Below are 57671 nucleotides of genomic sequence, written 5' to 3'. Positions count from 1 at the left end.
TCCTGAAACCGCAGGAACTGTTAAAACAAATGGCCAGGTTTCACTAATTGCTGTTTCGGCTGGACTGAAAGGTGACTTAACTGGTCGAGACAATCTAGAACTTAAGTGCTTAATGCTAGGCTTTAGTAAGAAAGAGATTAAGGAATTAGAACCTGAGATAATTGAGTTCTCAGAGCTTGGGGATTTCATTGATCAACCAGTCAAGTCCTATTCAAGTGGGATGAAGTCCAGATTAGGCTTTGCTATTTCAGTAAGTGTGGACCCAGACATACTAATTATTGATGAAGCATTATCTGTTGGGGACAAGGCTTTTGCTGAGAAGTGTTTAAATAAAATGAAGGAATTTAAAAAGAAAGGAAAGACGATGATCTTTGTCAGTCATTCCATTAACCAAATGAAAGAATTTTGTGAAAAAATCTTATGGCTTGAGTATGGAATGGTTAAAGAATTTGGAGCAGTTGATGAAGTTATTCCAAATTATCAAGAATTTCTTAAAAGATATAAAAAAATGACGAAACAAGAGCGCCAAGAATATAAGAAGTCCTCTTTAAAAAAACAGAAAGAAATCCTTATTGAAAGCTAACCACAAATCTGTGGTTAGCTAAATATAGCTGGATTATTTGAAAACACCCCGTCCACGCCTAACTCGATAAGTTCATTGTATCTAGCAATCGAATTGACTGTATAAGGATATACTTTATAGCCATTTCTTTTGCAATTCACAATATACTCTTTGTCTACATAAACATTATTTGGATGAATACTATGAATGTTCAACCCGCTGTTTTTAGCATATCTCCACTCCTCAAGTATCCGATAATAAAACAACATGCCTAATTTTACGTTTGGGGCAAGTTTCTGTATTTTTTGAAGAGCTACATGATCGAAAGATGAGATAAGGACATTATCTAATAATTTATATCGTTCTAGACATTCGAGGAGCTTTTTCTCTATTCCAGGATAAATAACTGGAATATTTTTTATTTCTATGTTTAATTTCACTGATGGTGGACAAATCTCAATTACCTCTTCAAGAGTTGGTAGTGTGGTACCTTTGTATTTCTCGGAAAATACACTTCCAACATCAATCTGTCTGATTTCTTCAAGTGTAAAGTCACGAATTTTTCTGTTTTCATTTTTTGTATATTTCTTGAACGTGTGATTATGACATACGACAAGTTGATTATCCTTTGATAGCTGTACATCTAACTCAATTCCTTGGATCCCATGCTCAATTGCTTTTTTAAAAGCTGGAATTGTATTCTCTGGTGCTTCCGTTAATGATCCTCGATGAGCAAAATTCAATGCCATTTAAATCCACTCCTAGAAATGATTCTCTCAAGTAAATTGTATCATATAGGTAATAAATAAAATAAATAAAAAAAATGCATAGCGATTTTTGGCGAAACCATTTATACTTTAAGAAGATACTTTTTTTATACTGATAGGAAAATGTAAGTTTTATGGATATCAGTATAAGAGCAACTAAGGCTTTCGCCATTAAAGCTTGGCGATAAGCCAAGTTTCCTAATGATTTAGAAGATGAGGTGGATTTATGCTCGAAATATTTTTACTTGCCTCGTTATCGTTATTGGTTTCTTTAATCGTAACACCATTTATCATTAAATTTTCCATTAAAATTAATGCACAGGATGAACCAAATTATCGAAAAGCTCATACCATTCCAACACCAACACTAGGTGGATTAGCTATTTTTATTAGCTTTTTTATAGGAATACTTATTTTACAACCATCCAGTGATTACCACACCGCAATGATTATAGGAGCTGTGTTAATTGTAGCGGTCGGTGTAGTTGACGATTTGTACAATCTCTCTGCCAAAATGAAATTTTTAGTGCAAATTATTGCTGCAGTGATTGTTGTATTTGGTGGAGGTCTAGAGGTTGAATTTATCAATTTACCGTTCGGTGGTAAAATTGAATTTGGTATTTTAAGCTCGGTTATCGCGATATTTTGGATTGTCGGAATCACCAATGCAATAAATTTAATTGATGGATTAGACGGTCTTGCAGGAGGGGTTTCCTCAATTGCCCTGTTTACAATAGCTGTAATGGCTGTATTAATGGGTGATGTATACGTTTCAACGATGGCACTTATATTATTTTTTAGCACGATGGGATTTTTACGTTATAATTTTCATCCAGCCAAGATATTTATGGGAGATACAGGAGCACTATTTCTTGGTTACATGATTAGTGTATTAGCATTACTTGGATTTAAAAATATTACAGTCATATCGTTTGTAATTCCGATATTCATCCTAGGCGTACCAATTTCTGATACAGTTATAGCCATGATTAGAAGACGTGTTAACCGAATGCCTATCTCGAGTCCTGATAGCTCACATTTGCATCATCGATTGATGAAGTCTGGTTTTACGCATAAACAAACCGTGATATTTATTTATTCGTTAAGTGCGATGTTCAGTGTAGCAGCCATCTTTTTCTCCATGACAACATTATGGGGATCCATCATAATTTTATCGGTTGCACTCTTGGCAATTGAAATCTTAATTGAAAGCCTTGGTTTAATTAACAATGATTTCAAACCGTTAACAAATTTTGTCAAAAGCTTATGGCAAAGATCATAAAAAAACCTGCTAATCAAATTATTAGCAGGTTTTTTAGTGCTTTAATAGGGTTGTGTTTCATTAACTTCATCATCTGTTGCTGTACCAGAATTATCTGTTGTTTCGTTTTCAGCCGTTGTGGAATTGAGCTCCAAATGGTTTTTTAATAATTCTTTTGTTTGTTCAAGGGCTACTTCGTCTAATTTCCAATAATAGGTTCCTTGTGGTTGGTAGTTACTGCCTTCTAATGTTAAGGTTTCGAATTCCAGGCTACCAGTACCAGTTCCGTATGCGATAAAGCTTTTCATCTCATCAAAAGTCATATTTGTCGTCATATTCTCTCCGACAGCTTCAATAATATCATCATATTTTAATATAGAATCAAGTGAAATTGCTTTCTGAATTACCGCTTTTAGAATTTGTTGCTGACGCTTCCCTCGTTCGATGTCATTATCGTAATGTCTGGTGCGTGCAAGCGCAAGTGCTTCTTCACCATTTAATTTTTGTTCGCCAGGTAGTAAATGGATAGCATCTTCCTGGTCCTTTGAATTTTGTTCATATAGTTCATATGGAACTTCGACTTTAATACCATCAACTGCATTAACCACATCAATAAATGCTTCAAAATTTACTTTTACATAATAATCAACAGGAATATCCAGTAAATTTTCTACCGTTTCGATGGTAGCTGGTGGTCCACCGTAAGCATGCGCATGGTTTATCTTCGTTTCATATCCAACTTCGGGAATATAGACCAATGAATCTCGTGGAATGCTTAACAACTTTACACTCTTATCCTCAATATTAAGTGTCGCAAGCATTAAAGTGTCAGAACGTGCACTTCCTTTGTTCTCACGTGCTTTACTTTGGTCAACACCGATAATTAATACGGAAACATTATCTGTCGCTGGATCGACTGCTTCTTCGCGAAGCTCGGATTTTTCCCGTCCATCATCTTTATAAGAATCGGTAAAAACAGAATCAGCTTTTGTATACAAGTAGGCTGCATATGTTAGCAAGCTGATAAAAACCAATAATACTGGCACTAATACTATATAGACGCGTTTGCGAATTTTTCGTTTTCTTCCCCGTTTATGCATGCGAGTTTGCGTTGTCTTTTCTTTAGACATAAAACAATTTTCTCCTTTAAAATCCAAATAGTGACGAATTATAATTAAAATGCTAACCTTAATTTTACTATGAATAATCGTATTCGTAAATTAAAACTTTATTACATTTTCGTAAGAATCTGTTGTAGTAGTGTTATGTAGTATATAATACCTTATGTAAATTATTGTTTGGAGGAAAGTGACAATGTCAAAGACCATTTTAGTAACTGGTGGAGCAGGGTATATTGGTAGTCATACTATAATCGAACTACATAATGCAGGACATGAAATTATAATATTGGATAATTTCTCCAACAGTAATAAAAATGTACTAAACAGAATAGAAAAAATTATTGGTTACAAACCGAAATGTTATCAAATCAACCTTTTGGATAAAGAAAAATTAATCGATGTATTTGAGCAAAACAAAATAGGTGGTGTGATTCATTTTGCTGGTTTAAAAGCAGTTGGGGAATCTACACAAATACCGTTAGCATATTATCGAAATAACATTGTTTCAACCATCAACCTTTGTGAGGTTATGAATGAATATAATGTAAAGAGCTTGGTTTTTAGTTCCTCTGCAAGCGTTTATAGTATGGATAATCATATGCCTGTTAATGAAGAAGCATCTTTAGGAACCACGAACCCTTATGGTAGAACGAAATTAATGATTGAGGATATTTTGAATGATTTATATAACACAGATGGAGATTGGTCCATCTGCATACTGCGATACTTTAACCCAGTTGGTGCCCATGAGAGTGGTTTAATAGGAGAAAATCCAAATGGCGTTCCTAATAATTTAATGCCATATATAACAAATGTTGCTACCGGAAAACTTGATAAACTCAAGGTTTTTGGTAATGACTACAGTACAATTGATGGTACTGGAGTAAGAGATTACCTTCATGTGACTGATTTGGCAATCGGTCACGTCAAAGCACTTGATAAAAATAATAACTCTAGTATTGATATCTATAATATGGGAACAGGTACAGGTTACAGTGTACTTCAAGTAATAGGTACGTTCGAACAGTGTAACGGTGTAGAGATACCCTATGAAATTGAAGACAGACGTCCAGGGGATATTGATACTAGCTATGCCGATGTATCCAAGGCGAATAAGGAACTTGAGTGGAAGGCTGAAAAGGACTTATTTAGTATGTGTCGAGACGCATGGAATTGGCAATCAAAGAATCCTAATGGTTACTAGGAAAGGGTAAGTTAATTGTTATTAACATTTGAAAAGGTAACGATTATATGGAATTAAAGATGACTGGTTGCAGAATGCACCCAGTCATCTTCAGATTAAATAACTTTTCTAGTTGAGTTATGAGTTCCTGCAAATATCTCTGGGTTGTTTGAAAAAACGCCATCAGTCCCAAGTTCAATTAAGTAGTTGTATGTTTTTAGACTATTTACTGTAAAAGGATAGACTTTATAACCTAATTTATGTGACTTAGTAATCAGCTTTTTGTTCGTGTATTTCGCGTTAGGGTGAATACTACTGATATTTAAACCATGCTTAACAATGTGATTCCATGGTTTTTTAAATCTATGACTAAAAAGGAATCCTAATTTTAGAAGTGGTTCTTTTTCTTGGATTGTTTTTAAAACATTAGGATCAAAAGAGGAGATAATTACATTAGATAGACGATTATTTTTTCGTAAACAATCAATTAAAACTTCTTCAATTCCTTCATAGACAATCGGTCTATTTTTAACTTCGATATTTAACAAAATATCTTCTGGTACTACTTCGAGAATTTCCTCTAAAGTAGCAAAAGTGACTCCTTTAAATTCATTGGAAAACGTTTTTCCAACATCAATTTTTTTGATTGAGTCTATTGTACATTCTTTTACTAATCCAATTTCTGATTCAGAAAATCTTGTGAATTTATGATCGTGAATGACAATTAGATGATTATCCTTAGAGAGCTGAACGTCAATTTCGATAGCCTGTGCATGGTGTTGTATAGCCTTTTTCATAGAAGGTATCGTATTTTCAGGTGCTTCTGTCATTGAACCTCTGTGTGCGAAATTTAAAGTCATCTTATACAGTCCCCCTCATTCAGTAATAATTCGTTCTACTGTTAGAATAAAAGCTAAATATTAAGTGAGTATAAATATAAGGTAAAGTTTGTGTAAAGTGAATTAGTTGTAGAGTCCGTTTACACGAGTGAATACAAGTGTGGCCTGGGTTAAGTGAAGTGTGTCCCGAGTATATGCGTTTGTGTCCCGGGTTAAGCTAAATACGGCCCGAGTGAAAGAGGTTGTGGCCTGAGTTAAGCAAAATGCCGCTCGAGTGATAATAGCTGTCTCCTGAGTGCGGCAAGGTGTCGCCCGAGTTTTGGGAAATAATATAACAAACTCGGGTAGCATTTGCTCCCAGTAAGGCATCTAATTTTACCTAGGTTGCGCGAAACTCTGCTTTCCACATGAATCATCCCCTACTCCCCAACACATCCTATTATTAAACAATGTCAACAATCCCTATGACAAATCCCAATTTAGATTCCGTTGTATCACCTCTGTAAGCGCTATACAATTAGTACATAAGGAATTATTTTAATTTATACAAAGGGGAGCTTATTATGGCTAAAACAGGATTTCGTGCCAAGGTACAGCGTTTTGGTAGTTTTTTGAGCGGAATGATTATGCCGAATATCGGCGCATTCATTGCGTGGGGTATTATAACTGCTTTATTTATTCCAGATGGTTGGATACCGAATGAAGATTTTGCTAAATTAGTGGGTCCAATGATTACCTATTTATTACCACTGTTAATCGGATTTACTGGTGGACGAATTGTTCATGGTAACCGTGGTGGAGTGGTTGGTGCTATTGCTACGATGGGGGTAATCGTAGGGGCGGGCGTTCCAATGTTTCTTGGTGCAATGATCATGGGACCACTCGCTGGTTACTGCATGAAGGTAGTTGACGGTTGGCTCCAAGATAAGATTCGTTCTGGTTTCGAAATGCTTTATAACAATTTTTCAGCGGGTATTTTAGGGGCAATGTTAACCTTGTTTGCTTTTTGGTTAATAGGTCCTATCGTTCAAGGCTTAACGAACGCTCTTGCAGCTGGTGTTGAGGCTATTGTGAACGCAGGTTTACTGCCTTTAGCAAGCATTATTATTGAGCCGGCCAAAATTTTATTCTTAAATAATGCGATAAACCATGGTATTTTAACACCGCTTGGTCTTGAGCAATCTACAGAGGTTGGGAAATCCATCCTATTTTTACTAGAAGCGAACCCTGGTCCTGGACTTGGGATCTTGCTTGCATTTACGTTTTTTGGAAAGGGAGCAGCAAAAAGTTCTGCACCTGGTGCGGCGCTGATCCAATTTGTTGGTGGAATTCACGAAATTTATTTCCCATACGTATTAATGAAGCCTTCATTGCTGCTAGCGGTAATCGGTGGAGGAATGAGTGGGGTTTTCACACTAACACTATTCAATGCAGGACTTACTGGACCAGCATCACCTGGTAGTATTATCGCGGTATTGGCAATGACACCACCGGGAGGATTTGTCGGAGTCATTGCAGGTGTTGTAGTAGCTACAGTAGTTACATTCCTAATCGCATCATTCATCTTAAAAACAACAAAATCTACAGATGATTTATCTGAAGCAACTGGTAAGATGGAAGAAATGAAAGGGAAGAAAAGCTCTGTTACTGGTGCACTTAATCAGCAAGAAACTAAAAATGCAGACGAAGTAAATAAAGTAATTTTTGCTTGTGATGCTGGTATGGGTTCAAGTGCAATGGGCGCATCCTTGTTAAAAAACAAATTTAAGAAAGCAGAGATTGATATCGATGTAACGAATACAGCGATTAATGAAATTCCAGATGATGCGGACATCGTCATTACGCACAAGGATTTGACCGATCGTGCGAAAGCTAAATTGCCTACTGCGGAACATATTTCAGTAGAAAATTTCTTAAACAGTCCAAAATACGATCAATTGGTCGAACGTCTTAAAAAATAATCATTCAGTTGGTTTGACTATGAGTAATCTGTGCGACACAAGTAAGTTTATCAAGCTTGGGAGGTGAACAGTTTGTATATATCTGCTCGGGAACGAAAAGTGATCACGCTCTTATTGGATGCGCAGGACGAAGTGCCAGTAAAAGAAATTGCTGAGGCACTGGATGTAAGTGAACGAACGATCCATCGCGATTTAAAGGGAATTGAAAAAATCATTTTTAATCACAATCTTGAGCTTTCAAAAAAGTCGGGCGTTGGACTTCGTATTGTTGGTGATGAATTAGATAAAAGCCAATTAGAATCTGAACTGACAAAGGCGGTAGCCTCCGAATTCACAGCAGAAGAGCGCCGGGCACTTATTCTGGCAACACTTTTTGAATCAAACGAGCCAATCAAACTGTTCACACTAGCTGCTGAATTGCATGTAACGATTGCAACAATCAGTCACGATTTAGATCAATTAGAAATGGAATTGGAATCCTTTCACTTACAGCTTATTAGACGAAGAAGCTACGGAGTGAAGCTTGAGGGAGACGAACGAAATAAGCGATCTGCAATTAGTCATTTAATTACGAACTATGTTGATCCGTACGAATTTGTCTCCTTGCTCAAGAAGAATATCCAAAAGAATTCAGAGCAACAGTTCACAATTATTTCGAATCGATTGCTCGGTTTAGTTAATCCAGAAAAGCTAAGTACAATTGAAGAAAGTGTAGAATTAGCAAAAAATGAACTACCACATGAACTAGCTGACAGTGCCTATATTGGATTGGTTGTTCATTTGGCGCTTGCGATAGAAAGACTTCAAAAAGGTGATACAATAACATTTGATTCGGCATATAAGAAGCAAATTGAGGGTACAAAAGAGTATGAAATTGCTAAAAAGGTTATTCGTGAACTAGAAAAATCTTTCAACATGACAATCCCAGAGGATGAAATCGGCTATATTACCATGCATTTAATGGGTGCAAAATTACGTTTCGATCAAAATTACATTATTGAGGATTCAAGTGTCGATATTGCATATAAAGCAAAGGGATTAATAAATTTTGTAAGTGAACATTTAGGTGTAGATATCACGGAAAACACGCAACTGTTAAATGATTTGGTTGCCCATTTAAAGCCAACTATTTATCGATTGAAGCAAAACATGAATATCAAGAACCCAATGATTGAGGAAATCACGCGTGATTATCCAGATCTTTTCCAACTGATTAAGGAAGGAGTGCAGGATACATTCATAGACATTGATTTGCCAGACGATGAAATTGGGTTCTTGGTATTGCATTTTGCGTCGGTATTATTACACAACAAGAACGACGTCGACATACATGCGTTAGTTATTTGTTCGAGTGGTATTGGTACAGCAAAAATACTAGGAACCAAATTGATACAACAATTCCCCGAAATCAAACAGGTGGAAAATAGATCACTATTTGATCTAGCTAATTTGGATATGAACGATTTTGACATCGTTGTTTCGACGATTCCATTAAAAGGATTTGAACGGGACTACGTTCTGACTTCACCGATGCTTACGAAAGCAGAAGTGAATCGCATTCATAAGACAATTAGACAAATAAAACTAACACAGCAAACAAGGATATTAACCAAGAAGCAACCGATAAACAAAGATTTTATGGTTGGACTCGAGGCAATTCACAACTATTCACAAGCAATATTGAACGTGTTGAATGGCTTTCATATTAAGCAAGTAGAAAAAACAACATCAATCGAATCACTCTTAAAGACAATAATAAAGGAAGAAAGTGTTGTTAAAAAACTGCTTGAAAGGGAAAAGATAAGTGGACTTGGTATCCCTGGTACAACACTTGCGTTATACCATACACGTTCAATGGATATAGCTGCCCCAAGCTTTACCATCTATGCGCTTGCTACGCCGTTAACTGTCCGAGGTATGGACGGGGATGAAATGAAAATGGATAAAGTCCTCTTAATGCTTGCCCCTGAAGATACGACACAAGAAGTATTGGAAGTGCTAAGCTTTTTAAGTGGTTTAATTATTCAAAGTGAGCAAAGTATGCGATTATTTGAGTTAGGAAACGAAGAAGAAATTAGAAATTATCTATCAGAACAGTTCCATACATTTTTACACGAAAAAAATTTAGTATAAGGAGTGCAACTAGAATGACAAAAGAAGTACTAAGCAAAGACAACATCCAGTTAAATGTAACACTTGGTGCGAAAGAAGAGGCTGTCCGTTATGCTGGCCAGATCCTCGTAGACAATGGTTATGTTGAAGCTACTTACATCGATAAAATGCTTGAACGAGAAGAGCTAACATCTACTTTTATGGGTAATCATGTTGCCATTCCACATGGTACAGAGGATTCAAAAGATGCAGTTCTGGAAACCGGACTGTCCGTGGTTACCGTTCCAGACGGTGTTGAATTTGGAGACGGAAACATTGTTAAAGTATTGATCGGTATCGCTGGTAAAGGTGACGAGCACTTAGAAGTTTTATCTAAGATTGCGATCGTTCTTTCAGAAGAAGAAAACGTGCAAAAAATTGTCGATGCGTCATCAAAAGAAGAAATCATCCGTCTGTTCGATGAGGTGAATTAAATGCAAGCAGTACATTTTGGTGCAGGTAATATCGGTCGTGGATTCATCGGCACGTTGCTTTATCAAGCTGGTTTTCACACAACCTTTGTCGATGTTAACGAAGCGGTTATTAATGAACTCAACGAGAAGCGGGAGTATAATGTCGTGTTAGCTGCTGAGAATAGTGAAACGTTAACGGTGAAAAATGTATCAGGTATTAATAGTGTCACAGATTCTGATCAGGTTGTTGAAGCAATTGTGCAAGCGGGTATTATCACAACCGCTGTTGGCCCTAATATATTAGCGATTATTTCTGAGTTGGTGGCTAAAGGTTTACGTGCACGATTGGAGTCAAATAGTAATCCATTGAATATCATTGCTTGCGAAAATATGGTTGGTGGAAGCTCGCTCTTGAAAGAGAAAATTTTTGAACATCTGACAAAAGAAGAGCAGAGTGCAGCTGAAGAAGTTTTTGCATTCCCAAACGCTGCCGTTGACCGAATCGTTCCTAATCAAGTGAACGATGATCTGTTGGAAGTATCAGTAGAACCCTATTATGAATGGGTAGTGGAAGAAACAGCAATTAAGGGTGAGAAACCTTCTATTGATGGAATTACTTATGTTGCTGATCTTACGCCTTACATTGAACGTAAATTGTTTACCGTAAACACTGGTCATGCGGTGGTAGCATATGTGGGACGTTACTTAAATTATGAAACGATTAATGAAGCAATGAATGATTCAAGTGTTGTTGAAATACTTACTGGTGCTCTGAATGAATCTGGTGAAGCTTTAATTAAGACTTACCATTTTGATCGAGAAGAGCATCAGACATATATTAATAAAATTATCCAACGTTTTAAGAATCCATATATATCGGATGAAGTTACGCGAGTTGCCCGTGGTCCAATCCGTAAATTAGGCGGACGCGATCGGTTAATTCGTCCAGCTAGCCTTTATATGGAAGTTACTAACGGTTCAGAACCAGTTTTCCTCGCAAAAACAATTGCTGCAGTATTGGAATATAAAAATGAACAAGATGATGAAGCGGTTAAGCTGCAACAGTTAATATCTGATGTTGGTTATCAAGATGCATTAGTTGATGTATCTGATTTGGACGCTAATCATCCGTTGATTCCCGTTGTGTTACGGGAACTTGACGAAATAAAGTAGTGGTGGATTGGGTTCAGTCTGAAATTGTGATCACTAGATGGAAATCGCGCAATGCGAAATGCATACTGTGCAATAATTCCCCAGTGCGCGATTTTGTTAGTATAATGCGCGATTACAACTGCACCGCACGATTCCTGAACTAAATGATCTCAAATGAAATCAATTATATCCTTATTCTACAATCGTTACCTTACTCAAAAAGGTGGCGATTATTTTTTTATAAGCAGAAAGATTTCCTAACAAATTATTAGGAAATCCTTCTATTTTCTAATTAGATCTAGCAAGTCATAAAAGTAATACGTCTTATTTCGCACCCGACCATTAGAAAAGATGATTTTACTTTCCTCCAAGACATTAAGATACCTTCGAATGGTCGCATCTGAAATATCGGTTGTTTTCGAAATGGATTTCGTTCGAAAAATCGGCATTTCAAAGATGGATGTTACAATTTTGCTGACATTACTAGAATTTATAATGTCTTGTGCATTATCTAATGTTTTCTCATATAACTTGTTAATTTCTTTAATTAAGTGAATGTTTTTCTTTGCTTGGGTGTTTATTGCACTTACAAAAAATAGTATCCACTGGTTCCAATTTTCTTCGTATCGGGTATCATTTAGGAAGCGATAATATTTATGTTTATCACGTTCAAGTGTTTCGCTAATAAAGAAATTTGGATAACTAATAACTTTCTTTTCATAAAGGTATAGTGGTATTAATATGCGTCCGATTCTGCCATTGCCATCAAGGAAAGGGTGAATTGTTTCAAATTGTGCATGGATAATAGCGATTCGTACCAGCTCATCCAATGAATCCTGCGGGTCATTCATGTAGGCTTCTAAGTTAGACAGATAATCCATGTTTGGTGGCTCAGGAGGAGTAAATGTTATATTGTTTCTATCGCCAATATAATTTTGAACCTTTCTAAATTCTCCGGGGTCACGTGAGGCACCTCTTACTTTTCCAGACATTAAAATATTGTGTAACTTTTTTATTAGCCTCACCGACATAGGAAGCTGTGTAAGCTCTCGTTCACCTGCGAGTATAGCTTCATAATAATTCATTACTTCCTGCACATCCAAGTTGTTACGTTTGCTTTCAGCTTCTACCTCCAACAGGTCTTCATATGTGACTTGGGTTCCTTCCATTTTTGTTGACTGGACTGCTTCTTGCTTGAGGATTGGTTTCAACAATAAGCTTTTTTCAATTTTAGTGTTTTCCAACAACGTTTCATACTGAACTATGTTCTTGTTAGCCTCAATTAAAAGGTGGATCATGGAACCCTGGTCAACAAGTTCGTCATGCAGTGGTAATGAATATGGAATAAAAGGTTTATCTGACATATATAAAACACCTCCTAACATTAATCGTAAAAAGTGAACGCAAAATGTAAATTAATCGTTTATGTAATCATATTATATACATTATGATTGTAAAATAAAAGTGTTACACGATAAAAACGATGATATCTACTACAATCGTCACCTTAAAAAGGTGGCGATTACTTGGTGGTGGGTGTGGCCTGAGTTGGAGTACTTCTGGCCCGAGTTGGCGTGAGTGCCGTCTGAGTATGGGGATGCCTGTCCTGAGTTTAATGGAAGGTCGCCCGAGTTTAATATGATGTCTCCCAAGTAACCGCAGCTTTGGCCCGAGGTTGATGTACTGTCTCCTGAGTTGGCGGTAAACTAGAAAACATGGCTAACATTCGTAACGGTCGTCGGTTTCTCGATTGCAGTACAGGGAGTGTCGTATCGGTAACGAAAAAAACCTTTTTATTACTTTCTTTCTTGTACACTTCGTAATCCATTTTCTTAAGAGTGCAGCAATTGGGTATTTAATCTGTTAGCTATACTGGCTCGTTAACATTTAATTTAGTTGATGTCCTACCCAGTAAAATAAAAGAAGACTGTATCTAAATAAACAGAACAGTCTTCTCTTTACTAATTAATTGCTTCTGCACTTATCACTTCTGTTAATTTAAACTTAAATCTTCCTTCTTCTTTCACAAGTGTGTGTTTCACTACAGATATTTGTGCAGTATAGTTGTTTGTATTAGAAGGTGCTGGTGTAGTTTTTTGTTTCACTTGTATGATCACTTTATCTTCACTTACCTCTAACACTTTGTGCGATAACAGTTCATAAATTAAATCGTATTCTTCAAAATTTTGTTTAGTACTTTCTCTATGCTTCTCTTTTTCTGAATTTATTGCCGTATTCATATAAGCTTTAAAGTTTTCCTCGTTTGCATATTGTATATTTTTCTTTATCACTTTCAGCGCCTCATCACCTGGCGTTTTTTGTTTTTCCTTCTTTTCTTCCTCTTTTTTATCTTTATTGTCAGATATTTTTTCAGTTTTTTCGCCATTCGTTTCTACTTCTTTATTTTCTTGTGCTTGCTCTGTTTCTTTGTTTTCTTCATTGCTATTTTCCATATTTGCATCTTTTGGCGGCGATGTTGAACACCCAGTGAATACTAGCAACACAATTAAAACGATAATACCAAACTTTAAATATTTCATTGACATTTATCCCCCTTTTTTTAAATACATTATTTATTATACATTTAAAAAGACAGAAATTGTTCGTTATTGAAAAATTACAAAAAAGTCATAACTAATTTAATTTCCAAATGGGTGGTCTAACTTCAACCTCCTTAGATGGTATTTGATTTTAGCCTTATCTTTTGATGTCCATGTTTAAGTATGATCTGAAAAGAGTATGGATGAATGTAGGCATGCAGTACCATGTGAGTAGTGTAACTAAATATAGTTATAAACTATCCGTGGCCAAATTGCGATAAGAACACGAAAGTTAATTATATCCAAACCCACCTGCTTTAGCAGGTGGTCTGTTTAAGTCTAATGTTGTATATATTCTACAATCGTCACCGAACTCAAAAAGGTGGCGATTATTTTTATATTTTTTCATGCCACCTTTTCCTTCTTCTATTCGATTGTATGGGTGAAAGGAGGTGAGGCACATGGCAACAGCGAGCATCGTGAATTCCACTCTTCGCTTAGTTTTTAACGACGGTGTCGATGGAATCACTGGTAAGGAGCTTTTCAAAACGAAGAGCTTCAATAACGTAAAAATTGCAGCAACACCAGATCAGTTATACGCAATCGCAAGCTCACTTGCACCATTGCAGCAGCGTCCACTTTTCAAAGTGGAACGTAATGACAGTTCTGAGTTACGTCAGGCGTAACACCAGTCAAATCTAGTGGAAAGGAGGGACTCTGATGGCGAAAAAATTGGAAATGAAATTCGAAAACGCGGATGGAAAAGTGGTTACGTACACACTGGATAATCCGGTGGAACCAGTTGATTCTGTTGCTGTTAACGGTGCGATGGATACCATTATTGCACAAAATGCATTCACTTCATCTGGTGGCGATCTTATCAAAAAGAAGAGCGCACGTATCGTAGAACGTAATGTATTAGACATTGAATTAGCTTAATTAAAGGACCAGCGACATGAAGATTATTCTGGCGCTGGTCTTATTGTTTGATAGGGAGGGTGCTTTAGCAGGGGGCTAAGGTTGGTGTCGCCTGAGTGGCAGTGCTTCTGGCCCGAGTTGGCGCGAGTGCCGCCCGAGTATGGGGAGGTCTCGCCTGAGTTTAATGTAAGATCGCCCGAGTTTATCGTGATGTCTCCCGAGTAACTGCAACTTTGGCCCGGGTTTGATGTACTGTCTCCCGAGCTGCTAGTAAACAAGAAAGGAGGAGATCCAAGTGGAAGCATGGTTATCATTCGTAACGGATGTCGGATTCCCGATTGTGGTGACATTTTATTTATTGCACCGTATTGAAGGTAAACTTGACACGCTAATCGAATCCATACATGCATTGCCGGATAAGATGAGTGGTTAAATATGAGATCTCAGTTAATAAATCCCCCATTTAAAAATGGGGGGGTAATGTCCAACTAACATTCAGTTGGGGGAGCAAAACTCCAACTGAATGTTTATAGGCTTCAGTTTGTTTTCTTCCAATTTTATCACTACGTCATAAACCAATGGATACTATGTTAGTGGCTATGATTGAGGGAGGGGAACAAAAATGAGTTCATTCTTTGATGATAAGAACAATAGACAAAAATTTAAAATATGGTTAGTTATTGTACTTGGACTCGCATCTATATCGACAATATTATGGTTAGCATTTTCTACAAATGACTCCGACAATCTAGATAAACCAGATGATCCCACTACAGAGCAACCAACAAATCCAGATAACCCAGACGACCCAACCACAGAACAACCAACAAATTCAGATAACCCAGAAGATCCAACCACTGAACAACCAACAAATCCAGATAAACCAGAAAACCCCACTACAGATCAACCAACTAATCCGGAACAATCAGAACAACCAAATCAACCAAACATACCAAATGAGGAAATTCTTTGGGGTATAGATACAGCTAGTTTAGTTACAGAAGAATTTTTAATGTGTGTGCAAAATAACTATGGTACACCATCAGCAGTTGGGAGATACCTTGAAACGACAGAAGGTGTGTCTGCTGGGATTACCGAACAAGAAGCGCAAAGGCTTCATGAAGCGGGAATCAAGATAATTCCAATCCATAATAGGTTAGATAATGCCATAGGATATGACAATGGTGTGGAGGAAGCCAAGGAAGCTATACAAGATGCAAATGAATTGAACATACCACAGGGTGTCTATTTATTCGTTGACATTGAACCTATGGTAGCTATTGATGCAGATTTTGTTATAGGATGGGTAGAGACAATACAAAATTCAAAATATAAAGCAGGAATGTATGGCAATTTTGATACAGACGGTGAAGTTAGAACAGCTTATCAAAATGCTGTTGAGCAAAGTAATGTAGTGAAGAACAACTTGGCTATATGGTCAAACAATCCAGTCGTAGGTGTAACCTCAGAGGAAAATGCGCCTACTGAGTTTAGACCAGCTACTCCGAATGCAAGTATGACATTTATCTGGCAATATGGGCTAAGTGGTCAGCAGTGTAACATTGATACTGATTTAATAAAGAATGATATATTTGATTCATTATGGTAAAATTTGCAGGATGCGATCGTCACTAATTCAAAATTGGTGGCGATTATTTTTTTATGGTTGGTTTATGCCTCCCAAGTTGCAGTGCTTCTGGTCCGAGTTAGTGGGAGGGACGCCCGAATATAGGGAGGTGTCGCCTGAGTTTAATGTAAGGTCGCCCGAGTTTAACGAGTAGTCTCCCGAATAACTGCAACTTCGTCCTGAGTTTGAAACATTGTCTCCCGAGTTACCAGTAAACAAACAAGAGAGGAGGAGATCCGGATGGAAGCATGATTATCATTCATAACGGATGATCGATTTATCATTTTGGTGTTACATCGCATTGACGGAATAAACGTCGAATTAATGAATCCATAAATACTTTACTTGATCAGATGGGTAGTTGATTGGATTTGTCTTCGACGGGATCTTTCCATGTATCATCTAATGTTTCCTATGGTATAATCTGATTAATTTATTTCGAAGGAGTAAAAGAAAATATGAAAAAGCGAGAAACCCCGATTGAAATCCTCGTGTTACAGGCTCTTCTGCCTAGATTATTACCTCGTCAGAAATTGAGGCCAACATTGGCGAGAGATCTATCCAATAGACAAAAAGGCTATGAAGGAGAAAAGATAGTCGATAAATTCATCGCCTCATTCCTCAGAAAACAGTTCACCATTCTAAACGATGTCTACCTCCACAACAAAGAATCATCATTCCAAATTGATTCACTGATTATTAGTCCCCATTGCATCTACATTGTAGAAATTAAAAACTACTCAGAGACAATTACGTTTGATATGAACACAAACCAATTCTTCCAAACGATTAATGGAAAAGAGATTAATTCCAGGAACCCCATTACACAAGCGAATTCATGCAAACTTCAGTTAACTGACTGGCTCTCCGAACGTGATGTTATCAACATACCAATCTATCCAATAGTAGCGATCGCTGATCCGCGTACAAAAATAAAAACGATCCCAGCAGAATATGATATCACTAAATTAGTAATGTACGGTGAAAACTTGCCACAATATATATTAGAGTTTGATCAAAAAGAGAATAATCATTTATCTCATCATAAAATTGGTGCGCTAATCAGTAGGGGGTGTCAAACTTATCATTTTAATTATCAACATAAATATGGAATTAATCCAGGGGAAATCCTAGGAGGCGTGATGTGTCCCGAGTGTGGCTTATTGGGAATGGAGCGGAAATATAATGGGTGGATATGTAAAAAATGTCTAACAACATCGAAAACTGCACATAAAGCCGCAATAGATGATTACTTATTATTGATAAAACCATGGATTACCAATTCTGAATGCATGCGCTTCCTAAGATTTTCTTCAAAAAATATAGCCACAAAATTATTAAGAGAGCATAAATTACATTTTGATAAGAAGCGTAGAAGATGGCACTTATAGGAAAAGGGAATGTTAATTTAAGAAACTAGAAAACTTGAGCTCATAGATAATCGTTAGTAGTGTTCTGCTTAAGCAGAACACTACTAATAATGCTGGATTTTCATTTATTTTAATAGAATCGAGCTCGACGGGAGTAACTTAGGAGAGGGATAAGCAGATATGGGAGAACTCTTATCAAACTCGGGAGACAGCAACATAACACGGGAGACCCCCAAACAAACTCAGGAGACAGCACGAAAAACACGGGAGAACCCTAATCAAACTCAGGAGACAGCACCATAAACACGGGAGACCACCAAGCAAACTCGGGACACCCACATCAAAACTCGGGCCACACACCGTTACTCCAAACAAAAAAAGGCCCCCTGCCAAAGCAGGAAACCCTTCCTATCATTCTAGTAAAAACGCTTATAACTATCGAAATGTTTGCCCCAGTAATAAATACCGTGAACTTCATCAATCTCAACGCCGTCTGATCCAGCGTGAATGAACTTTCCATCGCCAAGATAGATTCCCATATGTGAGATTCCAGATTTATATGTATTCTCAAAGAATACGAGATCACCGACTTGTGGGTTGTTCACGTAATAAGAGCGATTGAAGTATCCTTCGCTAGATGTGCGAGAGATATCCATACCTGCCTGCTTGTACACGTAATAGATGAATCCGCTGCAGTCAAATCCTGCTGGTGATGTACCACCCCAAGCATATGGCGTGCCAACTAAGCTTTTAGCGACGCTAATTAGCTTGTCAACATTATAATCTACATCTGCACTAGGTGCTTCAACTGCTCCGCTAGTGTCAGTTGACGATTTACCAATGTTTAATTTCTGACCCACAAGAATAAGACTAGAGTTTAATCCATTCCACTTTTTCAGTTGAGCAACAGTTACATTATTACGAGAAGCAATACCGCTCAACGTGTCTCCAGAGCGAACGGTATATACAGTTGAAGACTCAACCTGTTCGTCGCGATCCACGGTCGGTGCTGGGTCTGGAGCAGGTGCGGAAACAGAACCTCCACTCTTAGAAACGACAAATTTATCACCAGGATAAATTAAGTAAGAATCTAAGTTATTCCATTTCATCAAATTCGATAGGGAAATATTATGTTTTGCTGCAATACCACTTAAAGTATCGCCGCGTTTAACGGTATATGTAGTAATTGTATTATTAGTAGTAGGTTGTTGTGTTTGAACTTGTTCATTATTTGAAGTAGATTTACTAGTTTCTAAGATTTGGTTTGGATAAATGATGTTATTAGATAACCCATTGATAGATTTAAGCTGTGCAACACTCGTGTTGTACTTTTGTGCGATTCCCCAAAGTGAATCTCCGCTTTGTACCTTATAAGATGCTGCTTCTGCTTCTGTTGCTGCAAAGGCTGATGCTAGAAACGCGCTTGCTGTTACCGACATAATAATCTTCTTATTTGCCACTGGAATGACTCCCTTCACATGTAATATAGATTTAACAAAGTCCAATTATTATAGCATGAAAATGACAGAATAAGTGGTTTTGTAATCAAAATGTAATATAATATCGAGTATTGTAAATTATCTGGAAAAACAACCGCTTAAAAATGGTAAAATATGCCCAAATACCCTATAATTCCTCCTATTATTTTAAAATATCTCATTCATTCTTAATTAAATATGTTATAATTTCGGTTGTATATTATATAGTAATAGAATTCATACATTTATTCATCATAGTGGAGGTACTAACATGGAAGAAACGATATCCCTCAAAGAAATATTTGAGGTTCTTAAAAAGCGCTTTTTATTAATAGTTTCCTTGACAGTTGGCGCAGCTTTAATTGCTGCAATCATCAGTTATTTTATTTTGACGCCTACCTATCAAGCTAGTACTCAGTTTATCGTAAACAAAGAAGTGCAAGATCCAGAAATGCAATTTAATGTAAGTGACATCCAGACAAACATACAGCTTATTAATACGTATAATATCATCATTAAGAGTCCAGCAATTTTAGAAGATGTTGTTGAAGAGTTAGAGCTTTCCGTTAATGCCACACAGTTAAAAGAAAAAATCCAAGTAGCTAGTGAAGAAAATTCACAAGTTGTAACGGTCACAGCAACGGATGAAAATTATAGTCAGGCTGTGAAAATTGCCAACACTACTGTTGAAATTTTTCAAGAAAAAATTCCTGATATTATGAATGTGGACAACGTTAGCATTTTAGCAAGTGCTGAGGCATCATCTACCCCTAATCAAGTTAGTCCAAAACCTTTGCTTAACATTGCAATCGCCGTTGTACTTGGTGCGATGGTAGGTGTTGGTCTAGCGTTTTTACTTGAATATCTAGATAATACAATTACAACAGAAGATGATGTGGAAAAAACACTTGGAATACCAGTACTAGGTGTGATTACACATATCAATGACAGTGACGTACGAGGAGAACACGTCGCAATTCAATCAAGACAAGTGAAACGAGGTGGGTATAATGGCGCGCAAAAAAAATCAAGCTAGAGCAAACAAAATAAGACATTTAATTACCAAGTTGAACCCACGTTCCCCGATTTCTGAGCAATACCGTACAATCAGGACCAATTTACAGTTTGCTTCCGTCGATGAAGAACTACAAACGATGCTTGTAACGTCACCTGGGCCAGGTGCTGGTAAATCGATTACTACCGCAAACCTGGCAGTGGTCTATGCGCAGCAAGGTAAAAGAGTGTTACTAATAGATGCGGATATGCGTAAACCAACAGTTCATTATACTTTTCGTCTTGATAATCTGAACGGATTAAGTAATATTCTTGTCGGTGAAGAATCACTTGAGGAAGCAATTTCGGAAAGCGATATAGAAAATCTAGATATCATTTCTTGTGGACCAATACCACCAAACCCTTCTGAATTATTAGGGTCCAATAAAATGCGTTCTTTAATTGAGGATGCAAGTACGAAATATGATATTATTATTTTCGATACGCCTCCAGTACTTGCTGTTACTGACGCACAAATTCTAGCGAATATTGTTGATGGCGCATTAATGGTTGTTCGAAGCAACACTACTGAAAATGAAGAAGCTATAAAAGCGAAAGAGGCACTAGAGCCAGCGAGCGCAAAACTACTAGGTGCTGTTCTAAATGATCGTGAAAAGAAGGCATCAAATTACTATTACTACTATGGTGTGAACTAATTAATCTACTCCTTATCAACGGATAGGGAGTTTTTCATGGATTTCCCAAAAAATACATTTTTGTCGTTAATTGGCAATTATTTATGATTGTGGTCACAAAGTTTACTTGCTATATTAAAAATGAGTCCATTTTCCTATGCTAAATGGCATTAACAAAGCCGAATTGCACTGTATATTTATGTCGAACTTTGGTATGATTTATACAAATAGTTCCGCAATTCGAACAAGTTATTCCGTAACTCGAAATAAGGATGTGAACATTATGATAGATATTCATTGCCATATACTACCCGGTCTCGATGACGGAGCCGTTACTGAATTTGATAGTTTAGCGATGGCGAGAGAAGCGGTTCAACAAGGCATCCATACAATTATTGCTACTCCCCATCATAGAAATGGGAAGTACGATAATACTGGAAACACAGTAATAAAAAGTGTCGAAGTTCTAAGTGAGTTACTTGTTAGTGAGGATATTCCTCTAACACTTCTTGCTGGGCAAGAAGTTCGCATTAATGGAGATATAATTGAAGACATAGAAAAGAATGAGGTACTTTCCTTAAATCAAACAAAATATATGTTCATAGAATTCCCTTCTGGTAGTGTTCCTCGTTATGCAAAACAGATGCTATTTGATATTCAAGTGTCTGGATACACACCAATTATTGTACATCCAGAGCGTAATTCAGAACTTATTCAACATCCATCCAAACTATATGAGTTAGTTCGTAAAGGAGCACTTACCCAAATAACTGCTGCTAGTTTAGTAGGGAAGTTTGGGAAAAACATTCAAAAATTTTCAAAGCAATTAATAGACGCGAATCTAACACATTTTATAGCTTCAGATGCACATAACACGACAACAAGAGGCTTTTGTATGAAGGATGCATATCATGAATTGCGAAATGACTTTGGAAATGATTTATTCTATCTATTTATGGAAAATGCACAATTGTTAGTAGATAACCAGAATGTGAATAAGATGGAACCGTCAATGGTTAGAAAGAAAAAATTTATGGGATTGTTTTAATTTAAGATCGTTTGTTTCGTGTGCATAAAACCGCTCATGCTTTTCGATAACATAACAACAAGTAAAAACTTCAGAAGGGAGTTGACATGATGACATACCGCACTCGTCTAGCATTATTAGTATTAATGGATTCCATCATCGTTAGTACTGCTATCTTCATTGCCTCATGGATTGTATATCCAAATGTATCTCTAGTAAATATGCCTGCACTTATAATCAGTTCTATTGCACTACTTGTCTTCCATCATTTTTATGCAATGTTATATAAGTTATACAATAAAGTTTGGTCATACGCTAGCGTCGGTGAACTGCTAGCAATTGTTCAATCGATTACACTTTCCATTATATCGGCAGGATTCACCCAATTTTTAGCAAATGACTTTGCGATATATAAACGAGCACTATTAGTGACATGGATGTTACATATTATATTGATTGGAGGATCCCGGTTTATCTGGCGAATCTATCGAGACCAATATATGAATAATGCTGAAAATAAAAAACGTACGTTAATAATTGGGGCTGGTTCCGCTGGAGCAATGATTGTCCGTCAATTAAAGAACCAAAATAATTCAGAACTGTTGCCTGTGGCTTTTATTGATGATGATCCTACAAAGCAGAAAATGCAATTATATAGTTTACCAGTCTTAGGTCAGTCGAAGGACATCGCAACTGTTGTTAGAAATCATAATATTGATCATATTGTTATCGCGATACCCTCACTGCGAAATGGTGAATTAAATAAACTGGTAGCAGAATGTAATAAAACAAACGCAAAAACACAAATGATACCAAAGATAGAAGATCTGATGACTGGAAAAGTGTCCGTAAGCCAGCTGAAAAATGTCGAAGTAGAGGATCTTCTTGGACGTGAACCAGCTGAACTTGATATTAACGCCATATCCGAATACGTAACAGGTAACACGGTTATGGTCACTGGTGCAGGTGGTTCGATTGGATCTGAATTATGCCGTCAATTAATGCGATTCACACCAGGTAAAATCGTTTTAGTTGGACATGGAGAATTTAGTATTTATACCATTGATATGGAACTACGAGAAAATTTTAGTAATACGGAAGTGGAAATCGTTCCAGTTATTGGTGATGTGCAAGATCGTGATCGTATATTTGAAATTGTTGAGCAACATCAACCTACTATTATATACCATGCTGCAGCACATAAACATGTACCATTAATGGAGTATAACCCACATGAAGCAGTCAAAAACAACATCATTGGAACTAAAAATACTGCCGAAGCTGCAGACACATTTGGTGTAAACACATTTGTTTTGGTTTCTACAGATAAGGCTGTTAACCCGACCAATGTAATGGGGGCAACAAAACGAATTGCGGAAATGGTAATACAAGATTTAGCAACGCGTAGTAGTACAAAGTTAGTTGCTGTGCGATTCGGTAATGTACTTGGTAGTCGCGGTAGTGTAATTCCGTTGTTTAAAAAGCAAATTGAAAAAGGAGGACCGGTTACGGTTACTCACCCTGAGATGACAAGATATTTTATGACTATTCCAGAGGCGTCACGATTAGTAATTCAGGCTGGAACTCTAGCAAAAGGTGGAGAAATCTTTGTTTTAGATATGGGTCAACCTGTAAAGATTGTTGATTTAGCTAAGAATCTAATTAATCTATCAGGTTACACCGAAGATGAAATCTCAATAGAATTTGCTGGTATTCGACCTGGCGAGAAGATGTTTGAAGAATTGCTAAGTGACAAAGAGGTTCTACCAGGTGAGGTTTATGAAAAAATATATGTTGGTCAAACGATGGATGTGGATTCACAGTTATTTATTGAACTAATAGAAAGATTTGATGATTACTCGACAATAGATTTAAAGCAGGAGCTAATGAAGATTGTGTTTATGGAAAAAACTTTGTTGGCGGTCGAACAATCGTAACCTATAAGGTTATTTCATAAATAAAAATTATTAATATTTATCTGGAAAGTAGTGGTTAAGTATGAATTTTGCAATAGTAGGTTGTGGCTTTATAGCTAAAAAACATGCAAAAGCTATAAATGAAATTAAAAATGCAAATTTAGTAGCTGTAAGTGATAAAATTCCTGAAACAATGGAATATTATGTTGAAGAATATGGTGTTACTCCTTATATAGAACTTGATGAAATGTTAGATAACAACGCTATTGATGTTGTATGCATCTGTACACCAAGTGGGTTACATGCACCATTAGCTGTTCAGGTAGCAAATGCGAAAAAACATATTGTTCTTGAAAAGCCAATTGCAATGACATTAGAGGACACTGACCAAATTATTGAAGCTTGTAAAACTAATAATGTGAAGATTTCGGTAGTTCATCCAAATCGTTTTCGTCCAGTGGTACAAGAACTTCGTAAAATACTTGATGGTGATTTATTAGGAGAAATCAGTCATGTAAATGCAACAGTAAACTGGAATCGAAATCAAGAATATTACGATCAAGCCCCGTGGCGTGGTACAAAAGAACATGATGGTGGAGTATTAATGAATCAAGCTATTCACAACCTTGATTTATTATTGTGGTTCATGGGGAATCCAGAGCAAATATTTAGTATGGAGGCTACTCGTTTTAGAAATATTGAGGCTGAAGACGTTTCAACCGGTCTAATTAGATTCGAATCTGGTGCTCTTGGAACGGTAGAAACTTCGACAACGGTCTATCCTAAAAACTTCGAAGAATCTATCACAATTTTTGGAGAAAAAGGTACTGTAAAAATTGGTGGTACGAATGCTCTTTATTTTGAACATCTTGAAATAGAAGGTAAACAAGAAAAAGAAATACAGGAAATTAAAGATAGAATAAAAGGGAATCCATGGGGAATACCAGGACACCAATGGATAATTGAAGATATGGTAAAAGCCATCGAAGAAGATAGAACACCTGCGGTAACAGGAGAAGATGGCAGGAAGGCACTTAAACTTGTGTTAGACTTCTATGAATCTGCTAGCAAAAATCAACCAATTCATTTTACGAGGGAGTATGAACATGCAAACAACTAAAGAAACAAATAATGTTCTTGCGGATAAATTAATTGATAAACTAAATAATAAAACAGCTGTAATTGGAGTGGTTGGACTAGGTTACGTAGGACTGCCATTAGCTGTTGAGAAAGCAAAAGCAGGTTATAATGTAATTGGATTTGATGTTCAAGACAGTCGAGTTGATGAGGTTAACCAAGGTATTAACTATATTGGCGACGTAGTTGATGAGGAACTGAAGGATATCGTAAATAATAAAAAACTCAGAGCTACAACTGACTACTCTCTTATTAAAGAAGTAGATGCTGTTGCAATATGTGTGCCTACACCATTAGATATTTATAAGCAGCCTAATACTTCATATGTTGAAAGTTCAGCGGCGGAAATCTCAGGTTACCTTCATAAAGGAATGCTTGTTGTTCTTGAGAGTACAACATATCCGGGCACAACTGAAGAAGTTCTAAAGCCTATTTTAGAGGAATCTAATTTAAAATGTGGAGAAGATTTCTTCCTAGGATACTCACCTGAACGTGTAGATCCAGGTAATAAGCAATTCAAAACCAAAAACACACCTAAAGTAGTTGGAGGAGTAACTGAAAATTGTACAAGAGTTGCAGCAACAATGTACAGAAATGTACTAGAAGGAGATATTCATGAAGTTTCTAGTCCAGCTGTAGCTGAAATGGAAAAAATACTAGAAAACACATTCCGTAATATTAATATTGGTTTAGCAAATGAAATGGCTATTTTATGTAATAAAATGGGTATTGACGTGTGGGAAGTTATTGACGCAGCAGCTACTAAGCCATATGGGTTTATGCCATTCTACCCTGGCCCAGGACTGGGCGGACACTGTATTCCAATTGACCCATGGTATTTGACTTGGAAAGCTCGCGAGTACAATTATCATACAAAGTTAATTGAAACTGCTGGTGAAATTAATAATGATATGCCAGATTATATTGTAAAACGGGTAATGGAGATTTTAAATAAGGATGGAAAGGCATTAAATGGATCAAATGTATTGGTCCTAGGAGTTGCTTATAAGAAGGATATTGATGATTATCGTGAATCACCTGTTATCCCAATTTTGGATCTATTAGAAAAATATGGTGCAAATTATAAAATTGTTGATCCATATGTAAAAGAATTTAAGATAAAAGGAAAAAAATATTCAACAATTACAGATGTTAGTACAAAACTGTTAAATGAAGCTGATTTAGTACTTATAACAACCGATCATTCATCAATTGATTATGAGCAAGTAGTCAGTAAGGTAGGATTAATGTTTGATACAAAAAATGCGGTGAAAAATAAATACCAACATGTTTATAAATTATAGCTGAAGGTTTCGTATGGATAATATTTTTAAAAAAAATATAATAATGACAATCTCTAGACAGTTAATAAGTATTTTTCTAGGCTTTTTTATAAGTATTATTTTGGCAAGAGGGTTGGGGCCAGAAAATCAGGGTATATATACCATGCTGATGATTATACCAACTATGCTCTATACTTTTCTTAACATTGGGTTGGGAGCTTCTACTGTATACTATGTAGGTAAAAAAACATTTCCGAAGAGTAATATTTTTAAAACAAATATTACCTTTGGTGTGTTTATAAGTATATTCGTTCTGTTAATTTATTGTTTATTAACTAATATAAACCCTAATTTATTTTATGAAGAGATAGATATATCATTAAAAATATTTGTAATAACAATATTTCCAATTCTCATTTTTAATGATTATACTCAGGCCTTCTTACAAGGCATAGAAAATTTTAAAGTATTCAATAAGTTGTTATTGATAAAACAAACTGTTATTCTTTCGCTTTCGTTAATATTAATTTATGTATTTAACTTTGGAGTTATTGGAGCTATAATTGCATTTTTGGTAGGTAATATAGTACAACAAATTTGGTCCTCATCGAGTATATATAAATTGGGTTTCTTTTTAATACGTGAAGGTAGATCTACTATTAGCTACTTAAAAACTACTGTTCATTATGGGTTTCAAGCACATTTAAGTAACATTTTCACCTTTTTAAATTACCGTTCGGATATTATAATTTTGTCTATATTTCGGGATCCAGTTTCAGTAGGATTATATATTATCGCTGTTAATATAGGTGAAAAACTTTGGATTGTTTCACAATCCATTTCTTCCGTTCTTTTTCCAAGAATATCAAGAATTTTAAAAGAGGATCTCAAGGTAAGTTTAACCTTAGTATTAATGAAAGTCGTATTAATATTTACTAGTTTCATTGCAGTAATACTTTATTGTTCAGGTGATTTTCTGGTTCCATTACTATTCGGCGAAAGTTATATGGATAGTGTTGGTGCACTTAAATTATTATTGCCAGGGATAGTGTTTTTTTCAGGAGATAGAATTTTATCTTCGTATTTTTCGGGAGTGGGTAAACCTAATATAAACCTAATCTCCTCCTTAATAATTTTTATGTTAAACGTCGGATTAAATTTAACTTTAATACCGAAATATGGATTTTTAGGGGCGGCATTTGCAACTAGTACAAGTTACATTGTTAGTTTTCTTTATAAATTATTTGTGATTAAACGAATGAATTTATTGAGTGTTAAAGACATTATGTTACTCACTAGAAAAGAAATTGTTGCTTTGAATATTAAAAATAAATGAGGTTATTATAGTGAAGATATTTATTATTCCATCGTGGTATAAGTCTAAAGATAATCCTATGGCCGGTGACTTTTTTCATATTCATGCTCTTTCCCTTAAAGCATACAATATTGATCCAGTTATTGCGTACGTAAATTTTTTTAGTATTAAACAATTAAAGAAGTTTTATAAGGAAGATATAATCATAAATGAATACGACGCTGGGATTTTGACTTTTAAACAAAAATATTTATATTTGTTCTCCGGAATACCCGGTTTGGGTAAATACTTCTTTTATAGAGAAGTATATAAACTTTATAAAGAATACAAAAAGAACTATGGGAAACCCGATTTGATTAATGCTCATTCATTTTTGTGGGGGGGATGGACTGCATATAAAATATCGGTAAAGGAAAATATACCCTTTGTTGTTACTGAGCATACAAGCAAAATAATTAACGATGAGTATTCATATAGGCAAAAAAAGTTTATTAATAAAACAATGAAATATTCAAGTAATGTAATATCGGTAGGGGAAGAACTTTCTAGAAGTTTAAAAGCAATTAGAGACGTCGACGTTGATATAATTCCTAATTGTGTTGAAGTTGATAAATTTAAACCTACCGATCTAACATGTAACCAAGAAACTTATACTTTTTTTTCATTAGCATTCTTAAAAGCGAATAAAGGAATGGATTTACTAATAAAGGCATTTGCTAAGGTTTATAAAGGTAATAATCGTTTTGAATTAATTATTGGTGGAGATGGTCCGGAAAAAGAAAATTTATTAATTCTGACCAAAGAGTTAGGTATAGAAAGTCAAATCAAGTTTCTAGGAATGTTAAAAAAGGAAGAAGTAGGTAATTGGTTTGAAAAATGCAATTGTTTCGTATTAGCATCCCATTATGAAACATTTGGGGTAGTGTATATTGAAGCTATGGCCTCAGGAAAACCGATTATTTCAACTAGATGTGGGGAACCTGAAAACTATATAAAACCTTTTAATGGTTTGCTTGTTGAAAAAAATAATATTGATGAATTATCAACCGCACTAAAAACAATAACAAAATTAGAGTATGACCCAGATCAAATTAAAAAATATGCTTTAAGCAAATTTAGTATTGAATCGGTTGGAAGAGCTTATTTAGATTTATACAAAAAAGTATTAAGTTAGGGATTGATTTCGATGAATTTTAGGCATGCAATTTTTTTATTACTTTTCACTGGTTCAATAGTCAACCCACTTGTGCCACCCATGGATATTGGCTTTTCCTTTTTAACGCTGTTTAATGCCCTAATACTCTTATTAGTATCTTTTCTTTTCACCAGAACGCTTTTATTAAAAGACTTTTATATTCATAAGAAGGAATTCATATATATATTATTTCTATTTATATGGTTATTTTATCAATGCTTATCGTTAACATGGGCCCTCGATGTAGATTCCGTTTCTAGGGGAATATATGACTTTTTATATTTTATAATGTTGACATTAGTAATAATATCTTCGATACAAAGAGATATTAATATTGCGTTTATATCAAAAGTTATCTATATAAGTCTCGCTTTTTTAATACTTTTGGGCTTATTTGAGATATTTACAGGGATTCATTTAAGCGTTTCTAGATATAATAATATTGATCTTCTTGAACAGAAAAATTTAACTGGAATAAGATCAGCAACAGGTGTTTTTTACAACGAAAATAACTTTTCATTGTTTTTATTAATATGTTTTCCCATTATTTTATTTGGGTTTAAATGGTTTAAAGCCTGGAAAAAATTAATAAATAGTATATTATTATTTTCAGTCTTATTTATTATAGTAGTTAATGGTGCCTATGCGGTTCTTCTTGGGATAATTTTGCAACTTCTAGTATATGGCTATTGGCATAAACAATTTACTAAAAAAAAAATTATTTTATCTATACCGGTTATAACCATACTTGGGGCACTTATATTGAGCTCTGATATATTGTTGAAATATATTAGTATGTACGAGCAGGTGGTAGATGGTTATGGATCAAATTATATAAGATTTAACTTATACAAAAATGGTTTTATAATGCTTGAGGAATCAAGTTTTTTGGGTGTAGGAATTGACAATTTTATGTTCGGCCTTGACGCTAATATCTTTGTGGGGTCCATAGTTGACCCACATAATCTATGGATTGAGATATTGGCCGAACATGGGTTATTTATATTTATTCTTTTTACATTATTTTATTTCAAATTAATTAAGGAATTAATAGTATTTGATTATAGCAATTTATTTTTTGAATATTTCGGTAGAGGTTTAGCGTTGTCACTTTTAGGCATGGTTATAGGTTCTATTGGTCCTAGTGGAATGTTCTATTTTTGGCCAATGTGGTTTTTATTTGGAATATGTATAGGATTTTTAAACTTAAATAGACTAAAGAGGAGTTGTTAAAAATAAAACGTGTTTTATTCCTTTCTGCTATAGATTTTAAAGAGAAGTCTATACAAGTTATATTAAATACGCCTTTGAAGTATTCCGAAAGTGGGTGGATGGTAAATTATATTGTTGCTAGAGATACTTCAAAATACAGTAACTACTACTACGAGAATGAAATTAATCCTGAAGGTATTAACGTAGAAAGATTTAAATATCCAATTCCAAAGGTCCATAGTTTTTTTAACTCAAATATTTTGAGAACGATAATAAATAAAATTAGGGGTTACTTTGTAATTATTTTACTAACAATAAAAGCAATTAAATATTTAAAGAATGATAATATAGATATTGTTTACGGATACGAATATCATGGGGTACTTGCAGCAAACCTTTTAAAACTTTTTTCATTTAAAAAATTTAAAATTATATCCAGATTTCAGGGTACTTTCTATCTAACACCAATGCTTAGGAAGAAAAGATATATAAAGATGATTTTAAACTGGGATCATTTTTTAGCCTTATTTTTACCATCAGATTTATGTATTATGACTAATGATGGGACCCAAGGTGATTGGTTATTAAATAAAATTAATTCTAAGAATTTAAGAAACCTAAAGTTTCTAAGTAATGGAGTTAAAAGGTTTCAGATTCCTAAAGTAGAAGAGTTAGACATAATAAAATCAGAAATAGGGTTAAATGATACCGACTTTCCAATTATTACAATTAGTCGACTTGAAAAGATAAAAAGAGTTGATATTGGTATAGAAGTGATTGCAAAACTGGTGAATAAGTACAAGAAAAAAAATATTAAACTTATAATTGTTGGGGAGGGAAAGGAGAAAGAGTTTCTAATCAATATGGTTCGCCAATTAGGCATTGAAGAAAACGTCTATTTTACCGGATCAATTTCAAATAGTGATGTTTATAAATATTTATATCTAGCAAAAGCTTTTATTTCAACATTTGAGTCATCAAATGTGGGGAACCCCCTTCTCGAGGCTATTCGAGCAAATAAAATTATTTTCACAATAAATAATGGTGATACTGGAAAATGGATTAGTCATGAGGATAATGGATTTATATACAATGAAGGGGAGCAATTAACTGATTATATATCAAAGGATATTATCAGAGTTATAGAAAACAAAAGTTTGTTTGACGAAATAAAAAAGAATATTGCGAAAACAGAAATTGATAAAATACGGACATGGGACGAACGTTTAGAGAATGAAATAAAAGAAGTAAAGAAAATCATTTAGTTGGGGGAATGAAATTGCGAATTTGCTTTATTGCACCGGCCAATTCTATTCATACTGTAAAGTGGATAAACGCCTTAAGTGCTAAAGGATATAAAATTTCTTTAATTACAATGCATCCACCTATAAATGATGAGATATGTAAGAAAGTTAATATCTTTATATTGCCTATTAAGAATAGTTTTGGATACTATCTTAATTATTTTTTTGCAAAAAAAATAATTAAAAAAATAATGCCCGATATAGTTCATACCCATTATGCAAGTGGTTATGGTACTTTATCTCGTCTTATCTCGTTTAAAAATACTTTATTATCTATTTGGGGAAGTGATGTTTTACTTTTTCCAAATGACTCTAGATTAAAGAAATATATAGTGAAAAGAAATCTTGAAAATCCAAAAATATTGGCATGTACTAGTGCTATTCTTTACAAAAAAACCCAAGAAATATTAGGTACAAATAATAAGAAAATTATAATCACTCCTTTTGGTGTTGAAACTAATATCTTTAGAGCAAACTTTAAAAATGAAGATAGAGAAATGATTAATATTGGAATTATTAAAAGTTTAAAAAAGGTATATGGTATTGACATTTTATTAAATTCTATACCTATACTTCTAACCAAATTAAGGGAAAATGGATACTCAAATCTTGCTGAAAAAGTTAGAATAAAAATTATAGGTAGTGGAATCATTAAAAGTGAACTTAAAGATTTATCATTTAAAAAAAACATAATTCACATTGTAGAATTTAAAGACCAAATACCGCATGCTCAGGTACCTAAATACCTCGCTGAAATGGACATTGTATGTAATCCAAGTATATCTGAAAGTTTCGGAGTTTCGGTTTTAGAAGCCTCAAGTTGTCAAGTTCCAGTAATTGTTTCAAATGTTGGCGGACTACCGGAGGTAGTTACTAATAATGAGACAGGTATTATTATGAGTAATAATAACAGTGAGACCCTCGCAGAAGCCCTTTATGTTTTAATAATTAATAAGAAGAAGAGACTAAAAATGGGAGAATCGGGTCGCCGGTTAGTAGAAGAAAAGTATGATTGGAATAAAAATGTTGAATTAATGGAAAAGGCTTATAAAAATTTATCGGAGGAAAATTATAATGAGAGTTAAAATGCTAGATTTAACAGAACAATATAAAGACATAAAAGAAGAAGTATTACAAAAAGTCGATGAAGTATTAAGTTCTTCCCAATTCATACTAGGTGATAATGTTAAGAATATAGAAAAAAGTATTGCTAGATTTAGTAATGTTTCCCATGGAATTGGTGTAGGAAATGGCTCTGATGCAATTCATATTTCCTTGCAAGCTGCCGGGGTAAAAGAAGGAGACGAGGTTATTACAACTCCTTTCACTTTCTTTGCAACTGCTGGATCAATTGTAAGAGCAGGTGCCACCCCAATTTTTGTTGATATCGACCCCTTGACATTTAATATTGATCCAAATGCAATAGAACAAGTAGTTACTAATAAAACGAAAGCAATTATTCCAGTTCATTTATACGGTCAAATGGCTGATATGAATAAGATTAGAACAATCGCTGATAAATATAACCTGGTTGTTATAGAGGATGCCGCGCAAGCTATTGGTGCTGAATACCAAGGTAAAAAGCCGGGGGAACTTGGAACTGCTGCTACGTATAGCTTCTTCCCTACTAAAAACCTTGGTGCATATGGTGATGGAGGTATGATTGTAAGCAATAATGAAGAAGTAGCTGAAAATTGTAGAGTTATCCGGGTACACGGGAGTAAACCAAAGTATTATCATAATGTATTAGGTTATAATAGTAGACTTGATGAATTACAGGCAGCAATTTTAAACGTTAAGTATAAAAATCTATCTAAGTTTAATGAACTACGAAGAGAAAAAGCTAAATTGTATTCAAAGTTATTAAAAGAGCAGGTTCCAAACCATGTAACCGTCCCCTATGAAAAAGAAGGAAACTATCATGTATACCATCAATATACCATTCGTGTGGATGAAAGAGATGCATTAAAAGAGTATCTAAAAGATAATGGAATAGATTCGATGATTTATTATCCTATGCCACTACATCTTCAACCTGTATTTAGAAATCTAAAGTATAAAAAAGGCGATTTCTCAATCACAGAAAAAGCAACTGAGGAAGTTCTTTCTCTACCAATGTATCCTGAACTTAAACAAGAAGAACAACAATTTGTTATTGATAAAATAGTAGAATTTTATAAAAAGTAGGTGATAAATTATGAATAAGCCAAAAACAATTGGATCGAATGTAATAATAAAGGAAAATGTTCAGTTTGGAGATAATGTTTCATTGGCGAATAATGTCATTATTTACCCTGGAACTATAATTGGTAGTGACGTAATAATTCAAGATAATGCCGTAATTGGTAAGCAACCGACAAAAGCAAACGCCTCAATACTACCGGAGACAAAAAAACTGCCACCAGCTAAAATTGGTTCTGGGGTTACTATAGGTACTTCATCTATCATATATGCTAATTGCGAAATAGCAGATAATGTATTTGTTGCAGATCTCGCGACTCTACGAGAACGAGTAAGGATTGGTGAATACACAATTATTGGACGTGGGGTTGCAGTTGAAAATGACTGTGCAATAGGAGAACGATGTAAACTGGAAACTAATTGTTATATTACTGCCTATTCGGATCTAGGTGATTATGTGTTCGTAGCACCTAATGCGGTTACAACAAATGATAATTACATGGGTAGAAGCAAGGAACGTCTTGATAAGTTTAAGGGCGTAACTGTTAAAACCGGTGGGAGAATAGGGGCGAACGCTACTATTTTACCCGGAAAAGTAATCGAAGAAGATGGAACAGTTGCTGCAGCAAGTGTAGTGACAAAAGACGTTAAAAAAGATGAATTGGTAGTAGGTTCACCAGCGAAGAAATTTAAAAACGTGGATGTAAAACAGTTGCTCCGTAATCAAGAAAGGTAGATTCCAGTGAACGTATGGATATTTAATCATTATGCAACAGCTCCACACCATGTGGGTGGTACGAGGCATTATGATTTAGCCTATCAACTATCAAACAAGGGGCATAAAGTTACCATCTTTGCTTCTTCATATAATCACTTTTTAAAAGAGGAAACAAATAATTATGATAAAAGGTCTATTTTTAAAGAAGAAAATATAAATGGCGTTGATTATGTATGGGTTAAAACAATCAACTATAATCATCCAATAACAAGAATTATCAATATGTTGGACTATACGTATAAGTCTTATAAAATTGCAAACAAAGGGATAGAACCTGACAAACCAGATATAATTATTGGATCAAGTGTACATCCGCTAGCGGCTTTAACTGGTTATTTAGTATCAAAAAAGATTGGGTCAATTTTTTACTTTGAAGAAAGAGATCTTTGGCCGCAAACATTTGTTGACTTCGGCAAACTATCAAAAAAAAACCCAATCGTAAAAGTTTTGTATAGATTTGAAAAGTTTTTATATAAAAAAGCTTCAAGAATAATAGTGTTGTTTGACAAAGCTAGTGAATATATTACATCTAGAGATATAGATCGCGATAAAGTATTATATTTACCAAATGGAGTAAACATTGATAATTATAAAAAAGTTGAAGGTAATAAAGATATACTAAAATTAATGCAAAAATTTAAATATAAAGTAGTTTACACAGGATCACATGGAATAGCAAACTATTTAGAACCTTTAATAGAAACAGCTAATATTTTACAAAATAAAAAAGGCAATAACGACATTCAGTTTGTTTTAGTAGGTAACGGTCCTTTGAAAAATGATTTAATTAAACTGGCTAAAAGCTATAACTTGCGTAATGTCTCTTTTATAGAATCTATTCCCAAGGGGGAAATCCCATATTTATTAAGTCTGGCGGACTTGTCATTTATCTCTTTGAAAAAATCCCCACTATATAAATGGGGGTTTAGTATGAATAAGCTATATGATTACATGGCTTCAGGATTACCCATTATGATGTACTCTAGCAACGATGTTATTGGTGATTTAAATAATGTAAATGGAATTAATTTATCTGAGAGCCCAAACGATCTAGTTAATGAAATTGCAAACAAAATTTATGATGAGGATTATAAGGCTGAAGCGGGGAATTCTCTAAAAATTTATGCAGAAGAAAATTATTCTTGGGAAAAGTTAGCTATTAAACTAGAATCTTATATGTTATACGATGTAGCGCAAGGGGCAAATAATAATGAAAAGAATGTTTGATTTAATTATATCCTTTATTTTAATAATTGCATTTAGTTTAATTATGCTAGGGATGTATATTCTTATTAAAACTAGGCTTGGTGGACCAGCCATATTTAAACAGGAACGTCCTGGCAAGTACAGTAAAACATTTTTTGTGTATAAATTTAAAACAATGACTGAGGAAAAAGATGAAAAAGGTAAGCTTTTACCTGATGATGTTCGCTTAACAAAAAGTGGGAAGGTTATCCGGAAATTAAGCCTAGATGAACTTCCTCAACTGTTTAATGTATTAAAAGGTGACATAAGCCTAGTAGGACCGCGTCCATTATTAACTGAATATTTACCATTATACACCTCTGAACAAGCACGCCGACATGAAGTTAAACCTGGTATCACTGGATGGGCGCAAGTCAATGGTCGTAATGCTATTAGCTGGGAAGAAAAATTCAGGTTAGATGTTTGGTATGTAGATAACCAATCATTTTGGTTAGACATTAAAATACTTATGTTAACAGTTTTGAAAGTATTTAAATCTGAAGGAATTAATCAAAATGGACAAGCTACGATGGAAAAATTTAAAGGGTCTTCAGTAAAAAAGGTTTCAGGAAGATGATTAAATTAATCCTGGTTGGTGCTGGAGGTCATAGTAAGGTAATTCAGGATATTGTAGCTGCGGATAAAGAACTGAATTTGTATGCGATAGTTGATGATGCTTTTGAGGAGACAATTGAAGTTGATGGTATTATTTATGCTAATACTAGTTTCCTAGAGAGTTTGCAAGAAAATGAGTATAAATGTTGTATTGCTATTGGTGATAATGTCGTACGGAAAAAGCTTTTTGATGTATTAACTTTACCTATTGAACAATACGTAAAGTTAATACATCCTAGTGCAGTGATTAGTAAATCTGCTAAAATTGGTAACGGGTCGGTTGTGATGCCAAATGCAGTTATTAACGCTGATGCAGAAATTGGGTACCACGCTATTGTTAATACAAATGCAGTTGTGGAGCATGATAACTGTTTGGGAGATTATGTCCATATTTCTCCAAGTGCCACTCTTTCTGGTGGTGTGAGAGTAGGTGAAGGTTCTCATGTAGGATTAGGGGCAGTTATTATACCTGGGAAAAATATTGGTAATTGGGTAACTATAGGAGCCGGGGCTGCTGTAGTAAATGATGTTATTGATAATGTTACTGTGGTTGGAGTTCCAGCTAAAGAAATTTAACAAAAGGCGTTGAAAACCAATGAGTGAAAACAAACGAATCTTCCTCTCATCACCACACATGAGCGGAAACGAACAAAAGTATATACAAGAGGCATTCGATCTTAACTGGATCGCTCCCCTTGGCAATAATGTGGATGGATTGGAACGTGAACTTGCAGAATATAACTCTATTAAGGATGCTGCTGTAGTTATTTCTGGAACTGCGGCTATACATCTGGCGTTGAAACTTTTAAATATTGGTTCAGGAGACACGGTTTTCTGTTCATCATTAACTTTTGTAGCGAGTGCAAATCCAATCTTATATCAGGGTGCCACACCAGTGTTTATTGATTCAGAAATGGATACGTGGAACATGTCTCCAGAAGCATTGAAACGTGCTTTAAGTGATGCTAAGGTGGAAGGTAAGTTACCTAAAGCGGTAATAGTTGTTAATTTATACGGTCAAAGTGCAAAGATGGGTGAACTAATAGAAATATGTGATGCATATGAAGTACCGGTAATCGAGGATGCGGCAGAATCGTTAGGTAGTGAGTATAAAGGTCAAAAGAGTGGTACATTCGGTAAATATGGTATCTTTTCCTTTAATGGTAATAAAATCATCACCACATCAGGTGGTGGTGCGCTTGTATCTAATGATGTAGAGACATTAAAAAAAGCAAGATTTTATGCTACTCAAGCAAGGGATCAAGCTATTCATTATCAACATAGTGAAATTGGTTATAACTATCGTATGAGTAACATTGTTGCTGGAATTGGCCGTGCTCAATTGGAAGTTTTAGATAATCGTGTAGCACGACGTCGTGAAGTGTTTGAGCGATATAAGGCGGCCTTTAATCAACACCCTGGATTTGATTTTATGCCAGAATTAAAAAACACAAAGTCAAATCGTTGGTTAACAGCTTTAACTGTAAATCCTAAACTAGCTAACGTATCAAGAAATGAAATAATAGATATTCTAAGGGAGAAAAATATAGAGGCTCGTCCTGTTTGGAAACCAATGCATTTGCAGCCACTTTTCGAGGGTGTGAAATATTATCCTCATGAGAAAGGTAACAGTGTATCTGATGTTCTTTTTAAAAATGGTCTATGTCTCCCATCCGGATCAAATATGACGGATGAGCAACAAGATATGGTAATAGATGCGATTAATAAATTGCTTGAAAAGAAGCTTGATGGTCATTATTAATTAGCCATATTATATGTTCAACCTTTAGAATATTGAACTAAAATTCATTACCGGAATATTTAGTATGAGAAAGCCCTTCAGAATGTAGTAATTTAAATGGAGAAGGTTACGGTTTTTAAAATTCTACTTAACATAACCTACGCTATAATCAAGTGTAGGTTTTTTATTTGCTTTGGAACTTAAAATTCTTTCACTAATTATTCCCATCAAATATTTTCATAATACAATTGTACTAATAAAATAAATGTTTTATATTTATCCCCCCTAATCTACTAATTATGAAACGTATTATATTAATGGTATAATATTTAATGATAATTAGATCTTGGAGGTAATACAATGTCAAACAACCCACACGGCGGAACATTAGTAAACCGTGAATTATCATCAGAAGATAAAAAACAAGCATTAGCTAAAGCAGAATCATTAAAAACAATTCAAGCAAACCCATGGGTAATCTCAGATGTTGAATTAATTGGTATTGGTGGATTTAGTCCATTAACTGGGTTTATGGGACAAGCTGATTATGAGAGTGTTGTAAATAACTATCGTCTTGCGAATGGTACAGTATGGACGATTCCAATTACATTATCTGTTACACATGATGAAGCTGAAGGCTTTGAAATTGGTGAGGAAATCGCACTTAAAGGTGAAGATGGAATCATTTATGGAACGATGAAATTAGAAGAAAAATATACGTACGATAAAAAGTTAGAAGCTCAAAACATATATGGAACAACTGAGGATGCTCATCCAGGTGTTAAAAAGCTGTACGAGCGTGGTGATGTATACTTAGCTGGACCAATTACGTTATTAACTCGTCCAGACCATGGTGAATTCAATAAATTCTATATGGATCCTAGCGAAACACGTAAGATGTTTGCAGATCTTGGTTGGAAAACAATCGTTGGATTCCAAACACGTAATCCTGTTCACCGTGCACATGAATATATTCAAAAATGTGCGTTAGAAGCTGTTGATGGATTATTATTAAATCCATTAGTTGGTGAAACAAAATCGGATGATATTCCTGCAGATATTCGTATGGAAAGCTATCAAACCATTTTGAAGCACTATTATCCGGAAGATCGTACTCGTCTTGCTATCTATCCAGCAGCGATGCGTTATGCTGGCCCTAAAGAGTCTGTGTTACATGCCATTGTTCGTAAAAATTTTGGTTGCACACACTTTATTGTAGGTCGTGACCATGCAGGTGTTGGTGACTACTATGGAACGTATGAAGCGCAAGAATTCATTTCTCAATTTGAAGACGAACTTGGTATTCAAATCTTTAAATTTGAACATGCATTCTTCTGCACAAAATGTGGAAACATGGGTACTGCGAAAACTTGCCCACACGATAAAGAATTCCATGTACATTTAAGTGGAACAAAAGTACGTGAAAAGCTACGTAATGGAGAACGTCCTCCAAAAGAATTTTCTCGTCCAGAAGTGGCAGATATTCTCATCAAAGGTATGCAACAAAACTAGTTAACAAAAAGGGGAAATACTCCCATGTCATTCGAGATGATTTTTGTTTTAGTTATGATTATAGCCATGCTGATTGGGTTACTTTTCGAAGTAGCCCGACCAGACATGGTTGTTTTTTCAGTATTGGTGATTTTTTTGCTTTCTGGAATTTTAACTACCGAGGAAGCATTAAGTGGCTTTTCCAACCAAGGGATGCTTACAGTTGCATTATTATTTATTGTTGCTGGAGCAGTCCAGAAAAGTGGATTGGTTGACCAACTGATGACCAGATGGCTCAGGAATAGTAAAACGCAATTAGGGTCTATGATGCGCTTTTTCATTCCGACCTCTGGATTTTCAGCTTTTTTAAATAATACACCGATTGTTGTAACGTTTACACCAATTATAAAAAAATGGTGTGAAGATAAAGGAATTGCTCCATCCAAGTTTTTAATTCCACTTTCGTACGTAACAATACTTGGTGGAACGATTACACTAATGGGAACATCAACAAACTTAGTTGTTCACGGGCTTTTGCTAGATTCAGGTTTTGAAGGTTTTTCTTTATTTACACTTACACCTGTAGGTATTCCAGTAGCCATCGTAGGTCTACTCTATATCTTTTTTGTAGGACGGCATCTATTGCCTGACAATAAGGGTTTTAGTCAACAAATGCAGGAAAACTCAAAAGAATACATTGCGGAAATGCTCGTTGATGAATCGTTTAAACATGTATACGCAAGTGTGAAAGAAGCAGGTCTTCGTGATTTAAAAGGACTTTATTTAATAGAAATCATTCGTGAAAAAGAGAGAATATCACCAGTTCGATCTACTACAAAGATCTTTGCAGGTGATCGATTAATTTTTACTGGATTGATTTCAACTATTGCAGATCTACAGAATATTAAAGGATTGAATTTAGAGACGGGTACTGACTTTAACCTAGATCATTTAAAAAATGGAAATACCGATTTAGTTGAAGCTGTCGTTTCTCATCAATCTTCGTTATTGACCAAATCAATCAAACAGAGCCAGTTTCGTTCGAAATATGATGCGGGAGTAATTGCTGTACACCGAAACAATGAACGAATCAAGAGCAAGGTTGGTGATATCACCCTTAAGCCAGGTGACACGCTATTATTGCTTGCTGGGTCTGATTTTATCGAGAAAAATAGATTATCCAACGATTTTTACGTAGTATCGTCACTCGAAGCACCTGAATCATTAAATCAAGATGCCAAAAAAGGTTTTTTCTCTGTTGGAATTTTGATAGCAATGATTTTACTTGTTACATTTGGTGTATTAAACATGTTTAAGGCGATGACATTAGCCGTTATGATCATGTTGATTGCGCGTCTGATTTCCGTTAATGAAGCAAAACAGTACGTTCAATTTAATGTTTTGTTATTGATTGCTAGTTCACTCGGGATCGGTACAGCTATGACAAAAACGGGACTAGCTAGCTGGATTGCAGATAAGTTAATGGCAATTGGACAACCAATCGGGCTTATAGCTATATTGGTTATTATGTATATTTTGACGAACGTTTTTACTGAGTTAATTACGAACAGTGCTGCTGCAGCGTTAATGTTACCGATTGGTTTATCCATGGCAAATGCGTTGGAACTTGATCCGATGGGGTTTGCCGTTCTAGTCGCAATCGCGGCATCATCAAGTTTTATTACACCAATCGGCTACCAAACCAACCTAATCGTTTATGGGCCGGGTGGATACAAATTTTCCGATTATATAAAGGTCGGAACACCGCTCAGTATTTTGGTAATGATTACAGCTGTGACATCTATTAATTTAATATGGTTTTAGGAGGAAAATAGTATGGCAAAATCTGAAAATATCGTATGGCATGATTCAAAGGTAACAAAAAAAAATCGCCAGCAATTAAATGATCACAAAAGTGCAGTGTTATGGTTTACTGGTTTATCTGGATCTGGAAAATCAACGGTATCAGTTGAGCTAGAGAAGGAACTTCATACAATGGGTATTCGCACGTATCGTCTAGATGGTGATAATGTACGCCATGGTTTGAATAATAATCTTGGGTTTAGTCCAGAAGATCGTACAGAGAATATTCGCCGTATCGGTGAGGTTTCGAAGCTTATGGTAGACGCAGGACTATTTACACTTACAGCTTTCATTTCCCCTTATCGCGAGGACCGTGATAAAGTTCGCGAAATTCTTGAAGATGGTGAATTCATTGAGGTATACGTGAAAGCTAGTGTTGAAACATGTGAATCACGTGATCCTAAAGGTTTATATAAGAAGGCACGCGCTGGTGAAATTAAAGGATTTACTGGAATTGATGCACCGTATGAAGAACCAAATAATCCAGAAATAGTTGTGGATACGGATAAACTTTCACTGGAAGAAACCGTTCAACAAATTGTAGATTACCTGAAATCGAAAGGATATCTTAACTAATGTCTATTAACGTGAATCTTGTAGAACTGTTAACTATTTCATTAGACGCTGGACGCGAAATTCTTGATGTATACAAGGAAGATTTTAATGTGGAAACAAAAGAGGATAATTCTCCGTTAACTATTGCAGATCAACGATCCCATGAGGCTATTATGAAAGGCTTAGAGGCGGGATATGGTGATATTCCAGTTTTAAGTGAAGAAGGAAGAGATATTTCGTTTGAAGAACGAAAAAACTGGAATAAATTCTTTCTGGTTGATCCACTAGACGGGACGAAAGAGTTTATTAAGAAAAATGGTGAATTCACCGTTAATATAGCTTTGATTGAGGAAAAATATCCTACCCTTGGTGTTATTTACGCACCTGTCTTGGATACCTTCTATTTTGGTAAAGAAGGACTAGGAGCTTTTAAACTGGAAAAAGCATCAGTGGTTAGTGTCGCGAATGAAGAGGAATTAGTTGCTAAAAGTATTCGCTTGCCGGAATCGAGTGATTCTTCTGTGGTCAATGTGGTGGCAAGTCGATCTCATATGTCAGATGACACGCAAGCATTTATTGATGGACTTAAAGACAGTGGCAAAGAAGTCGACGTAGTTTCGGCTGGAAGTTCGTTGAAATTCTGTTTGGTTGCTGAAGGAAGAGCTGACTACTATCCACGTTATGCTCCTACCATGGAATGGGATACAGGTGCAGGGCAGGCTATTATTGAAGCAGCTGGTGGAAAAGTGATTCGTTACGAAGATAAAGAGCGTTTTTATTATAATCGTGAGAACTTAAAGAATGGTTGGTTTTTGGTTGAGGGAAAATAGGGTATAGGTGAAATAATACGAAAAGAGGTGTTAAGTATGGCTATATTAGTAACAGGTGGTGCAGGATATATTGGGAGCCACACGGTTCTGTATCTAAAGGAACAGGGCGAGGATGTTATCGTTTTAGATAATTTATCAAAAGGACACCTAGAAGCAATAGAAGGTATAACTTTTCATGAGGGAAGTTTACAGGACAGCAATAAACTGGACGAAGTTTTTCAAAAACATGATATAGATGCTGTTATACATTTTGCAGCAAGTTCATTGGTGGGAGAAAGCGTTAGTGATCCATTACGTTATTATGAAAACAATGTTGCAGGAACGATGAATTTAGTTAGAAAAATGGTTGATCATAATGTTAAACGTATTGTTTTTTCATCAACTGCAGCTACCTATGGAGAACCTAAGTCGATTCCAATCAAGGAAGATGACAAAACAGCACCAACCAATCCATATGGAGAGACAAAACTAGCTATTGAAAAAATGTTAAAATGGTGTGACCAAGCTTATGGACTTAAATCGGTTTGTCTGAGATATTTTAATGCAGCTGGAGCTGATCCAGAAGGAAGAATTGGTGAAGACCACGATCCTGAAACACACTTAATTCCAATTGTTTTACAAGTTGCACTTGGCCAACGTGATTATTTGAAAATTTTTGGTAATGATTATAATACGATTGACGGAACGTGCGTACGAGATTATATTCATGTCATGGATTTGGCACAAGCGCATTACTTGGCTGTTCAGAAGCTTGAAACAAGTGATGAAAGCGCCATTTATAATTTAGGTAATGGAAATGGTTTTTCAGTAAAACAAGTATTAGAAACGTGTCGAAAAGTTACAAATCGTGATATTCCGTCACAATTTGTTCCAAGAAGAGCAGGTGATCCTGCTGTCCTTATTGCTTCATCTGAAAAAGCAAAAAGAGAGTTAAATTGGAATCCAAAATATTTCGATGTAGAAACGATGGTAAAGCATGCGTGGGAGTGGCATTCGAATAATATGAATGGGTTTAATAAGAACGAAATATAAGGATTTGGATAAGATCAAAGATTGATCAATTTAGTTACAAATGCTGTCGTAATGAAAGATTCACCTATTGAAATAGGTGGTTTTTCTATTTTACGTAAGAAATTGGTAATTAGTTCCCAATAATCTGAAATATAACATTTAATGAATTAATTGATAGTAAAACCGGATTGGTGTAAAATAATCATATTGATTTTGTATATTGACTAAAAATAATATTACTACAAGATATATTTACAAAATTTCTAGGAGGGTTTAATGTGAAAAAGGTAAGGAAAGCGATTATTCCTGCTGCTGGTTTAGGTACTAGATTCTTACCAGCCACAAAGGCTATGCCCAAAGAGATGCTACCAATTGTTGATAAGCCCACTATTCAATATATCATTGAAGAGGCTATTGAATCTGGAATAGAAGATATAATTATTGTCACAGGAAAAGGGAAAAGGGCTATTGAAGATCACTTTGACAGTAATTTTGAGTTAGAAGAAACTCTAATGAAAAAAGAAAAATACGATCTATTAGAAAAAATCAATCAATCTTCTAAGGTCGAGATACATTATATAAGACAAAAAGAGCCTAAAGGTCTGGGACACGCGGTATGGTGTGCGAGAAAATTTATTGGTGATGAACCGTTCGCTGTATTGTTAGGGGACGATATTGTTCAGGCTGAAAAACCATGTTTAAAACAATTAATCGAACAATATGATCAAACAGGTTCTTCCATTATAGGGGTTCAAAAGGTAGAGGATGACCAAACTCACCGGTATGGAATTATTGACCCAAGTACGATTGAAGGTAGAAGATACCAGGTTAACAATTTTGTCGAAAAACCAAAACAAGGAACTGCCCCATCTAACCTTGCAATTATGGGAAGATACGTTTTAACTCCTCAAATATTTGACGAACTAGCTGAGCACGAAATTGGTGCAGGCGGCGAAATTCAGATAACCGATGCAATTCAAAGGTTAAATGAAAAGCAAAATGTTTATGCGTATGATTTTGAAGGAAAACGCTATGATGTTGGAGAAAAGTTAGGGTTCGTAAAAACTACCCTTGATTTCGCTTTACAAAATGATGAAATCAAAGATGATGTGATGGAATATTTACAGGTGATATTGGACGAAACATTAATTAAAAGTAATAAATGATTATAAGATGACAGCCGGAGTACTTTTTGAAGTATTTCGGTTGTTTTTTGTATTGAAAAGACTTTAAAAATCTGACATGGTTTTTGAATATTGTGGATGAATTAATGTGAAGTTTTGAGCCAGTCATAGCTGAAAAAGAGCCAGCACACTTCTAGTTAACATAGTTGAGGAAATATTTATTGACACCTTTATTATATACGCGGCAAATGCATAGACCTCTCAATGTAATAGTGTGGCTTAACTTGAAAAAAAATCTTCTCTAAATAAATTGAGCTTATAAATTCACGTGTTTAACTCGCGGTGTAGTATTTAATAATAAAATGTAAAGTTGACATTACATTTCTGATGAACTATAATCACATTAAATGTAATGTCGGCTTTACATTTTTAAAGATAAGGAGAAATTTATGAAACAAGGTGTTGTAAATTCTGTAAAAGATTTCCGGAAAAAGAAAAAAATCACGCAGGATCAACTTGCGGAAGCTATTAATGTCACACGTCAAACAATAATCGCCATCGAGAAGAAACGATATGAGCCATACATTGGCACGGCAATTAAATTAGCTGAAGTCCTGGAGTGTGATATGAATGAATTATTTTGGATAGAAGGGAAGTAATAGTATGAGAAACGTAAAATATCGTACGGATTTTATTGTTAAATGTTTAATAAATATCAGCTTACTTGTTTATTTTTTTACTTTTTCACGTGATCCGATAGTTTTTTTATTAATAGTGATGAATACTTATTATGTAACTACCACCGGAATTAATATATATAAAAAGAAGAAGTGGAATGAGGTTTATAGGAAACACGACAAACGTACCCAATCCAACTCTTACTATGCAGGTTTTATTTCTATGTGGTTTATGATGATAATATTAATTATTAGCAGTATTTCTATAAAGTACAATGTATTACCCATAAACAACTTGGAAATGATATACGGTACCCTCTTAGGAGGGCTAGTTGTCTTCACATTGATTCGTCATTATTTAAACGGGAACGAGTTTCAATAACTGTAATAAATATAATTTTGAAGATTGCACTATAGAAAAGTCAGTGGTTAATGATTTGTTTGTCCCATTAATCACTGACTTTTCTTATTTATGGGGATTATAATAAAGAAAACAAATATTATAGTATATAAAATAAATATTATTGAGCTTTGATAAATCGAATACAGTATAATAAAGGCACCTATAGCCATATTAAATAGTGAGTCTAAGGTATAACTGTTTGGTATTTTCCTTAAAAACCTTACTAATTCTGTTAGTATAATAAAACTACCAAGCAAAATGAAAATTAATAGAAAATCTACATAGCGTAAATCTAAAAGAAATATTAATAAAACAAAAATAATGGTAATAGCAAAAATGATTGACCTCATTTTACTTTTCAACCTTTCCGCAAAAACTTCTGTCAAAACGTTTTATTTAACTAAATTACTTCAATTAAAATGTAAAGGTATAGAAGCAATGTATAGCATGGTTTATACTTATCTTTATTTTTCTTTGCCCACTTACCATTAAACTTTTAATAATGGTAGACTTGATACATACATGGAAAAAGCTACAATCGAATCTATCTTTGCTTGTTAAAATTAATTTTAACACTACAGATTATACCTTTAAATTGTCAATCGGTCGATAAAACAATCAATACTGTAAGGAGAGAATTAGCTGGATGAAACTAGTTTAGACTCTAATACGTATAAACAATGCAAAAAAGTTCATTCGATCGGGTGAATGTCTTTTGCAAGTTATTTGTGTAGGGGGTGAAAGAGTGAAAAAAATTCAAATTTGGTTTGCTATTCCATCAGTCACTTTGCTGTTTTTATCCTTATCCCTAAATTACAGAATTGGTTTATTTATATCGCTGGGTGGCTGTCTTCTAGCACTTATTATTAGACAACTTTGTTTACATAAATATATGTATATGTTGGGACATCCTGACAGACATTCTGAGTACAGTACTGCTGATGACCTTTTGGAACAAGCAGAAACTTATGAAAGAGATATTGAAAAAGGTGATAGCAAGACATAAGTTATTAAACTACAGAGCACTTGTCTTCAAAGTGAACCATTGAAAATAGTAACAGAACTGTTCGAGGTGACAAAATGGCACAAAAGTATACTGCAAAATTACCAGTAACAAGATCTTCTGATAAAATTATTGAAACTTACCATGATGGTATATATGTCGGCGAAATTAAAAGGTTTTACAATAACCTATTTGAAAAATTTATAACCAAATTTTCATCTTTATTCGATAGTAATATCTATGATTCCATTAAGATAAAGGGATATAACAAGAATAAGAAAATAACTGTAGATTTAAAAGAGAAGTCTTTTAGGGAGAATCTCTTTAAATTGAAATGGGATGTTTTTCTACCGAATACAAATGAATATAATTTTTTGCAAGACGATACGAAAATTGCTGTAGAACCAAGAATTGTCTATCATAAACATAATAGACAATTTATTTTCGAAAAGGGATCATTTAATCGTAGATATCGAGTTTATTCTAATGATAGTAATCAAGAGTTAGCTATTATTGAATCTAAAGGAATACCAATATCTCTAGAAATAACAATGTTTAGAGATGAGTTGGAAATTATGGAACTATTGGCTATCTATTACACCATGCATTTAGTATATGCTTAAAGCAGGTAACAAGTTTTATAAGGCGGAGGAGTATATATGTCATATTTTTGGGTTCCTAGTTGGTATGTTTGGATAACTTTAATAGTGACCGTTCTCTTTATTGTTATTGGTGAGTGGTGGCTTAGAAAATAAAGGTTTATTGAAAGACGTAGATAAATAAAGGAGTAATTACAATATGTATGAATTCAGCTACAGCCCAGGGTATAAATTAAAAGACTCAACAAAACCACTCCCGATATATTGCGATTCTGAAGAAATTGGAAGTATACGAGGAGTCTATCCAAATATATTTATTCAAATGATTGATACCTTATTAAGGGGGAAACTTACCGCTTATGAAATTACTGATTCGGAAGGGAGTATAAGATATAAATCAAAACGAGATACCACAATACGTGATCAATATGTAGTGAATTATTATGACCATAATCAACAGGAATGTAAATTTGTTTTAAAGGATGTTCGAACATTTAATATTTATCCCATTGTTGAATTTATTTATAATAACCAAACCTTTCGGATTGAAAAAGAAGCCTTTGACTGGGTTAAATTAAAACAAGACGGTTCCTTGATTGCTCAATGGAAACAGGTTAAATTTACTCCTGCAGAAATCGCAGTCAGACTTAATGATGAACATTACTTAGACGATATTTATTTAGTTATTGGAGTAATTCACACCTTTTTCTACGATTTGAGATAGCTTCATCAATCAACTGCACAAGACAGTTATAGACAATGTAGAGATACAGAGAATGCGTGTCGGTGAAGGGGAAATGATTTTCACTGATCCAAACCTTGCAGACACGGATGGCGATGGATTAACAGATGGCAAGGAAATTGGTAGTATCCTAACTGGTGTCGGCGGTGAATATTATCAAATGCATAGTAATCCCATTAAGAAAGGTAGCGATGGTGACGGTCTGAATGACTTTGAAGAAGTGGAAATGGGTACTTCTCCTTGGTTGAAGGATACAGATCGTGATTTATTAGATGATTTATCTAAAAGTTGTAAGCTCTAAGATCAAAAAGCTCTGCAAAGAGGATATGCAAAATGTCCTCTCACATGATTTAACCGATACGGCACGAAAATTCGTGATTATAAATAAGTCTTTTAAGTTACAGTAAAGTTGTTTAAACATTTTGATTGACACATATCCCATTAAAAACTTTGACAAATAAAATTAATGATATCTCACAGGATAATGCGGATGCCTGTGAGATTTCTTATTTGAGACCAACTAAAGGGTTGATCGGTGCCTACTCATTACTATTTCGTCGGTTATGACGTGATACTTTCATGCGATTTCCGCAAATTTTCATGGAACACCATTTGCGCCTGCCACTTTTGTCTATGAATAGCAAAACGCATTCTGGGTTAGTACAACGACGTAGTGATTGTAAATCTCCACTGGTATATAATCCTAATGCATCGTATGCTACTAGGGAAACAATTCCATCCAACGTAGTGCCTACAGGAATCGGTACAAGGCTTCCTGATATAATCTTGAATGATAAAGGAGCATTTTCAGTTAGATATTCCAGATGTGATACCCATTGATCATCAAGGTGTTTACCATCTGCAATTTTTTCAAACCCAATACGTAAAAACTTTCTCAAATCTAGAAGCGTATTCAGTCCACCTGAGAGTGAAAAGTTTTTGTCAAACTGCTCATCAACTAAGTTTCCGGACTTTTGCATTGTTTGAATCCAATTGGCAAGATTTCCTTTAAGCAAGTCATGTCGATTCCCTCTTCTTAAAATTTCTGTATTCACAAAGTCCAATGATAAATGGTTTGAAATGAGTGGGAAAATTTCATTTGCCGACATTTTTTTCCTCCTGATGACTTTTATTATTTCTTACTAACCATATTATAACCTATTGACAGGTTAATTAAAAGTCTATATACTAACCACTAAATAGCATTAAAAATGGTTAGTTAAAAAGGAGCAGATGTAAATGTCAAAATCAATCACACCACCTTTTACTTATGAGGATGCCCTTGCAAAGGTAAAAGCAGCAGAAGATGCATGGAACACTAGAGATCCTGAAATTATAGCTCAGGCTTATACTCCTGATTCACAATGGAGAAATCGAACTGAATTTTTTAATGGTAGAGAAGCCATCAAGAAATTCCTCGGGAGAAAATGGGAAAAGGAACTTAATTATCGCTTGATGAAGGAGCTTTGGTCTCATACGGAAAATCGTATATCCGTTCGTTTCGAATACGAATGGCGGGATGCTGAAACCAATAAATGGATGAGAACACACGGTAATGAACACTGGGAATTTGACGATAATGGTCTAATGAAACGTCGTGATATGAGCGCAAATGACTATCCAATTCAAGAATCTGAACGTCGATATCGGTAATAGGATTTTACCTTTAGCTTTCCGCTATCAGTGCGATTTAATAATGAGGAAATGCGCTTTTTTTTAAGTATAAGACCCTTGTAGAAGAACATAATAAATCCGGCCAATAGCCGGGTTTATTATGTTTTATACTGCTATTTAATTGTAAAGACACCAGATTAGGTACCGTATATATGGGGAGGTGCCAACTCCATTAAAACGTTATTTAGTAGTTTGATAGACCTCTGTTTTCTCCCTGTTTAATACCTTTTGTTGATTTCTCAAGTGGAATGAGACAACAGAAGCAACTAAAGCAACCAGCACCATGAAACCACCAACCCAACTTAAGTGAATAATCGATGTGTAGGCAATGATTGTTCCTCCCAAAGCAGACCCAAGTGTCATACCAATATTCATTAAAGCTGTGTGAAAACTTAGGACGATTTCAGAGGATTTCGGCTGCAATGAAATTAAATAATATTGATTCGCAGGTGTTGTTGTCCAGGTGGCTGCGCCCAATATCATCAGTGTCACTAATACACCAATTGTTGATGTTGCTGTAAAAAACAGTGTAAATAAGGTGATAGCATGAATCGCCAAACTACTAATAGTGGTTTTGACGGGTCCCCATTTGTCAACAGCATAACCACCAAAACGGGAGCCTATAAAAGCAAACACACCAAGAATGAGTAGTGCTGTACTAATTTGCTCAATAGAGAAGTCCGTCAATTGGCTTAAGAATGGGGCGATGTAAGCAAACACCATCGTATAGCCTAAGATCCAAAAGATTGTTGTTATAAGTCCCGTAACTAACCGCTTATCACGTAAGATGATTAGTTGCTGTTTTAAAGGTAAACTTGAATTTCCTTGTTTCCTGGGAAGTAAACGCTTGAGTAATAAAAACGTGAGCAAAGCAGCGACAGCAAGGATGAGATAGACATAATGCCAGTCTGTATAGCTAGCAACATATGTGCCTAACGGAACACCAAGAACTAAGGATACCGTAAAACCTGTTAGAACGGTTGCCATGGCGCTCCCTTGTTTGCCTGGGGCTGCAAGGTGAGCGGCATAATTCGTCGCAATGACGATATAAAGGCCACCGCTCATCGCTAATACAATACGAGAGACCATGAGTATCCAATAACTGGTGCTAACAAAGGAGAGGATATTCCCCACGAAAAATACGAGAATAGAAACCAGAAGAATCGTTTTCCGCTCGAATTTGGCAGTCAACATCACTAGAACAATCGATCCGAAAGCGTAAGATAAGGAATAAAAGGTCAGTAATTGTCCGGCAACTGAAATGGATATATTAAAATCGGCTGCAATTAGTTCTAAAACCCCCGATACAACGAACTCGGCACTACCTGTTAGAAAGGCGCCAAGAGCAAGCAAATAAATGATAATGCGATTCATGAAATTCTCTCCTTTAATTTAGAACATTGTGTTTGAATTCAGCATAATGGAAGTGATAACATAAGTAAAATGGTGATTTTTCATATAGGAGATGAATATTTACTCATGACAATTGCTCGTTTTGAAATATTTACAACGGTTATTGAATTAAGAAGTTTTACAAAAGCAGCCGCAAAACTTAACATGACCCAATCTGCTGTCAGCCATGCGGTCTCAAGTCTTGAGTCAGAATGGGGAACGATCCTATTAATCCGTGATCGTAAAAAGGGTGTGTTACTCACGGAAATAGGAGAGAAGACAGTCATTCATATGCGGGAAATTTCGAATCGAATGGAGAAAATCAACCAAGAACTAGCTTTTGCATCTAACTTGGAGGCAGGAACCATCCGACTTGGAACCTTTTATAGCTCTTCGGCCTGCATTCTTCCCAAAATTCTTGCGTCCTTTCAAAAAAAATACCCGGCGATTGAATTTTCATTTTTTGAGGGAACGTACGAGGAGATTGTTGATTGGTTGGAAACAGGGATTATTGATGTAGGGTTTATCATTGAAACAAATGCCTCTAAAAGATTTGAGAAATTACCGCTGGTTAAAGATGACATGGTAGTTGCTTTACAACATGATCATGATCTTAGTCAGCGTAACAAGCTCAACATTAAAACCATTCAAGAAGAGCCACTAATTCTTCCAAAAGGCATGTATGAATCTTATATTTTAGACATCTTTAAGAAAGCGGGAATTAATCCTAATGTTCGGTTTGAAGTACAAGACTGCACAACCATTGCGAATATGGTGAAAGAAGGTCTTGGAATCACTATTGGACCAAAATTATTTTTACAAACACAAAAGCAACTTCAATTGGTTCCACTTGCTGTAGAGAATTTGCGATATGTATCATTGGCATACACTGCTAATCCGACAGCTTCACCAGCTGTTCAAGCATTTTTGACAGAGGCGGCTCAAGTATTTAATCCAAAACGAGAGTATTCTGTTTTAAATTAATTGGATTCAAAAAGTTATGTAAAAATTAAATCAAAAAAGAGTGAATAAGTTAGAGATAATTATGAAAAGAGTTTTAGTTTATTTATCATAATGGGTTTATTGTTGAAGGGCGCATATCGATGTTTATTATTTCTATACATAAAATTAAGACAAAAAAGTTATTGAAATAATGGTTATGGTAATTTTAAGGAGTGTAATATGAGTATAAAAAGATATACAGTTTGCTTTTCTGCAGTGTATTTCGTCAATATGTTAATAGCATATATCATTTTTGATGATTTTTCATGGAAATTTTTAGTTGGTTCCTTTATTGGTATAGTCTTATTCGTACTTATAACAACCATACTAAAATCATCAAAATAACAATCAACCATAATAACAGTTAATATTAGAAAAGACTGATCTGCTTGAGAACTATCATTTAACTAGTACTGTAAGTTAGTAGGTGTCTCTGACTTATTAATAGATAAACTTCTGCAGTTACTTAAATCAGTATATAGCATTGGTTTATTATTGGTTAGTACTTTAGATTAAGTATAATGTATAAAAAGTTTTCAAAAACTCACAATTCTAACTTAATAACGTTATTACAACTGTAAAGGTGATTTGGTGTAAAACTTTTGATCCATACCAATTCATATTTAACATAATGACTATGTCACAAATTTGCAAAGGAATGATATAAGATGTGGCTGAATGTAGATGTACCAACTAAAAAGGTGATAGTTCATGAAGAAGGTTGTCCGTATATTCCTAAAGATGATTCCGATTTTAAAAAAATGAATGGCTTATTACGTGACAGAGGATGGCTACATTTTAGTAAAAGAGAAAAAGCCCTCCTTGAATGTCGAAATAATTACAATCAATTTGAATGGAAATATTGTTTAACGTGTTGTAAATGATAGGAAACAGGGATCATAATCCAAACCCTATGTTAAATCTAGAATTGTAGCGATACATCTAGAAGTATTGGCATAAATTTGATTCTGAGATTGCAGAGTGATAATAAAGTTGTTTCGCAAGGTAGCCTTATGAAAAAAGTAAGCGGACAATGATTGAATAAAATGTTCAATCAAGAAAGACGAGAGAGGTTACCAGATTCAATACTCCTATACCAGCTACGATTCATTATTTCACATCCATAAGTTTTATATAATTTTTGTATATATATACATTGCTAACATAACTGAAATCGTATACAAAGTTCTTTAGATTGACAATTTTGTTACTGAAACTTATTTGGTTGTTTAGCCGTACAATAAAGGAAAAAATCATATGAGGTAATAAGGTAAAATCAAGTTGAAAATAAACGAGGGGGGGTTATTTGAAAGCGTTAATCGAAAATCATGGGGGAAAGCTGACAATTTTGGCGTTTATCATTGGAGTTGGAACGTTAACATGGCATACTCTGTATTATTCGGGAGGTATTAATGAACCAATTTATATTCCTTGGAATGTATACACATATATTTCATTTGGTATTTTTACTGTTTGTTTCATCTATATGGGTTTTGACCTTATCCGCGGTAGGTTTACAGAAGGTAAAATTACTAAAAAAACGTTCAAATATGCACTTTATCTATATATAGGGACAGCTATATTTTTCTTTATTCGATATCTGCTTGGAATATAATAGTAAAGAAACGATAATCAATATTATATAATTTATTTGGAGTTTGTGATATATGCTTTTATTTAGGCTATATCCGCCAATAAGTTGATTTATTACATTCGTTAAATAGGAAATTAATAACTTAAGAGATAATCAAAAGCGCATATTAGTTAATGAAGCGGATTCTGATAAAAAGAATCCATCTGTTATTAAGCGATGCAATCAATATTTGAGGTGAAACACATGAGAAAACAAAATGAAACGGAAATAAAAAACACTCAAAAGTCTGTGCTCATTACGTTATGGTTCTATTGGATTGCTTTATTAGTTTATTCGATTTTTCATGTGGCAAATACGGGGGAACTAGGGATCTCATTTATAATCCTAACGACTGGACTACTTATCTTTTTCGCTACCAACCGTATTTTAAAAGAAAGTTGAAAATGTGTTTAATTTTTTTAGAGTAGTATGCCTTCCGTACCATCAATTAAATCATACAAAAGTCTATGACCTCCTCCACTATAAAAAAATTAGTGTCGATTTAATTAACCAAAATAATAAAGAACTAGAGATTAATGTATGGACTAATAATAAAATAGATGATGACCTAAAAACATTAATTAAGTCAAAAATTGGAAGTAAAGGTTATATAACTAACCAACTTTACTTCAACAAGTAGACGATTTAGTTACGAACTATCATTTTTGTTTGTATTTAAAGAAATATATAAATTTAATAATTGGTTGCAGTTCGAAAAACTGAGGAAATTTAGTTCGTGATGTACTTAAAAACTGGAATTATGATTCTATTGTGATCCAATTGTATATCATTTACGTTGTTCATAGTAAGCTAGTAGAAACGGGAAAGAGTTGAAAGAATGATGTTCGAATGATGAATGGTATCATCTTGCTAATTGTCATAACCATTGTTTTTATGTTTATTTTGGTTGTTTTATATCTGTACTTATTACTTCACCGAAAACATGAACATTCTATTAACAAACGCAAGAAAAGTTGGAAACAACAGTATGAAGCAACATTGATGGCCGATCTGCATAAAGGCAATACAGCATATCTTTTTGCTAATCTGAAAGGCTATCAGTTTGAGGTTTTACAGGAATTAGTTTATGCGTACAAAAAAGGGCAAGAAGCCAACCCGAAGACGATTGGTCATGTTAAGGATTTTGCTACGGCACATTTACTTAATTATTACAGACAACAATTATCAAGTAAGCGGTGGAGCTATCGAATGAATGCACTTTACTACATCGAAGAATTTCATCTAACGTCCATGCAAGAGGATCTTCTTACAAGCTATACAACAAAATCTACCTCTGAAGAGGAAAGGTTTTTGATTATGCAAATTCTTTCCTTATTTCAGTATGAAAAAATAGGTGCGTTAATCCTAGATAATGATATTCCTGATTTTAATTTACATAAAATATTAATGCGTGTTGACTCGAAAACCATAGAAGCATTTATCCGTGATTTTGATGATTTAAAACAGGAATTACAAGAAAATTTAATTGACGTATTGGGAAAACGTGAGGAATTCCAGGCTACATTGCTTTTAAACAAACTACTAGAGTCAACCAACGTAGAATTACGTGTACGAGCATTAAAGGCATTGAGTTCACTAGAGGAATTACCATCTTTTGACATACTAGAATTGCTTTACAAATCCGACTTTTGGCAAGAAAGAGTGATGGTTGCAAAAGTATTAGCAATAAGTAATGCTCCACTAATGATTGAATGGTTGGGAGAGTATCTAATGGACCCCAGTTGGTGGGTTAGGCGTACCGCTGCACAATCGTTATTACAGTCTAGTGCAGGAGAACAGGTACTTATTCGTATGGCCCAATCGCATCATGACCAATACGCAATGGACATGGCAAGGTACTGGTTGGAAAGAAGGGTAGTACATGTATGATTGATATTGAGAAAGTTCTTGATGATTTATTTATCGTAAGTAGCATTGTTGTTGCATTTTATTACGTGCTTGCCATTATATTTTATCTAGTTACGCTTGTTAGTGCGATTTCATTTGTCCGAAAGAGATATAAATTAGAAGATGAAATACCGTATGAAGATCTATTGGATTCCCCTTTTACCGCACCTATTTCCATTTTAGTCCCTGTTTATAATGAGGAAAAAGGTATCAATAGCTTACTTGAATCCTTACATGATATCCACTATCCAGAATATGAAATTGTTGTTATTAATGATGGGTCAGAAGACCGCACCATGAATGTATTACATCAAAATTACGAGTTAGAGCCATTGCAAGTTCCCATTCAAATAAAAATAGAAACTCAAGCCATAAAAAATGTGTACCGTTCTAAAATTAGACCCAACCTACTAGTGATTGATAAGATGAACGGGGGGAAATCGGATGCACTGAATGCTGGTATTAATGCAGCCACTTATCCATATATTTGCTCCATTGATGGGGACTCTATTCTGGAAAGAGATGCATTTGTAAAAGTAATGAAACCAATATTAGATTCTGACCAAGAGGTTATCGCATCTGGAGGTACCGTCCGAATTGCAAATGGGTGTGAAATTCTTGCTGGAAAGATAGCAGAAGTCAAATTGTCAAAAAATCCAGTCGTAATCATGCAAATCATCGAATACTTACGTGCCTTTTTAATGGGGAGAATCGGGTTAAGTCGTGTTAATCTTTTATTGATTGTGTCAGGTGCATTTGGCGTATTTTCAAAAAATTGGGTAATAAAGGCAGGTGGATATGATAATAATACGGTTGGAGAAGATATGGAGCTAATCGTGCGCCTTCATCGATTTATAAAAGAGGAAAAGAAGGACTTAAAGATTGCTTATGTTCCGGATCCGGTTTGTTGGACTGAGGCACCGGAAACGTTAAAAGATTTAAGAAGACAACGAAAACGGTGGCATAGGGGGCTGGTCGAAAGTCTCGGTAAGCATCAGAAAATGGTGTTAAACCCGACATACAAATCAATTGGGCTCATATCGATGCCATATTATGTAATTATTGAACTATTGGGTCCACTAATTGAGTTATCGGGATATATACTTATGGTGTTTGGAGTTTTATTAGGAAAGCTTTACCTGGAATTTAGTATCATTTTATTTGTCATGTCGTTCATTTTCAGCTCGGTATTATCCATGTTTGCAGTAATGTTTGAGGAGTGGAGCTTCCGAAAATACCCTGACTTCCATGATATTACAAGGTTACTTTTTTATTCCTTATCGGAAAGTTTTTGGTACCGACCCCTTCACGTGTTTTGGCGAGTGGAGGGCTTGATTTTGGCAATATTTAATATAAAAAGAAGCTGGGGCAATCTAAATAAAAAAGGGATATTTAGTAAGGGAGATGAATGACAATGGGAAGATTAATAGTTGTAATTATATGCATTGTTATTCTACTTTCTCCTCGAATTCTATGGCAAATACTAGATCATAAACCTATAAATCTGTTTGTCATAGATAAAACGGTACCAGATGATAGTTTTAGAGAACATGCTGGATTATTTTGGATTTTAAATCATGAAAAGATAGTAAATTCAGATGGGAAATTATACGATTTAGAACAAGACTACTTCGGGTTTGATCCTTCTAAACTGAGCGGTGATAAAACGTTGGCCATACCTAACAGTCTTGACCTGATCTATGTAGCGGATACATACGGGGTGTATTCGGAAGACCTAAAAGGCAATAATGAAGGCCGACGTTCGGAGCTTGTATACGGTGGGT

The 57671-nt window shown here is 34.9% G+C and carries 57 protein-coding genes (2 of these 57 only partly in view); 48 read left to right on the top strand and 9 right to left on the bottom strand.

Translation table 11 applies throughout. The features are described from left to right. On the top strand, positions 1–583 hold the 3' portion of the coding sequence (gene tagH, locus ACY9Z2_RS01010; protein WP_463607732.1) for a teichoic acids export ABC transporter ATP-binding subunit TagH. 221 nt of this gene lie to the left of the window's left edge; the window shows 583 of its 804 coding nt (coding positions 222–804); its start codon lies off the left edge, out of view; the stop codon is at positions 581–583. A gap of 14 nt (positions 584–597) precedes the next feature. On the opposite strand, the gene ACY9Z2_RS01005 is transcribed toward tagH, so the two are convergent. Then, entirely contained in the window at positions 598–1311 is a 714-nt protein-coding gene (locus ACY9Z2_RS01005) for a glycerophosphodiester phosphodiesterase (protein ID WP_463607731.1), read from the bottom strand. Positions 1312–1555: 244 nt separating this feature from the next. On the opposite strand from ACY9Z2_RS01005, the gene ACY9Z2_RS01000 reads away from it, so the two are divergent. Then, positions 1556–2611: an MraY family glycosyltransferase gene (locus ACY9Z2_RS01000; protein ID WP_463607730.1), complete on the top strand. Its 1056-nt coding sequence runs from the start codon at positions 1556–1558 to the stop codon at positions 2609–2611. A gap of 41 nt (positions 2612–2652) precedes the next feature. On the opposite strand, the gene ACY9Z2_RS00995 is transcribed toward ACY9Z2_RS01000, so the two are convergent. Then, positions 2653–3720 (bottom strand): LCP family protein, encoded by a 1068-nt coding sequence (locus ACY9Z2_RS00995; RefSeq protein ID WP_463607729.1) that lies wholly within the window; start codon positions 3718–3720, stop codon positions 2653–2655. A 184-nt stretch (positions 3721–3904) separates the two neighbouring features. Here ACY9Z2_RS00995 and galE (ACY9Z2_RS00990) point away from each other — a divergent pair, with 184 nt between their 5' ends. Next, positions 3905–4915 carry a UDP-glucose 4-epimerase GalE gene (gene galE / locus ACY9Z2_RS00990; RefSeq protein WP_463607728.1) on the top strand — a complete coding sequence of 337 codons (1011 nt, stop codon included), beginning with the start codon at positions 3905–3907 and terminating at the stop codon, positions 4913–4915. 95 nt (positions 4916–5010) lie between these two features. On the opposite strand, the gene ACY9Z2_RS00985 is transcribed toward galE (ACY9Z2_RS00990), so the two are convergent. Beyond that, on the bottom strand, positions 5011–5754 hold the full coding sequence (locus ACY9Z2_RS00985) for a glycerophosphodiester phosphodiesterase (protein ID WP_463607727.1): 744 nt from the start codon (positions 5752–5754) through the stop codon (positions 5011–5013). A 539-nt stretch (positions 5755–6293) separates the two neighbouring features. Between ACY9Z2_RS00985 and ACY9Z2_RS00980 the strand changes: the two genes are divergently transcribed. The 4 genes from ACY9Z2_RS00980 (at position 6294) to ACY9Z2_RS00965 (ending at position 11431) form a co-directional block, all read left to right on the top strand. Then, the gene (locus ACY9Z2_RS00980) at positions 6294–7694 is read left to right on the top strand and encodes a PTS mannitol transporter subunit IIBC (RefSeq protein WP_463608267.1); all 1401 of its coding nucleotides are present in this window, start codon (positions 6294–6296) and stop codon (positions 7692–7694) included. Between the two features lie 63 nt (positions 7695–7757). Next, positions 7758–9827, top strand: a complete 2070-nt coding sequence (locus ACY9Z2_RS00975) for a BglG family transcription antiterminator (protein WP_463607726.1) — start codon at positions 7758–7760, stop codon at positions 9825–9827. Positions 9828–9841: 14 nt separating this feature from the next. Further along, the gene (locus tag ACY9Z2_RS00970) at positions 9842–10279 is read left to right on the top strand and encodes a PTS mannitol transporter subunit IIA (RefSeq protein ID WP_463607725.1); all 438 of its coding nucleotides are present in this window, start codon (positions 9842–9844) and stop codon (positions 10277–10279) included. Continuing rightward, positions 10280–11431, top strand: a complete 1152-nt coding sequence (locus ACY9Z2_RS00965; protein WP_463607724.1) for a mannitol-1-phosphate 5-dehydrogenase — start codon at positions 10280–10282, stop codon at positions 11429–11431. It abuts the gene before it with no gap. Positions 11432–11691: 260 nt separating this feature from the next. On the opposite strand, the gene ACY9Z2_RS00960 is transcribed toward ACY9Z2_RS00965, so the two are convergent. The 3 genes from ACY9Z2_RS00960 to ACY9Z2_RS00950 form a co-directional block, all read right to left on the bottom strand. Continuing rightward, on the bottom strand, positions 11692–12774 hold the full coding sequence (locus tag ACY9Z2_RS00960) for a Fic family protein (protein ID WP_463607723.1): 1083 nt from the start codon (positions 12772–12774) through the stop codon (positions 11692–11694). Positions 12775–13043: 269 nt separating this feature from the next. Further along, positions 13044–13238, bottom strand: a complete 195-nt coding sequence (locus ACY9Z2_RS00955) for a hypothetical protein (RefSeq protein WP_463607722.1) — start codon at positions 13236–13238, stop codon at positions 13044–13046. A gap of 133 nt (positions 13239–13371) precedes the next feature. After that, positions 13372–13950, bottom strand: coding sequence for a hypothetical protein (locus tag ACY9Z2_RS00950; RefSeq protein ID WP_463607721.1), 579 nt, complete (start codon positions 13948–13950; stop codon positions 13372–13374). A gap of 461 nt (positions 13951–14411) precedes the next feature. On the opposite strand from ACY9Z2_RS00950, the gene ACY9Z2_RS00945 reads away from it, so the two are divergent. From ACY9Z2_RS00945 to ACY9Z2_RS00925, 5 genes are all read left to right on the top strand, one after another. Continuing rightward, positions 14412–14636, top strand: a complete 225-nt coding sequence (locus ACY9Z2_RS00945) for a DUF1659 domain-containing protein (protein WP_463607720.1) — start codon at positions 14412–14414, stop codon at positions 14634–14636. Positions 14637–14670: 34 nt separating this feature from the next. Next, positions 14671–14889: a DUF2922 domain-containing protein gene (locus ACY9Z2_RS00940; RefSeq protein ID WP_463607719.1), complete on the top strand. Its 219-nt coding sequence runs from the start codon at positions 14671–14673 to the stop codon at positions 14887–14889. A 274-nt stretch (positions 14890–15163) separates the two neighbouring features. Beyond that, positions 15164–15301 (top strand): YvrJ family protein, encoded by a 138-nt coding sequence (locus ACY9Z2_RS00935; RefSeq protein WP_463607718.1) that lies wholly within the window; start codon positions 15164–15166, stop codon positions 15299–15301. 189 nt (positions 15302–15490) lie between these two features. Then, entirely contained in the window at positions 15491–16477 is a 987-nt protein-coding gene (locus tag ACY9Z2_RS00930; RefSeq protein WP_463607717.1) for a glycoside hydrolase domain-containing protein, read from the top strand. 476 nt (positions 16478–16953) lie between these two features. Next, positions 16954–17886: a nuclease-related domain-containing protein gene (locus ACY9Z2_RS00925; RefSeq protein ID WP_463607716.1), complete on the top strand. Its 933-nt coding sequence runs from the start codon at positions 16954–16956 to the stop codon at positions 17884–17886. A 395-nt stretch (positions 17887–18281) separates the two neighbouring features. Here ACY9Z2_RS00925 and ACY9Z2_RS00920 read toward each other — a convergent pair whose 3' ends face one another. Beyond that, positions 18282–19325, bottom strand: coding sequence for a C40 family peptidase (locus ACY9Z2_RS00920; RefSeq protein ID WP_463607715.1), 1044 nt, complete (start codon positions 19323–19325; stop codon positions 18282–18284). Positions 19326–19614: 289 nt separating this feature from the next. On the opposite strand from ACY9Z2_RS00920, the gene ACY9Z2_RS00915 reads away from it, so the two are divergent. From ACY9Z2_RS00915 to ACY9Z2_RS00780, 28 genes are all read left to right on the top strand, one after another. Beyond that, a complete protein-coding gene (locus ACY9Z2_RS00915; RefSeq protein ID WP_463607714.1) occupies positions 19615–20379 on the top strand; it encodes a YveK family protein in 765 nt (254 codons plus the stop codon). After that, positions 20354–21052: a CpsD/CapB family tyrosine-protein kinase gene (locus tag ACY9Z2_RS00910; RefSeq protein WP_463607713.1), complete on the top strand. Its 699-nt coding sequence runs from the start codon at positions 20354–20356 to the stop codon at positions 21050–21052. The genes ACY9Z2_RS00915 and ACY9Z2_RS00910 overlap by 26 nt, the downstream gene beginning before the upstream one ends. A 262-nt stretch (positions 21053–21314) precedes the next feature. Then, a complete protein-coding gene (locus tag ACY9Z2_RS00905) occupies positions 21315–22079 on the top strand; it encodes a tyrosine-protein phosphatase (protein ID WP_463608266.1) in 765 nt (254 codons plus the stop codon). An 89-nt stretch (positions 22080–22168) separates the two neighbouring features. Further along, positions 22169–23995: a polysaccharide biosynthesis protein gene (locus tag ACY9Z2_RS00900; RefSeq protein ID WP_463607712.1), complete on the top strand. Its 1827-nt coding sequence runs from the start codon at positions 22169–22171 to the stop codon at positions 23993–23995. A gap of 61 nt (positions 23996–24056) precedes the next feature. Then, positions 24057–25094: a Gfo/Idh/MocA family protein gene (locus ACY9Z2_RS00895; RefSeq protein ID WP_463607711.1), complete on the top strand. Its 1038-nt coding sequence runs from the start codon at positions 24057–24059 to the stop codon at positions 25092–25094. Further along, positions 25081–26415, top strand: a complete 1335-nt coding sequence (locus ACY9Z2_RS00890) for a nucleotide sugar dehydrogenase (protein ID WP_463607710.1) — start codon at positions 25081–25083, stop codon at positions 26413–26415. The genes ACY9Z2_RS00895 and ACY9Z2_RS00890 overlap by 14 nt, the downstream gene beginning before the upstream one ends. A 13-nt stretch (positions 26416–26428) precedes the next feature. Further along, a complete protein-coding gene (locus tag ACY9Z2_RS00885) occupies positions 26429–27730 on the top strand; it encodes a flippase (RefSeq protein WP_463607709.1) in 1302 nt (433 codons plus the stop codon). Positions 27731–27740: 10 nt separating this feature from the next. Continuing rightward, the gene (locus ACY9Z2_RS00880; RefSeq protein WP_463607708.1) at positions 27741–28883 is read left to right on the top strand and encodes a glycosyltransferase; all 1143 of its coding nucleotides are present in this window, start codon (positions 27741–27743) and stop codon (positions 28881–28883) included. A gap of 312 nt (positions 28884–29195) precedes the next feature. Beyond that, positions 29196–30137, top strand: a complete 942-nt coding sequence (locus ACY9Z2_RS00875; RefSeq protein WP_463607707.1) for an O-antigen ligase family protein — start codon at positions 29196–29198, stop codon at positions 30135–30137. Beyond that, positions 30131–31381: a glycosyltransferase gene (locus ACY9Z2_RS00870; protein ID WP_463607706.1), complete on the top strand. Its 1251-nt coding sequence runs from the start codon at positions 30131–30133 to the stop codon at positions 31379–31381. The genes ACY9Z2_RS00875 and ACY9Z2_RS00870 overlap by 7 nt, the downstream gene beginning before the upstream one ends. Before the next feature lie 14 nt (positions 31382–31395). Then, positions 31396–32505 (top strand): glycosyltransferase, encoded by a 1110-nt coding sequence (locus ACY9Z2_RS00865; protein ID WP_463607705.1) that lies wholly within the window; start codon positions 31396–31398, stop codon positions 32503–32505. Further along, positions 32495–33607, top strand: a complete 1113-nt coding sequence (locus ACY9Z2_RS00860) for a DegT/DnrJ/EryC1/StrS family aminotransferase (protein WP_463607704.1) — start codon at positions 32495–32497, stop codon at positions 33605–33607. The genes ACY9Z2_RS00865 and ACY9Z2_RS00860 overlap by 11 nt, the downstream gene beginning before the upstream one ends. A 10-nt stretch (positions 33608–33617) precedes the next feature. Further along, a complete protein-coding gene (locus ACY9Z2_RS00855; RefSeq protein WP_463607703.1) occupies positions 33618–34337 on the top strand; it encodes an acyltransferase in 720 nt (239 codons plus the stop codon). A 6-nt stretch (positions 34338–34343) separates the two neighbouring features. Beyond that, positions 34344–35606, top strand: a complete 1263-nt coding sequence (locus tag ACY9Z2_RS00850; RefSeq protein WP_463607702.1) for a glycosyltransferase family 4 protein — start codon at positions 34344–34346, stop codon at positions 35604–35606. Beyond that, positions 35590–36201: a sugar transferase gene (locus ACY9Z2_RS00845; RefSeq protein WP_463607701.1), complete on the top strand. Its 612-nt coding sequence runs from the start codon at positions 35590–35592 to the stop codon at positions 36199–36201. The genes ACY9Z2_RS00850 and ACY9Z2_RS00845 overlap by 17 nt, the downstream gene beginning before the upstream one ends. Next, positions 36198–36815 carry an acetyltransferase gene (locus ACY9Z2_RS00840; RefSeq protein ID WP_463607700.1) on the top strand — a complete coding sequence of 206 codons (618 nt, stop codon included), beginning with the start codon at positions 36198–36200 and terminating at the stop codon, positions 36813–36815. The genes ACY9Z2_RS00845 and ACY9Z2_RS00840 overlap by 4 nt, the downstream gene beginning before the upstream one ends. 19 nt (positions 36816–36834) lie before the next feature. After that, a complete protein-coding gene (locus ACY9Z2_RS00835) occupies positions 36835–38001 on the top strand; it encodes a DegT/DnrJ/EryC1/StrS family aminotransferase (RefSeq protein ID WP_463607699.1) in 1167 nt (388 codons plus the stop codon). 339 nt (positions 38002–38340) lie between these two features. Further along, complete coding sequence (sat, locus tag ACY9Z2_RS00830; protein ID WP_463607698.1) at positions 38341–39492, top strand: sulfate adenylyltransferase; 1152 nt, start codon at positions 38341–38343, stop codon at positions 39490–39492. 24 nt (positions 39493–39516) lie between these two features. After that, on the top strand, positions 39517–41295 hold the full coding sequence (locus ACY9Z2_RS00825; RefSeq protein WP_463607697.1) for an SLC13 family permease: 1779 nt from the start codon (positions 39517–39519) through the stop codon (positions 41293–41295). A gap of 12 nt (positions 41296–41307) precedes the next feature. Next, positions 41308–41910: an adenylyl-sulfate kinase gene (gene cysC / locus ACY9Z2_RS00820; protein ID WP_463607696.1), complete on the top strand. Its 603-nt coding sequence runs from the start codon at positions 41308–41310 to the stop codon at positions 41908–41910. After that, positions 41910–42719 (top strand): 3'(2'),5'-bisphosphate nucleotidase CysQ, encoded by an 810-nt coding sequence (cysQ, locus tag ACY9Z2_RS00815; protein WP_463607695.1) that lies wholly within the window; start codon positions 41910–41912, stop codon positions 42717–42719. Before cysC ends, cysQ begins: the two co-directional genes overlap by 1 nt. Before the next feature lie 36 nt (positions 42720–42755). After that, complete coding sequence (galE, locus tag ACY9Z2_RS00810) at positions 42756–43751, top strand: UDP-glucose 4-epimerase GalE (RefSeq protein WP_463607694.1); 996 nt, start codon at positions 42756–42758, stop codon at positions 43749–43751. Positions 43752–44008: 257 nt separating this feature from the next. Then, the gene (galU, locus tag ACY9Z2_RS00805) at positions 44009–44896 is read left to right on the top strand and encodes a UTP--glucose-1-phosphate uridylyltransferase GalU (RefSeq protein ID WP_463607693.1); all 888 of its coding nucleotides are present in this window, start codon (positions 44009–44011) and stop codon (positions 44894–44896) included. 407 nt (positions 44897–45303) lie between these two features. Continuing rightward, positions 45304–45513, top strand: a complete 210-nt coding sequence (locus ACY9Z2_RS00800) for a helix-turn-helix transcriptional regulator (RefSeq protein ID WP_463607692.1) — start codon at positions 45304–45306, stop codon at positions 45511–45513. Positions 45514–46679: 1166 nt separating this feature from the next. Continuing rightward, positions 46680–46940 (top strand): hypothetical protein, encoded by a 261-nt coding sequence (locus tag ACY9Z2_RS00795; protein ID WP_463607691.1) that lies wholly within the window; start codon positions 46680–46682, stop codon positions 46938–46940. Between the two features lie 74 nt (positions 46941–47014). Then, a complete protein-coding gene (locus tag ACY9Z2_RS00790) occupies positions 47015–47560 on the top strand; it encodes a tubby C-terminal domain-like protein (protein ID WP_463607690.1) in 546 nt (181 codons plus the stop codon). Between the two features lie 175 nt (positions 47561–47735). Continuing rightward, positions 47736–48260, top strand: a complete 525-nt coding sequence (locus tag ACY9Z2_RS00785) for a tubby C-terminal domain-like protein (RefSeq protein WP_463607689.1) — start codon at positions 47736–47738, stop codon at positions 48258–48260. A 52-nt stretch (positions 48261–48312) separates the two neighbouring features. Beyond that, complete coding sequence (locus tag ACY9Z2_RS00780; protein WP_463607688.1) at positions 48313–48579, top strand: hypothetical protein; 267 nt, start codon at positions 48313–48315, stop codon at positions 48577–48579. A 238-nt stretch (positions 48580–48817) separates the two neighbouring features. Here the strand turns inward: ACY9Z2_RS00780 and ACY9Z2_RS00775 are convergent, their stop codons facing one another. Next, positions 48818–49387, bottom strand: a complete 570-nt coding sequence (locus ACY9Z2_RS00775; RefSeq protein ID WP_463607687.1) for a CGNR zinc finger domain-containing protein — start codon at positions 49385–49387, stop codon at positions 48818–48820. A 130-nt stretch (positions 49388–49517) separates the two neighbouring features. On the opposite strand from ACY9Z2_RS00775, the gene ACY9Z2_RS00770 reads away from it, so the two are divergent. Continuing rightward, a complete protein-coding gene (locus ACY9Z2_RS00770) occupies positions 49518–49931 on the top strand; it encodes a nuclear transport factor 2 family protein (RefSeq protein ID WP_463607686.1) in 414 nt (137 codons plus the stop codon). A 201-nt stretch (positions 49932–50132) separates the two neighbouring features. Here ACY9Z2_RS00770 and ACY9Z2_RS00765 read toward each other — a convergent pair whose 3' ends face one another. Further along, a complete protein-coding gene (locus ACY9Z2_RS00765; protein WP_463607685.1) occupies positions 50133–51326 on the bottom strand; it encodes an MFS transporter in 1194 nt (397 codons plus the stop codon). 105 nt (positions 51327–51431) lie between these two features. Between ACY9Z2_RS00765 and ACY9Z2_RS00760 the strand changes: the two genes are divergently transcribed. The 7 genes from ACY9Z2_RS00760 to ACY9Z2_RS00730 all read left to right on the top strand — a co-directional run. Beyond that, on the top strand, positions 51432–52328 hold the full coding sequence (locus tag ACY9Z2_RS00760; protein WP_463608265.1) for a LysR family transcriptional regulator: 897 nt from the start codon (positions 51432–51434) through the stop codon (positions 52326–52328). Between the two features lie 686 nt (positions 52329–53014). Then, entirely contained in the window at positions 53015–53230 is a 216-nt protein-coding gene (locus ACY9Z2_RS00755) for a hypothetical protein (protein WP_463607684.1), read from the top strand. A gap of 422 nt (positions 53231–53652) precedes the next feature. Further along, positions 53653–53961 (top strand): hypothetical protein, encoded by a 309-nt coding sequence (locus tag ACY9Z2_RS00750; protein ID WP_463607683.1) that lies wholly within the window; start codon positions 53653–53655, stop codon positions 53959–53961. Between the two features lie 222 nt (positions 53962–54183). Beyond that, positions 54184–54381: a hypothetical protein gene (locus ACY9Z2_RS00745; RefSeq protein WP_463607682.1), complete on the top strand. Its 198-nt coding sequence runs from the start codon at positions 54184–54186 to the stop codon at positions 54379–54381. A gap of 447 nt (positions 54382–54828) precedes the next feature. Then, on the top strand, positions 54829–55869 hold the full coding sequence (locus tag ACY9Z2_RS00740) for a HEAT repeat domain-containing protein (protein ID WP_463607681.1): 1041 nt from the start codon (positions 54829–54831) through the stop codon (positions 55867–55869). Further along, a complete protein-coding gene (locus ACY9Z2_RS00735; protein ID WP_463607680.1) occupies positions 55866–57299 on the top strand; it encodes a glycosyltransferase family 2 protein in 1434 nt (477 codons plus the stop codon). Before ACY9Z2_RS00740 ends, ACY9Z2_RS00735 begins: the two co-directional genes overlap by 4 nt. A gap of 2 nt (positions 57300–57301) precedes the next feature. After that, positions 57302–57671, top strand: the start of a protein-coding gene (locus tag ACY9Z2_RS00730; protein WP_463607679.1) for a hypothetical protein. It continues 722 nt past the right edge of the window; 370 of the gene's 1092 nt are visible here — the first part of the coding sequence; the start codon lies at positions 57302–57304; its stop codon lies beyond the right edge, outside the window.

Source organism: Virgibacillus sp. GM2-2 (assembly GCF_055329585.1).
The sequence above is the reverse complement of the archived record's forward strand: the minus strand, read 5'-3'. Positions and strand labels throughout refer to the sequence as shown.

Bases quoted from the DNA above. Each gene is read 5' to 3' on its own strand.
- ACY9Z2_RS01005 (WP_463607731.1), bottom strand. From the start codon at position 1,311: ATGGCATTGAATTTTGCTCATCGAGGATCATTAACGGAAGCACCAGAG.
- ACY9Z2_RS01000 (WP_463607730.1), top strand. From the start codon at position 1,556: ATGCTCGAAATATTTTTACTTGCCTCGTTATCGTTATTGGTTTCTTTA.
- ACY9Z2_RS00995 (WP_463607729.1), bottom strand. From the start codon at position 3,720: ATGTCTAAAGAAAAGACAACGCAAACTCGCATGCATAAACGGGGAAGA.
- galE (WP_463607728.1), top strand. From the start codon at position 3,905: ATGTCAAAGACCATTTTAGTAACTGGTGGAGCAGGGTATATTGGTAGT.
- ACY9Z2_RS00985 (WP_463607727.1), bottom strand. From the start codon at position 5,754: ATGACTTTAAATTTCGCACACAGAGGTTCAATGACAGAAGCACCTGAA.
- ACY9Z2_RS00970 (WP_463607725.1), top strand. From the start codon at position 9,842: ATGACAAAAGAAGTACTAAGCAAAGACAACATCCAGTTAAATGTAACA.
- ACY9Z2_RS00965 (WP_463607724.1), top strand. From the start codon at position 10,280: ATGCAAGCAGTACATTTTGGTGCAGGTAATATCGGTCGTGGATTCATC.
- ACY9Z2_RS00960 (WP_463607723.1), bottom strand. From the start codon at position 12,774: ATGTCAGATAAACCTTTTATTCCATATTCATTACCACTGCATGACGAA.
- ACY9Z2_RS00955 (WP_463607722.1), bottom strand. From the start codon at position 13,238: ATGGATTACGAAGTGTACAAGAAAGAAAGTAATAAAAAGGTTTTTTTC.
- ACY9Z2_RS00950 (WP_463607721.1), bottom strand. From the start codon at position 13,950: ATGAAATATTTAAAGTTTGGTATTATCGTTTTAATTGTGTTGCTAGTA.
- ACY9Z2_RS00945 (WP_463607720.1), top strand. From the start codon at position 14,412: ATGGCAACAGCGAGCATCGTGAATTCCACTCTTCGCTTAGTTTTTAAC.
- ACY9Z2_RS00940 (WP_463607719.1), top strand. From the start codon at position 14,671: ATGGCGAAAAAATTGGAAATGAAATTCGAAAACGCGGATGGAAAAGTG.
- ACY9Z2_RS00930 (WP_463607717.1), top strand. From the start codon at position 15,491: ATGAGTTCATTCTTTGATGATAAGAACAATAGACAAAAATTTAAAATA.
- ACY9Z2_RS00925 (WP_463607716.1), top strand. From the start codon at position 16,954: ATGAAAAAGCGAGAAACCCCGATTGAAATCCTCGTGTTACAGGCTCTT.
- ACY9Z2_RS00915 (WP_463607714.1), top strand. From the start codon at position 19,615: ATGGAAGAAACGATATCCCTCAAAGAAATATTTGAGGTTCTTAAAAAG.
- ACY9Z2_RS00910 (WP_463607713.1), top strand. From the start codon at position 20,354: ATGGCGCGCAAAAAAAATCAAGCTAGAGCAAACAAAATAAGACATTTA.
- ACY9Z2_RS00905 (WP_463608266.1), top strand. From the start codon at position 21,315: ATGATAGATATTCATTGCCATATACTACCCGGTCTCGATGACGGAGCC.
- ACY9Z2_RS00900 (WP_463607712.1), top strand. From the start codon at position 22,169: ATGACATACCGCACTCGTCTAGCATTATTAGTATTAATGGATTCCATC.
- ACY9Z2_RS00895 (WP_463607711.1), top strand. From the start codon at position 24,057: ATGAATTTTGCAATAGTAGGTTGTGGCTTTATAGCTAAAAAACATGCA.
- ACY9Z2_RS00890 (WP_463607710.1), top strand. From the start codon at position 25,081: ATGCAAACAACTAAAGAAACAAATAATGTTCTTGCGGATAAATTAATT.
- ACY9Z2_RS00885 (WP_463607709.1), top strand. From the start codon at position 26,429: ATGGATAATATTTTTAAAAAAAATATAATAATGACAATCTCTAGACAG.
- ACY9Z2_RS00860 (WP_463607704.1), top strand. From the start codon at position 32,495: ATGAGAGTTAAAATGCTAGATTTAACAGAACAATATAAAGACATAAAA.
- ACY9Z2_RS00855 (WP_463607703.1), top strand. From the start codon at position 33,618: ATGAATAAGCCAAAAACAATTGGATCGAATGTAATAATAAAGGAAAAT.
- ACY9Z2_RS00845 (WP_463607701.1), top strand. From the start codon at position 35,590: ATGAAAAGAATGTTTGATTTAATTATATCCTTTATTTTAATAATTGCA.
- ACY9Z2_RS00840 (WP_463607700.1), top strand. From the start codon at position 36,198: ATGATTAAATTAATCCTGGTTGGTGCTGGAGGTCATAGTAAGGTAATT.
- ACY9Z2_RS00835 (WP_463607699.1), top strand. From the start codon at position 36,835: ATGAGTGAAAACAAACGAATCTTCCTCTCATCACCACACATGAGCGGA.
- sat (WP_463607698.1), top strand. From the start codon at position 38,341: ATGTCAAACAACCCACACGGCGGAACATTAGTAAACCGTGAATTATCA.
- ACY9Z2_RS00825 (WP_463607697.1), top strand. From the start codon at position 39,517: ATGTCATTCGAGATGATTTTTGTTTTAGTTATGATTATAGCCATGCTG.
- cysC (WP_463607696.1), top strand. From the start codon at position 41,308: ATGGCAAAATCTGAAAATATCGTATGGCATGATTCAAAGGTAACAAAA.
- cysQ (WP_463607695.1), top strand. From the start codon at position 41,910: ATGTCTATTAACGTGAATCTTGTAGAACTGTTAACTATTTCATTAGAC.
- galE (WP_463607694.1), top strand. From the start codon at position 42,756: ATGGCTATATTAGTAACAGGTGGTGCAGGATATATTGGGAGCCACACG.
- ACY9Z2_RS00800 (WP_463607692.1), top strand. From the start codon at position 45,304: ATGAAACAAGGTGTTGTAAATTCTGTAAAAGATTTCCGGAAAAAGAAA.
- ACY9Z2_RS00790 (WP_463607690.1), top strand. From the start codon at position 47,015: ATGGCACAAAAGTATACTGCAAAATTACCAGTAACAAGATCTTCTGAT.
- ACY9Z2_RS00785 (WP_463607689.1), top strand. From the start codon at position 47,736: ATGTATGAATTCAGCTACAGCCCAGGGTATAAATTAAAAGACTCAACA.
- ACY9Z2_RS00780 (WP_463607688.1), top strand. From the start codon at position 48,313: ATGCGTGTCGGTGAAGGGGAAATGATTTTCACTGATCCAAACCTTGCA.
- ACY9Z2_RS00775 (WP_463607687.1), bottom strand. From the start codon at position 49,387: ATGTCGGCAAATGAAATTTTCCCACTCATTTCAAACCATTTATCATTG.
- ACY9Z2_RS00770 (WP_463607686.1), top strand. From the start codon at position 49,518: ATGTCAAAATCAATCACACCACCTTTTACTTATGAGGATGCCCTTGCA.
- ACY9Z2_RS00765 (WP_463607685.1), bottom strand. From the start codon at position 51,326: ATGAATCGCATTATCATTTATTTGCTTGCTCTTGGCGCCTTTCTAACA.
- ACY9Z2_RS00760 (WP_463608265.1), top strand. From the start codon at position 51,432: ATGACAATTGCTCGTTTTGAAATATTTACAACGGTTATTGAATTAAGA.
- ACY9Z2_RS00755 (WP_463607684.1), top strand. From the start codon at position 53,015: ATGTGGCTGAATGTAGATGTACCAACTAAAAAGGTGATAGTTCATGAA.
- ACY9Z2_RS00745 (WP_463607682.1), top strand. From the start codon at position 54,184: ATGAGAAAACAAAATGAAACGGAAATAAAAAACACTCAAAAGTCTGTG.
- ACY9Z2_RS00740 (WP_463607681.1), top strand. From the start codon at position 54,829: ATGATGAATGGTATCATCTTGCTAATTGTCATAACCATTGTTTTTATG.
- ACY9Z2_RS00735 (WP_463607680.1), top strand. From the start codon at position 55,866: ATGATTGATATTGAGAAAGTTCTTGATGATTTATTTATCGTAAGTAGC.